This window comes from Streptomyces sp. GD-15H (genome assembly GCF_045291515.1).
Lineage (GTDB): Bacteria > Actinomycetota > Actinomycetes > Streptomycetales > Streptomycetaceae > Streptomyces.
Genome location: NZ_CP149447.1, coordinates 799,930 through 857,171 on the forward strand (window position 1 = coordinate 799,930; position 57,242 = coordinate 857,171).

General features: G+C 68.1%; 55 protein-coding genes and 6 pseudogenes (2 of these 61 only partly in view). 26 read left to right on the forward strand and 35 right to left on the reverse strand.

The window, feature by feature from the left end; genetic code table 11:
* The 6 genes from WJ438_RS03925 to WJ438_RS03950 all read left to right on the forward strand — a co-directional run.
* Window positions 1–869: the final stretch of an ATP-binding cassette domain-containing protein gene (locus WJ438_RS03925; protein ID WP_406723962.1), read on the forward strand. 1,072 nt of this gene lie to the left of the window's left edge; the window shows 869 of its 1,941 coding nt (coding positions 1,073–1,941); the start codon falls outside the window, past its left edge; it ends in the stop codon at window positions 867–869.
* 61 nt (window positions 870–930) lie between these two features.
* A complete protein-coding gene (locus tag WJ438_RS03930) occupies window positions 931–2,070 on the forward strand; it encodes an NUDIX hydrolase (RefSeq protein ID WP_406723963.1) in 1,140 nt (379 codons plus the stop codon).
* Window positions 2,071–2,127: 57 nt separating this feature from the next.
* Window positions 2,128–3,618, forward strand: a complete 1,491-nt coding sequence (locus WJ438_RS03935) for an NUDIX domain-containing protein (RefSeq protein ID WP_406723964.1) — start codon at window positions 2,128–2,130, stop codon at window positions 3,616–3,618.
* Entirely contained in the window at window positions 3,615–4,499 is an 885-nt protein-coding gene (locus WJ438_RS03940) for a phosphotransferase enzyme family protein (protein ID WP_406723965.1), read from the forward strand. Before WJ438_RS03935 ends, WJ438_RS03940 begins: the two co-directional genes overlap by 4 nt.
* 177 nt (window positions 4,500–4,676) lie before the next feature.
* Window positions 4,677–5,504, forward strand: a complete 828-nt coding sequence (locus WJ438_RS03945) for an NUDIX domain-containing protein (protein WP_406723966.1) — start codon at window positions 4,677–4,679, stop codon at window positions 5,502–5,504.
* Window positions 5,505–5,531: 27 nt separating this feature from the next.
* Complete coding sequence (locus WJ438_RS03950) at window positions 5,532–6,746, forward strand: bifunctional class I SAM-dependent methyltransferase/NUDIX hydrolase (RefSeq protein ID WP_406723967.1); 1,215 nt, start codon at window positions 5,532–5,534, stop codon at window positions 6,744–6,746.
* Window positions 6,747–6,751: 5 nt separating this feature from the next.
* On the opposite strand, the gene WJ438_RS03955 is transcribed toward WJ438_RS03950, so the two are convergent.
* From WJ438_RS03955 to WJ438_RS03970, 4 genes are all read right to left on the reverse strand, one after another.
* Entirely contained in the window at window positions 6,752–7,375 is a 624-nt protein-coding gene (locus WJ438_RS03955; RefSeq protein ID WP_406723968.1) for a hypothetical protein, read from the reverse strand.
* Window positions 7,372–8,565 carry an MAB_1171c family putative transporter gene (locus tag WJ438_RS03960; RefSeq protein WP_406723969.1) on the reverse strand — a complete coding sequence of 398 codons (1,194 nt, stop codon included), beginning with the start codon at window positions 8,563–8,565 and terminating at the stop codon, window positions 7,372–7,374. Before WJ438_RS03960 ends, WJ438_RS03955 begins: the two co-directional genes overlap by 4 nt.
* Entirely contained in the window at window positions 8,562–9,056 is a 495-nt protein-coding gene (locus WJ438_RS03965; RefSeq protein WP_406723970.1) for a hypothetical protein, read from the reverse strand. Before WJ438_RS03965 ends, WJ438_RS03960 begins: the two co-directional genes overlap by 4 nt.
* A gap of 250 nt (window positions 9,057–9,306) precedes the next feature.
* The gene (locus WJ438_RS03970) at window positions 9,307–9,753 is read right to left on the reverse strand and encodes an XRE family transcriptional regulator (RefSeq protein ID WP_406723971.1); all 447 of its coding nucleotides are present in this window, start codon (window positions 9,751–9,753) and stop codon (window positions 9,307–9,309) included.
* 672 nt (window positions 9,754–10,425) lie between these two features.
* Between WJ438_RS03970 and WJ438_RS03975 the strand changes: the two genes are divergently transcribed.
* From WJ438_RS03975 to WJ438_RS04035, 13 genes and pseudogenes are all read left to right on the forward strand, one after another.
* Window positions 10,426–11,325: a helix-turn-helix domain-containing protein gene (locus WJ438_RS03975; RefSeq protein ID WP_406723972.1), complete on the forward strand. Its 900-nt coding sequence runs from the start codon at window positions 10,426–10,428 to the stop codon at window positions 11,323–11,325.
* Window positions 11,326–11,327: 2 nt separating this feature from the next.
* Window positions 11,328–12,038: a hypothetical protein gene (locus WJ438_RS03980; protein WP_406723973.1), complete on the forward strand. Its 711-nt coding sequence runs from the start codon at window positions 11,328–11,330 to the stop codon at window positions 12,036–12,038.
* Between the two features lie 156 nt (window positions 12,039–12,194).
* Entirely contained in the window at window positions 12,195–12,836 is a 642-nt protein-coding gene (locus WJ438_RS03985) for a WhiB family transcriptional regulator (RefSeq protein ID WP_406723974.1), read from the forward strand.
* A pseudogene (locus WJ438_RS03990) lies at window positions 12,833–14,385 on the forward strand (hypothetical protein). The gene WJ438_RS03985 and the pseudogene WJ438_RS03990 overlap by 4 nt, the downstream one beginning before the upstream one ends.
* Window positions 14,382–14,573: a hypothetical protein gene (locus WJ438_RS03995; protein ID WP_406723975.1), complete on the forward strand. Its 192-nt coding sequence runs from the start codon at window positions 14,382–14,384 to the stop codon at window positions 14,571–14,573. The pseudogene WJ438_RS03990 and the gene WJ438_RS03995 overlap by 4 nt, the downstream one beginning before the upstream one ends.
* Before the next feature lie 84 nt (window positions 14,574–14,657).
* On the forward strand, window positions 14,658–14,894 hold the full coding sequence (locus WJ438_RS04000; protein ID WP_406723976.1) for a hypothetical protein: 237 nt from the start codon (window positions 14,658–14,660) through the stop codon (window positions 14,892–14,894).
* Window positions 14,891–15,517 (forward strand): plasmid mobilization protein, encoded by a 627-nt coding sequence (locus WJ438_RS04005; protein WP_406723977.1) that lies wholly within the window; start codon window positions 14,891–14,893, stop codon window positions 15,515–15,517. The genes WJ438_RS04000 and WJ438_RS04005 overlap by 4 nt, the downstream gene beginning before the upstream one ends.
* A complete protein-coding gene (locus WJ438_RS04010; RefSeq protein ID WP_406723978.1) occupies window positions 15,514–17,235 on the forward strand; it encodes a relaxase/mobilization nuclease domain-containing protein in 1,722 nt (573 codons plus the stop codon). The genes WJ438_RS04005 and WJ438_RS04010 overlap by 4 nt, the downstream gene beginning before the upstream one ends.
* An 83-nt stretch (window positions 17,236–17,318) precedes the next feature.
* Complete coding sequence (locus WJ438_RS04015) at window positions 17,319–17,768, forward strand: hypothetical protein (protein WP_406729581.1); 450 nt, start codon at window positions 17,319–17,321, stop codon at window positions 17,766–17,768.
* A gap of 79 nt (window positions 17,769–17,847) precedes the next feature.
* Window positions 17,848–18,531 (forward strand): hypothetical protein, encoded by a 684-nt coding sequence (locus WJ438_RS04020; protein WP_406723979.1) that lies wholly within the window; start codon window positions 17,848–17,850, stop codon window positions 18,529–18,531.
* A gap of 246 nt (window positions 18,532–18,777) precedes the next feature.
* Window positions 18,778–18,996, forward strand: a complete 219-nt coding sequence (locus tag WJ438_RS04025; protein WP_406729582.1) for a VOC family protein — start codon at window positions 18,778–18,780, stop codon at window positions 18,994–18,996.
* A 633-nt stretch (window positions 18,997–19,629) separates the two neighbouring features.
* Window positions 19,630–19,953: pseudogene (locus WJ438_RS04030) on the forward strand (helix-turn-helix domain-containing protein); the annotation flags it as partial.
* Window positions 19,954–20,065: 112 nt separating this feature from the next.
* Entirely contained in the window at window positions 20,066–20,662 is a 597-nt protein-coding gene (locus WJ438_RS04035; RefSeq protein WP_406723980.1) for a transposase, read from the forward strand.
* Between the two features lie 341 nt (window positions 20,663–21,003).
* Here WJ438_RS04035 and WJ438_RS04040 read toward each other — a convergent pair whose 3' ends face one another.
* The 12 genes and pseudogenes from WJ438_RS04040 to WJ438_RS04095 all read right to left on the reverse strand — a co-directional run bounded on the left by WJ438_RS04040 (window position 21,004) and on the right by WJ438_RS04095 (window position 32,745).
* A complete protein-coding gene (locus tag WJ438_RS04040; protein ID WP_406723981.1) occupies window positions 21,004–21,759 on the reverse strand; it encodes an SDR family oxidoreductase in 756 nt (251 codons plus the stop codon).
* Window positions 21,760–21,796: 37 nt separating this feature from the next.
* Window positions 21,797–21,994, reverse strand: coding sequence for an aldehyde dehydrogenase family protein (locus WJ438_RS04045; RefSeq protein ID WP_406729583.1), 198 nt, complete (start codon window positions 21,992–21,994; stop codon window positions 21,797–21,799).
* A 23-nt stretch (window positions 21,995–22,017) separates the two neighbouring features.
* A pseudogene (locus tag WJ438_RS04050) lies at window positions 22,018–23,301 on the reverse strand (aldehyde dehydrogenase family protein); the annotation flags it as partial.
* Window positions 23,302–23,428: 127 nt separating this feature from the next.
* A complete protein-coding gene (locus WJ438_RS04055) occupies window positions 23,429–24,214 on the reverse strand; it encodes an enoyl-CoA hydratase/isomerase family protein (RefSeq protein ID WP_406723982.1) in 786 nt (261 codons plus the stop codon).
* Window positions 24,215–24,242: 28 nt separating this feature from the next.
* The gene (locus WJ438_RS04060; protein ID WP_406723983.1) at window positions 24,243–25,070 is read right to left on the reverse strand and encodes an SDR family NAD(P)-dependent oxidoreductase; all 828 of its coding nucleotides are present in this window, start codon (window positions 25,068–25,070) and stop codon (window positions 24,243–24,245) included.
* Window positions 25,067–26,530, reverse strand: a complete 1,464-nt coding sequence (locus tag WJ438_RS04065; RefSeq protein ID WP_406723984.1) for an FAD/NAD(P)-binding protein — start codon at window positions 26,528–26,530, stop codon at window positions 25,067–25,069. The genes WJ438_RS04060 and WJ438_RS04065 overlap by 4 nt, the downstream gene beginning before the upstream one ends.
* A gap of 28 nt (window positions 26,531–26,558) precedes the next feature.
* A complete protein-coding gene (locus WJ438_RS04070; RefSeq protein ID WP_406723985.1) occupies window positions 26,559–27,701 on the reverse strand; it encodes an epoxide hydrolase family protein in 1,143 nt (380 codons plus the stop codon).
* 40 nt (window positions 27,702–27,741) lie between these two features.
* Window positions 27,742–28,866: an amidohydrolase family protein gene (locus tag WJ438_RS04075; protein ID WP_406723986.1), complete on the reverse strand. Its 1,125-nt coding sequence runs from the start codon at window positions 28,864–28,866 to the stop codon at window positions 27,742–27,744.
* On the reverse strand, window positions 28,856–29,302 hold the full coding sequence (locus WJ438_RS04080; RefSeq protein WP_406723987.1) for an iron-sulfur cluster assembly protein: 447 nt from the start codon (window positions 29,300–29,302) through the stop codon (window positions 28,856–28,858). The genes WJ438_RS04075 and WJ438_RS04080 overlap by 11 nt, the downstream gene beginning before the upstream one ends.
* Before the next feature lie 187 nt (window positions 29,303–29,489).
* A complete protein-coding gene (locus tag WJ438_RS04085) occupies window positions 29,490–29,678 on the reverse strand; it encodes a hypothetical protein (protein WP_406723988.1) in 189 nt (62 codons plus the stop codon).
* Window positions 29,679–29,815: 137 nt separating this feature from the next.
* The gene (locus tag WJ438_RS04090; RefSeq protein WP_406723989.1) at window positions 29,816–31,585 is read right to left on the reverse strand and encodes an acyclic terpene utilization AtuA family protein; all 1,770 of its coding nucleotides are present in this window, start codon (window positions 31,583–31,585) and stop codon (window positions 29,816–29,818) included.
* Window positions 31,586–31,611: 26 nt separating this feature from the next.
* Window positions 31,612–32,745, reverse strand: coding sequence for a CaiB/BaiF CoA transferase family protein (locus WJ438_RS04095; RefSeq protein WP_406723990.1), 1,134 nt, complete (start codon window positions 32,743–32,745; stop codon window positions 31,612–31,614).
* A 257-nt stretch (window positions 32,746–33,002) separates the two neighbouring features.
* Here WJ438_RS04095 and WJ438_RS04100 point away from each other — a divergent pair, with 257 nt between their 5' ends.
* Window positions 33,003–33,623, forward strand: a complete 621-nt coding sequence (locus tag WJ438_RS04100; protein WP_406723991.1) for a TetR/AcrR family transcriptional regulator — start codon at window positions 33,003–33,005, stop codon at window positions 33,621–33,623.
* Window positions 33,624–33,645: 22 nt separating this feature from the next.
* On the opposite strand, the gene WJ438_RS04105 is transcribed toward WJ438_RS04100, so the two are convergent.
* The 3 genes from WJ438_RS04105 to WJ438_RS04115 are packed head-to-tail and all read right to left on the reverse strand — an operon-like array spanning window position 33,646 to window position 36,843.
* On the reverse strand, window positions 33,646–34,827 hold the full coding sequence (locus WJ438_RS04105) for an acyl-CoA dehydrogenase family protein (RefSeq protein WP_406723992.1): 1,182 nt from the start codon (window positions 34,825–34,827) through the stop codon (window positions 33,646–33,648).
* A 41-nt stretch (window positions 34,828–34,868) separates the two neighbouring features.
* Window positions 34,869–35,648, reverse strand: coding sequence for an enoyl-CoA hydratase-related protein (locus WJ438_RS04110; RefSeq protein ID WP_406723993.1), 780 nt, complete (start codon window positions 35,646–35,648; stop codon window positions 34,869–34,871).
* A 22-nt stretch (window positions 35,649–35,670) separates the two neighbouring features.
* Window positions 35,671–36,843, reverse strand: a complete 1,173-nt coding sequence (locus WJ438_RS04115; RefSeq protein ID WP_406723994.1) for an acetyl-CoA C-acyltransferase — start codon at window positions 36,841–36,843, stop codon at window positions 35,671–35,673.
* 325 nt (window positions 36,844–37,168) lie between these two features.
* On the opposite strand from WJ438_RS04115, the gene WJ438_RS04120 reads away from it, so the two are divergent.
* On the forward strand, window positions 37,169–38,485 hold the full coding sequence (locus WJ438_RS04120; protein WP_406723995.1) for an MFS transporter: 1,317 nt from the start codon (window positions 37,169–37,171) through the stop codon (window positions 38,483–38,485).
* A gap of 186 nt (window positions 38,486–38,671) precedes the next feature.
* On the opposite strand, the gene WJ438_RS04125 is transcribed toward WJ438_RS04120, so the two are convergent.
* From WJ438_RS04125 to WJ438_RS04140, 4 genes are all read right to left on the reverse strand, one after another.
* Window positions 38,672–39,493: a DUF317 domain-containing protein gene (locus WJ438_RS04125; protein ID WP_406723996.1), complete on the reverse strand. Its 822-nt coding sequence runs from the start codon at window positions 39,491–39,493 to the stop codon at window positions 38,672–38,674.
* Window positions 39,494–39,508: 15 nt separating this feature from the next.
* Window positions 39,509–39,799: a hypothetical protein gene (locus tag WJ438_RS04130; RefSeq protein WP_406723997.1), complete on the reverse strand. Its 291-nt coding sequence runs from the start codon at window positions 39,797–39,799 to the stop codon at window positions 39,509–39,511.
* Window positions 39,800–39,906: 107 nt separating this feature from the next.
* Window positions 39,907–40,260 carry a DUF317 domain-containing protein gene (locus WJ438_RS04135; RefSeq protein WP_406723998.1) on the reverse strand — a complete coding sequence of 118 codons (354 nt, stop codon included), beginning with the start codon at window positions 40,258–40,260 and terminating at the stop codon, window positions 39,907–39,909.
* A gap of 259 nt (window positions 40,261–40,519) precedes the next feature.
* The gene (locus WJ438_RS04140; protein WP_406723999.1) at window positions 40,520–40,996 is read right to left on the reverse strand and encodes a hypothetical protein; all 477 of its coding nucleotides are present in this window, start codon (window positions 40,994–40,996) and stop codon (window positions 40,520–40,522) included.
* Window positions 40,997–41,961: 965 nt separating this feature from the next.
* Between WJ438_RS04140 and WJ438_RS04145 the strand changes: the two are divergent.
* A pseudogene (locus WJ438_RS04145) lies at window positions 41,962–42,111 on the forward strand (TerD family protein); the annotation flags it as partial.
* A 41-nt stretch (window positions 42,112–42,152) separates the two neighbouring features.
* Here the strand turns inward: WJ438_RS04145 and WJ438_RS04150 are convergent.
* Window positions 42,153–43,384, reverse strand: a protein-coding gene (locus WJ438_RS04150) for an IS3 family transposase (protein ID WP_406724000.1) whose coding sequence is annotated in 2 segments (ribosomal slippage) — window positions 42,153–43,063 and window positions 43,063–43,384 — 1,233 coding nt in all. Because the reading frame shifts where the segments join, the coding sequence is not laid out codon by codon here.
* A 657-nt stretch (window positions 43,385–44,041) separates the two neighbouring features.
* The gene (locus WJ438_RS04155; protein ID WP_406729584.1) at window positions 44,042–44,779 is read right to left on the reverse strand and encodes an ISL3 family transposase; all 738 of its coding nucleotides are present in this window, start codon (window positions 44,777–44,779) and stop codon (window positions 44,042–44,044) included.
* A 334-nt stretch (window positions 44,780–45,113) separates the two neighbouring features.
* On the opposite strand from WJ438_RS04155, the gene WJ438_RS04160 reads away from it, so the two are divergent.
* A complete protein-coding gene (locus tag WJ438_RS04160) occupies window positions 45,114–45,692 on the forward strand; it encodes a hypothetical protein (RefSeq protein ID WP_406724001.1) in 579 nt (192 codons plus the stop codon).
* Between the two features lie 385 nt (window positions 45,693–46,077).
* On the opposite strand, the pseudogene WJ438_RS04165 reads toward WJ438_RS04160, so the two are convergent.
* Window positions 46,078–46,485, reverse strand: a pseudogene (locus WJ438_RS04165) (gas vesicle structural protein GvpA); the annotation flags it as partial.
* Between the two features lie 898 nt (window positions 46,486–47,383).
* On the opposite strand from WJ438_RS04165, the gene WJ438_RS04170 reads away from it, so the two are divergent.
* Window positions 47,384–47,551, forward strand: coding sequence for a hypothetical protein (locus WJ438_RS04170; RefSeq protein ID WP_406724002.1), 168 nt, complete (start codon window positions 47,384–47,386; stop codon window positions 47,549–47,551).
* Window positions 47,552–47,884: 333 nt separating this feature from the next.
* Here the strand turns inward: WJ438_RS04170 and WJ438_RS04175 are convergent, their stop codons facing one another.
* The 6 genes from WJ438_RS04175 to WJ438_RS04200 form a co-directional block, all read right to left on the reverse strand.
* Window positions 47,885–48,142 carry an N-acetyltransferase gene (locus WJ438_RS04175; protein ID WP_406724003.1) on the reverse strand — a complete coding sequence of 86 codons (258 nt, stop codon included), beginning with the start codon at window positions 48,140–48,142 and terminating at the stop codon, window positions 47,885–47,887.
* Window positions 48,143–48,658: 516 nt separating this feature from the next.
* Window positions 48,659–48,958, reverse strand: coding sequence for an STAS domain-containing protein (locus tag WJ438_RS04180; RefSeq protein ID WP_406729585.1), 300 nt, complete (start codon window positions 48,956–48,958; stop codon window positions 48,659–48,661).
* A 300-nt stretch (window positions 48,959–49,258) separates the two neighbouring features.
* The gene (locus WJ438_RS04185) at window positions 49,259–49,663 is read right to left on the reverse strand and encodes a hypothetical protein (protein WP_406724004.1); all 405 of its coding nucleotides are present in this window, start codon (window positions 49,661–49,663) and stop codon (window positions 49,259–49,261) included.
* On the reverse strand, window positions 49,660–50,508 hold the full coding sequence (locus WJ438_RS04190) for an IS5 family transposase (protein ID WP_406724005.1): 849 nt from the start codon (window positions 50,506–50,508) through the stop codon (window positions 49,660–49,662). Before WJ438_RS04190 ends, WJ438_RS04185 begins: the two co-directional genes overlap by 4 nt.
* Window positions 50,509–50,610: 102 nt before the next feature.
* Complete coding sequence (locus WJ438_RS04195) at window positions 50,611–51,705, reverse strand: magnesium and cobalt transport protein CorA (protein WP_406724006.1); 1,095 nt, start codon at window positions 51,703–51,705, stop codon at window positions 50,611–50,613.
* Between the two features lie 118 nt (window positions 51,706–51,823).
* The gene (locus WJ438_RS04200) at window positions 51,824–52,543 is read right to left on the reverse strand and encodes an IS6 family transposase (RefSeq protein ID WP_406724007.1); all 720 of its coding nucleotides are present in this window, start codon (window positions 52,541–52,543) and stop codon (window positions 51,824–51,826) included.
* Between the two features lie 17 nt (window positions 52,544–52,560).
* On the opposite strand from WJ438_RS04200, the gene WJ438_RS04205 reads away from it, so the two are divergent.
* Entirely contained in the window at window positions 52,561–52,689 is a 129-nt protein-coding gene (locus WJ438_RS04205) for a hypothetical protein (protein WP_406724008.1), read from the forward strand.
* A gap of 102 nt (window positions 52,690–52,791) precedes the next feature.
* On the opposite strand, the gene WJ438_RS04210 is transcribed toward WJ438_RS04205, so the two are convergent.
* Window positions 52,792–54,156 (reverse strand): FAD-dependent oxidoreductase, encoded by a 1,365-nt coding sequence (locus tag WJ438_RS04210; protein ID WP_406724009.1) that lies wholly within the window; start codon window positions 54,154–54,156, stop codon window positions 52,792–52,794.
* A 385-nt stretch (window positions 54,157–54,541) separates the two neighbouring features.
* Window positions 54,542–55,598: pseudogene (locus WJ438_RS04215) on the reverse strand (integrase core domain-containing protein).
* Between the two features lie 105 nt (window positions 55,599–55,703).
* Between WJ438_RS04215 and WJ438_RS04220 the strand changes: the two are divergent.
* A complete protein-coding gene (locus WJ438_RS04220; protein WP_406724010.1) occupies window positions 55,704–56,345 on the forward strand; it encodes a hypothetical protein in 642 nt (213 codons plus the stop codon).
* Window positions 56,346–56,359: 14 nt separating this feature from the next.
* On the opposite strand, the gene WJ438_RS04225 is transcribed toward WJ438_RS04220, so the two are convergent.
* On the reverse strand, window positions 56,360–57,242 hold the 3' portion of the coding sequence (locus tag WJ438_RS04225) for a glucose/sorbosone family PQQ-dependent dehydrogenase (RefSeq protein WP_406724011.1). Its footprint extends 620 nt past the window's final position; 883 of the gene's 1,503 nt are visible here — the last part of the coding sequence; the start codon falls outside the window, past its right edge — the gene reads right to left on this strand; the stop codon is at window positions 56,360–56,362.

Sequence of the window (57,242 nt, forward strand, 5' to 3'; positions counted from 1 at the left end):
GGGCCCGCCTGGTGCGCACCGGCTGGTACGTGCAGGACTGGCAGAACTTCCTCGACAACGCCCACGGCCAGGCCATGACCGACTCCCGCGGCACCGCGGCCCTGTCCGCGGTCCCGGAGCGCTTCGAGGTCCGCGACGTCACCTACCGCTACGACGGCGCCCCGAAGGACAGCCTCAGCGGCGTCTCTCTCCACGTGCGACGCGGCGAGATCGTGGCCCTGGTCGGGGAGAACGGCTCCGGCAAATCCACCCTCTCCCGCCTGCTGTGCGGGCTGCTGCTGCCCACCGAAGGCGAAGTGGCCTGGGACCACACCTCCACGGCGGACCTGGATCCCTGGGGATCATGGGAGCAAGTCGCCTTGGTCCCGCAGAAGTTCACCTACCTGCCGCTGACGATGCGCGACAACATCACCTTCGGGCAGGGCGACACCAGTGATGCCGCGCTGCTCGCCGCGTGTGAGGCGTCCGGCGCCGCGGAGATGCTGCCCAACCTCCGCTCCGGCCTGAACACCCTCCTGACCAGCGAGTGGTTCGGCGGGCAGCAGCTCTCCGGCGGGCAGTGGCAGCGCCTTGTGCTCACTCGCGCCTTCCACCGGCAGGCGGCGCTGCTGGTGATGGATGAACCCACGGCAGCCCTCGACGCACGGGCGGAGCACCGGATCTTCTCCGGCCTGCGCAAACTGGCCAAGGACCGCGCCATTCTGCTGATCACGCACCGGCTCACCAACGTGGCCGTCGCCGACCGGATCGTGGTCCTGGACGAGGGGCGGATCGTGCAGGAAGGCACCTACGCCCAGCTCACCCGGGAGCCGGGGCTCTTCCAGTCCTTGTGGGAATTGCAGCGCCGGATGAGCGGCGGCACCGCCTGATCCCCACTCCCCGGTCCGCGCCGTACACACGCCCGCCCGCCGTCCTGAAAGGCAGAGCCCCGTGACCTCTTCCGCCTCCCCTTCGGATCACGTCGCACGGCGTGCCGCCCTGGCTGCAGCGCCGTATGCATCGTCCCGGCACGCGGTGTGGCTCGGCGCCGCCGCGATCGTCACCGACCAGGTCGGCCGCGTCCTGCTGGTGCACCCCACCTACCGCGAGGACGACCGGTGGCTGCTGCCCGGAGGCGTCGTCGAACCCGGCGAACACCCGCACGTCACCTGCCGGCGCGAGATCACCGAGGAACTGGGCCTGGCGGACCTGCCCCTGTCGGGCGTGCTCACCGTCCACTCCCTCTCGCCGCACCACCCCGACATCCAGCCCGGCATGCCCTGCCCCGGAGAGATCCGCTATGTCTTCGACGGCGGAACCCTCACCCCCGACCAGGTGGAGGCGATCCGCCTGCCGCGCGAGGAGCTGTCCGAGTTCGCCTTCCTCGAGACCCGGGACGCGGTGCAGCGGCTGCGCCCCGTGGACAGGCAGATCATGCTCGCCGCCTACCGTGCCCGCCTCGGCGGCACCGCCACCGCCCACCTCGCCGACGGCCGGCACATCCTCGACGTCCCGGCGCTGGATCGCCATGACGTCCACGTCCGCTACCGGCCCCTGTGGGACAGCCCCCTCGATCGCGGCCCCGTCCCCGAGCGGTTACCCGTACAGCAAGCCTGGGCGTGGTGCTTCGTGCCTGACGGCAGGGTCGTCCTCGTCGCCGATCCCGGCCCCCGGGGCGCCCTGCCGATGCTGCCCGGCGGCACCGTGGAGAAGACCGACACGACTCCCGAGGACACCCTCCACCGCGAAGCCGCCGAGGAAGCCCAGCTCACCCTGACCGACCCGGTGCGACTGGGCTGGGTGCTGGACGAGACCGGCGAGGTCTACGGCGGAGTGGGACCCAACGCCCGACTCCGCCTGGCCGCCCGTGTCACCGCCATCGGGCCGGCGGCCATCGACCCCGCCACCGGCCACCCCTTCGCACGCCTGCTCGCCACCCCCGCCCAGGCAGCCGCCCTGCTGGGATGGGGCCCGCCGGGAGCGCGACAAGCCCGACTCGCCGCGGAGACAGCTCAGGAACGCTGGGGCCTGCCCACCGCTCCCCCCGCCGCGGTCGAGGAAGTCCCCGCGGAGGGGATGCGACTGAGCTGACACGAACGACCACCCCGCCTCGACTCGTTCCGTTCTGCGCCCCTCTGAGGTAGACCTATGCCGCTGTCGCACGACCACATCCGCACCACCGTCGATACCTACCTCGCTCGCCACCCGCACGAGCGACCGCAACTCGGCGGCTTCCTGGACGCCCTCGACCGGCCCACCGACATCGCCTGTCGCTCCACCTTTTCCGGACACGTCACCTGCGGCGCCATCGTCGTCGACCAGCTCGGCCGCGTCCTGCACGTGCTGCACCGGGCGAGCGGGAAGGTCCTCGCTCCCGGCGGACACACCGAGCCCGAGGACGAGTCCCTGGCCGTGGCGGCCCTTCGGGAGCTGCACGAGGAGACCGGGATCCCACCCCAGGCCGTGGCACCGTGGCCCGGCTACGAGACCGTGCCGTTCGACATCGACATCCACGACATCGACGCCCACCCGGGCAAAGGCGAACCCGGCCACCAGCACTTCGACCTCCGCTTCCTCTTCCGCCTGCACACAGCGACAGAGGTGCCGGTGGTGCTCCAGAAAGAAGAAGTCGCCGGCATCGAGTGGCGCCCCGTGGACAGAGTGACCTCCCCCTCCCTGCGCGAGAAGCTGCTCAAGCTCACGCCCACCGTCGAACCGGAGACCGCCAACGCCTCCGCCCTGATCTACAACGACCGCGGCGAGTACCTGCTCCACCTGCGCGACTACTTCCCCGGCCAGATCTGGGAACCGGGCATGTGGTCCCTGCTGGGCGGCGGCCGAGAGCCCCAGGACGCCACCCTGGAACACACCGTGCGGCGCGAACTGGCCGAGGAAGCCGGCCTCCACATCGCCGACCTGACCCCGTTCGGCATCGAGGAAGCAACCGACGACGCCGGCGCGACCGTGCCCATCGCCGTCTACGCCGGCCGCTGGAACGGCGACCCCCGCGACCTTCACCTGACGGAAGGAGTGATGCTGGCCTGGTTCGCCCCCGCCGACCTCCACCGCCTGCGCATCGCGCCCACCACCAACGACCTCGTACGCCGCCACGCCGCCAGCCGCACGGCTGGCACATCCCGCGCCGCGTCGCAGAGCGGGGCCTCACCGAACGATGAGCGCCGACCGGCCTCCCCGCACGGCACGGTCCTCAACGTCATCGGCGTCCACCTCTACCTGGAGCGGCCCGACGGAACGGTGCTGCTCGGGCTACGCCACCCCGACTCCGAGTTCTCGCCCTCCACCTGGCACGTCCTGGCCGGCCACTGCGAGCAGGAGAGCGCGATCACCTGCCTGATCAGGGAGGCCCGGGAGGAGGCCGGCCTGCTGATCCGGCCGCAGGACGTCGATCTCGTGCACGTCGTCCACCACGTCGACCGTGCCGGGGACCAGCCCCGCATGGGCCTGTTCTTCCGTGCGCAAACCTGGACCGGCAAGCCGGAACTACGTGAGCCGGATAAGTGCACCCAGTGGAAGTTCTGGGACCCGACCGCGCTTCCGGACGACCTCGTCCCCTACACCCGGGTGGTCATCGAGGGCATTCTCGCTGGCCGCCTCTACTCCGAGACGGGATGGGCATGAGCACGGCCACGTCCGCACACTCGGGCCTCCCGCCAGAGGAAGCGCGACGGCTCGCCGAGCAGGCGGTGGGACGCGTTGCCACGTGGACGGACACCTCATGGGCCCGCAAAAGCAGTCGGGTGTGGCGGGCCCTCGGAGCGGAAGGTGGAACTTGGTACCTCAAGATCCACCAGAACGACCGATTCCATGGCCGCGAGGTGGAGGCGTACCGCACCTGGGTTCCTCACCTCGGAGCGGCTGCCCCCACGCTGGTGGCCGCCGACAGCACGTTGCGCGCGGCCATCGTCACCGCGGTGCCCGGTCGTCCCCTGCACGATCTCGAGCACCCGCCCGGGGAACAACGCCGCCTCTTCCACCAGATCGGCGCCCTGGCCGCAGCCATCCACCGCAGTTCACCTGCACCGGTGACCACTACTGAGGGGATGGCGGCCCTCGCGAAGGTCGAGAGGCATCTACAGGCGGCACGGCCCTATCTGACGCCAGGGGACGAGGAGTTCATCCGATCCCTCGCAGCGCGAGCCGAGGAGGTCCCACTCCTGGACTGCGTGCCGACACACGGGGATTTCCAGCTGCGCAACCTGCTGCTGGACCAGGACGGCAGCCTCGCGATGATCGACTTCGAACGCAGCGAGCCCGGCCCGGCCATCCGCGATCTGGTCCGCCTCGCGGACGCCTGGGCCACACAGCCGCGCCTCTGCGACGCGTTCATGGCCGGCTACGGCCGCGAACTCACCCCAGCCGAAGAAGAACGCTTCGTCATCGACTCCGCTCTCGACGCCCTCTCCGGAATCCAGTACGGCGCCACGCACAGCGATGCGGAAACACAGGACCGCGGGCGCCACACCCTGGCGCGCCTACGAGCCCAAGACCACCCCCAGTGAACCGGCCACCTGAAGGCTCCGCCCCGGACAAGCCCTGGCTTGTCTTCCAGTAGCCCGCACACCCCGCAACAGACCAGCCGCAAGCATCGATCGGAGGCGCTCGTGCCTGACGACGTCCAGCAAGCAATCTCGGCCATCCCTGGTCCGGCGACAGGAGGTGAACGGCATGAGCACCACATGCGTCTGCTCCCGAGGTACTACCGCCAAGTGGAGGCAGGCCGTAAGACGATCGAGGTCAGGGTGGCCACCCCGCAGAAGCGCGCCATCGCAGCCGGCGACCTGGTCGTCTTCCACGACCGGGACAGTGACCGGGAACTCGACGTCATCGTGCAGCGGATCACCCGCTACGCCTCCTTCGAGGATCTGCTCAGCTCGGAGGACCCCGCGCGCATCGACCCGGACGGACCGCTCGGGGAACTGCTCGCCAACCTCCGGAGCATCTACCCGCCGGCCAAGGAAGCTCTCGGCGCTCTCGCCTTCGAATTCGACCACCGCCCCGCCCGGCCGGGCCGCCCCATGCCGATGACACCCACGCAGTACGCACAGACCGTTCCCCACCACACCGTGTACGGCTGCCTGTACGTCCGCGACGAGGACGACCGACCAGTACAGCTGCGCTCGGTCTACGGCTCCCGGCTCTGGCAATTCCCGGGCGGCAACCTCGACGCACAGGGAGAGGACCCGCTCCAGACCGCCCGGCGCGAAGGACTCGAAGAGACCGGTCTCGAACTCGGGCTGACGGCACCGAAATTGTTACTCACGCACTTTCTGCACGCCGGGCCGCGCATGCCGCTGAACAAAGTGGGGCTCATCTTCGACGGCGGCCAACTGACCAGAGACCAGCTAGCACAGATCCGCCTCGATCCCGCAGAACACGACATGTGGGCCGTGCACGACATGGCTGGCTGGCAGGAGTTGATGGCGCCCCGTGACTTCTCCCGTCTCAACGCCGTCGAACGTGCCCGAACCGGCGAAGGCCCCGCCTACCTCATCACGCACACCTGACCGCATACCGCCCACCGAGGAGGCACCGTGCCCGTCGAGGACATCAACACTCGAGCCTGGAAGATCTACGGCCAGCGCCAACTCGCGCGTTCCTACACGCCGCCCATTCCCGACCGAATGTCCTGGACGCCATGGGAGGGGATCGGGCCAGGTGCTGAAATCCTTGGCGACATCACCGGCCGCCGCGTCCTGGACATCGGGTCCGGGGCAGGCCATCACGCCGTCCACCTCGCGCGCACCCACGGCGCTCGCGTCACCGGAATTGAACTATCCCCGACCCAGCACGAACGCGCCACCTCCACCCACGCCGATACCCCAGGCGTGGAGTTCACACAAGGAGATGTGGCCGAATACCTCGCCGAAGTCGAGCCGTTCGACGCCGCGTACGCCATCGGCACACTGGCCTTCATCGACCCACACCGGGCGCTGCCAGCCCTGCGCGACGGACTGCGTCCCGACGCACCGCTGATCCTCTCGCTCCTGCACACCGACCTGAACGGCCTCGGCCCGTCCACGCAGGTGACACCGCGCGAGCAAATGATCCTGCTACGCGACGATCCACCGCTGGCCACCCAGATGTGGGTTCTGGCACCGCAACTGTGGGAGGACCTACTCACCGAGTACGGCTTCCGTGTCGAGACCACTAACCTGCTGCACCACCCGGACGAAAACGCCGCGGTCATCCAGCAGCTCATCCGTGCCCGCCGCCTGCCCGACCGGCCACCAATGGTCTCCAGCCGCCCCCGCAGCAGCAGGCCGCCAGTGCCGCACGCGGCTGTCGGCGTCGGAGCCATCCTCGTCAGCAAGCAGGGCCTCCTGCTGGGCCGCCATAAGCGTGGCACCCTCGAACTGCCCGGTGGAACCGTCGAGGCCGGTGAGTCCTTCGATGCCGCAGTGGTGCGCGAACTCGGCGAGGAGACCGGTCTCACCACTCACACCAGCGCCGTCACGCTCCTGGGCACGCTCGTCGACCACGTCGAAGGCGTCCTGCGGGTCACCATCGGTGCCCTCGTGCATGCCTGGCACGGACAGCCGACCACGCAGCCGAACGAGAGCGTCGGCGACTGGGACTGGTACCCACTCGATCAGCTTCCCGACGGTTTGTTCGTGTGCAGTGCTCAGATCCTCACCGCCTGGCAACCCGACCTGCCCATCGACCACACCCCCGCTCAGTTCACCCCGTACGCAGTCGGCGACGGAGCCCCCCACGGCCTTCGGAAGCGAACCCGACCGCCCGCCTAAAGCTGCTACCGCAGAAGCGTGAACACCAGGGCAGCGGTGGAGCCCAACGCGGTGCCGCAGACGAGCTGAGCCAGGGTGTGTGCCTTCAGGACGCGACGGGACCACCCCATGGCCACGACGAAAAGGACCGCGGGAAGGACCAGCGCCTGGCCGAAGACCAGGACGAGGATCATCACGGCGCCGCCGGCCACGGCGTTGTGCACGGATATCTGCCACCACACCGTCACCGCCAGTGCGCTGGCCAGGCCGACGAGCATGGCGATGACGAGCGCGAAGACCTCCCGCGGCGCGCCCAGGACGTTCAGGAGCACGATGCCGGTCACCACGGAGGCCAGGGTGGCCATGAGGGGGGCGATGCGCTGCCTGCGTACGCGGATGTGCTTGTCGGTGAGCTTCCCGCGACGGACGCCGAAGTGGATGATCCCCATGGGGACGATGCCGCAGAACATGGCCGCGAACAGGCCCCATCCGACTCCGCTGAAACTGCTGGTGCTGTGCCAGCCGATCAGCAGGAGCAGCGCGATGACCAGGTTGGCCGGTGCGAAGACGTCGGTGAGGACCTTCGCCGTTTTCACGCGCGGGGTGGCTTCGGCGTAGGTGGGGGTGGGGGGTGCAACGAAGGTGCTCATGCCAGTGGCTCCATCAGGCGGTCTTCAGAGTCCGTGAAGTCTCGGACGAGGTCGGAGTGGTAGGCGTCGGACAGCTGGGTGAGCGCGGAGATCTCACTGTTCAGGTCCCGACCGCCACCCGCGGGACGGTGCTCGACGCTGGAACCGGGCGCTGCGCCCCGGAACTTGGCGCGGCGTGCGGTCGCGAGCCAGCAGGCTTCGGCCGCGATAGCGGCCTGGGTACCGAAGAGTCCGCGGGCCTCGGCGTGCTGCTGGGCCCGTTTCCGGAGCGCGGGTGACGCGTAGTTGTTGAGGGCCAGGGCAGCATCACGGATCTCGACGCCTCGACGGTACAAACGGTCGTGCACATTGAGCGGGTTGAGGCGTTCGGTCACCGCGCTGCGTGGAGCGTGAAGGCGTACGGAGGGCGTGACCTGTGTGAGGTCTCGCCACAGGGGACGCAGCCGCAGCAATGCGTGCCGCTTGATCCGCCAACTGTGGAGCAGGCTGAGCATGGGCAGGCTGCTGCCTGCGACGATGAGGACGAGGGCCGCCATGAGCAGGGCGGTGCTGATGTAGTCGTCCACGGCACCGGGGAAGAGGCCGTCACCGTGCATGCGTGTGGTGATCGTTGCCGCTCTGACGACGGCATACCCGACGCCGGCAGCCAGGCCCACGCCGATGGTTCGAAGCCCCCAACTGAGCGCTGGACCACTTGCGTTGCGTCCCCAGCGCCAGCAGAGCCTCACGCCTCCCAGCAGGGAGGCAGTGAGGTAACCGAGGAAGAGAAGCGTGTAGGCGAGGAACACGTAACGAGCCACGGGGTCCGCAAATATCGACGGCGTCTCGTACGGCTGGAGTTTCGCGAAGAACAAAACCGCCATGGCGAGCGCCGTCGCGCAGGCGACCATGATGCGCCGCCGCTTGGTTCGCGGCCCGTCCGAAGCCCCGGAGACCTTACGCAGGAAGGCCAGCAGAGCAGCTGATGCAAGCACCCCTCCGATGAGGTGCTTCAGCAAGTAGGAGAGGTCCGTGACGCCTGTCCATTGGTCGAGTGCTCTTCCAGGTGGCATGCGCAACGTCATCATGACGGCCAGCCCGAAGAAGGCCCACCAAAGAGACCGGTCCTGCCCCCTCCGCCAGACCTTGACGGCACGCCAGGCAACGGTGAGCCACAGGAGTACAGCGACCACGAACGTGAAGGTGTTCATCTTCTGCCGTCACCGCGCAGCGCCGCGTCAAGGCGATCGAGTTCGGGATCACGAGTTTTCGGAATGGGTGTCAGTTTTGCCAATTTGGCTATTCGGGTGGCGAGTTGTTCGGCCTCGCGTTCTTGGGGACTGCTGAAGTTCGCCCGTCCCAGCACGCTGCGGACAGTGCGGGGATCGATGGTGGTGAACAGTTCGCCCAGGTCGGCGCCCGTGCTCGTATCACTCGAGGAGCTGTGCCCGAGGAGCATGTGACTGATCTCGTGCAGGACGATGTGGTCTCGATGCAGCGGGGAGGTCGACGCCTCGAAGAAGATGCAGTCCGCGGTATCGAGTTCCACCCACAGACCGCACAACTCGTCGCCCGCGCCGCTCACTCCTTTGACTTCCTCGACAAGCAGAGGACGACCTCGGTACGCCGCTACGGCGGCGCAGAACTTCTGCAGATCGAAGGGGGAAGGAATCTCGATCCCTGACAGTGGATCCGGCTTCACCAGTTTCCGGCGCCGCCGGAAGGACGGTATCCGGAGTCGCCGCTGCGAGCGCAACGATCTCCTCCCTGGTCTTTCATTTCTGCTTGCTCCAGGCGCACTGACGGCGCATCATCGATCACTCTATGTGACCTGAGGGTGATGATCCAGATTCGGCCAAAGAGTCTTCGCGGCAGCCCCACCATTTTCAGGACAGCCCGACAGAAGTGTCCTGATTTTTACGGGACCTATCTCCCGCAGCAAGTGACGAGAGTCATACGCCTCGTTCCGACTGGCCGTCTTCGTCGAGGCCCTCAAGCTCCCGAGCTCGCTCAATGAACGCCTGCACGGTGCGGAGGGTCTCGGGAGAAAGACCGGAGGCACGCAGGGCCACAGAACGGACCTGGTTGTCGCGCATCGACTCGAGCAGGGTCACCTCCGCCTGAGCGCGCGCCCCCTCACCGTCGTCAAAGAAGTACGCTGGCGAAACACCAAAAAAGCCTGCAATCGCCTTCAGGTACTTGATGCCAGGGTTGTCCCGTTGCCCCGTGCGCAACTGGTGAAGGAAGCTCGCCGACATGCTGGGGCCACCCATGTCCGCCACACCTCGGGCGACTTCGCGCAGCGAGTAAGGCCCCCGCCCCTCGGGGTGAATCACCCGAAACAGCCGGTCGACCTTCTCCGCCAGAGCGCGCCCCTCCTCGCTGATCCCGTCACCCACACTTGCCCCCTTCCTGTCACGCACAGGGACCCATCAAACCAAACCTGTCAACTCAGGCGCACACCGAACCCGCAAGGCCAACAAAGTTGTCCGCTTCAGTTGACAGATGGCGCCGTCTGCGACTTACGATCTTGCTCGACTGTCAACAGGTGTGAACAGCTCCCGTTTGAGGCGACCTCAGCCAAGAAGCGAGCACCTGGCCGCACGTAAGCCCATTAATGGACAAATCGACATGAAGCAGAGAGTTGTAGAGAGTTTAAGAACCAAGTCTGGATCTTGACGCGGCGTCGTGCGTATGTTCGTCGTCCCCCGGGCAGACCGCCCGGCGCGACGAACATGAGGAGCAGCGGCATGCGCACACTCCGGACCACGTAGGCCCGCAAACAGCGACGGCGCCCGAGAGCGGCAACTCCCGGACGCCGGACGCTTAACGGCAGACCGCCCCGGCAAGGGCGGAGATCGCCACCATCACCACGCTGATCCCTTCCAGGGGGCGTCTCAGCATGGCAACACCAAAGGAGATTCTTGCATGCGCTCCGTCCTGCGCAAAAGGCCCAATGGCCTGGCCCGCCCGGCAGCCGCCCGCTTCCCCGCCGCTGCACGCCGACGGCGGGAACACGTCCCGGCCGCCGGGCCGGCGCGGCACTCCCGCCCGACGACCGGGAGCGGCCGATGAGCGTCGACGCCCGCGAGTGGGTGTGGGAGCACAGCTCTAGCCGCGGGACCGCGCGTCTGGTCCTGCTGTCGATCGCCGATCGCGTACCGGACGAGCAGTGCGCCGCCTGGGCCTCACTCTCCAGCCTGGTCGAGCGCACGAACGCGAGCCGGACCGCGGTACGCGACGCGCTCACGTCGCTCGTCCAGAGCGGCGAGCTGAAGGCGCTGGACCACCTGCAGGGCCCGCAGCGCACCACGGCCTACCGCCTGCCACGCGCCGCCGCGTGGCTGGCCAAGGTCGCGGCAGCCACGCGGGAGGACCTGGACACCTACGTCGAGCCGCCGACCGAGTCGGACCCGGTGCCCGAGCTGGACGAGATGCGGCTCCGACGGCACGGGATCTGGCCCAAGGGGGGCGCGGAATCCGCCCCCTCCCGCCGGAATCCGACCGGTGCGGAACCCGGCCCCTCGCGACGGAATCCGACCCCCCGACGTGCCGGATTCCGCACCCCGCAAGGTGCGGAATCTAACCCCCAGAACCGTAGAGAACCGAAGGTGAACCGTAAAGGCAGCAGTAGTGGTGGTGCCGCCGTCACCCCGGCCGGCGAGTGGCAGGTCGACCCAGCCACCGAAGCCTGGGCCCGCCAGCAGGGGCATCTCGCCCGCCTCGGCGAGGACGGCCTGCGGGCGGCCGACACGAAGTGGCGTGCCCACCGGGCCGACTGGAAGCCCCGGTCTGTGGGGGCCTGGGCTGCCGACTGGCGCTCCTGGATCGCCCGGGAACACACCCTCGGCCGTCCGAACCTGTACGCCCTGCCCGGCAGCGGCCCCGCCCCCGCAGGCGGCATGACCCGTGCGGAAGCCCACACCGCCGCCCTGCTCGCCGCCCTCGACGAGCCGACCGAAGCGGAGTAGCCATGGACCGCCGCGAAATCGCCGCCCTGCTGGCCTACATCGGCCGACTCGACCCCCGCACCATCCGCACCGACCAAGGCGAGGCCCGCGACCAGCTCGCCCAGTGGCACGAGCTGCTCGCCGACGTGCCCCTGGCCACGCTGCACGGCTGGGACGCCCGCATCGCAGCCCGACAGCACATCCGCCTCTCGCCGTACCAGATCCTGCCCGCGGACATCGCCCGCCCGTGGGAGAGCTACCGGCGCGACCGCCTGGGCCGGCACACCGACCCCACCCCGGCCGCCGACCCCGACGACCAGGCGGCCTGGGCCGCCGAGCTGGTCGGCACCCGGCGCGCCGTCGCCACCGGCAGCGCTCAGCCCGCGCAGTACCGGGCCATCACCAGCGGCCGGATCGACCCGAAGCTGGAGGCGCGGCTGCGGGAGGTCGGCTCCTGCATACCACCGGAGGCCCGAGCCACCCTCGCGCCCTACCGGCCCGCCCGAGCGGCGCGCGAGGCGGCCGTCGCCCAGGGGCAGCCCGATGCCCTCGGCGTCCGATGCGACTGGTGCCAGGCCCCGGTCGGCGAACCATGCCGCCGCCGACGGATCGACCGCGACGGCTACGCACGCAGCAACGCCCCGCGCGCCACCCCGCACCCTGGCCGCCTCGACCTCGCCGCCGCCCGACAGGCCCACGAGACCGAGCAGGTCCAGCAGCCCGCGATGGCCTGACCGGCCCACCCCGTCGGTGCACCCCGTCCGGCGCATCACCGCCACGCCACCGTCCCGCCCCGGCTGCGGCGCCCCACGCCGCAGCCGGCACCCGACGCCGCGTCCGCCCCTTCGCCGGCCCCGACCGGCCGACGCGGCAGCACATCGGAGACCACCTTGCGCCACATCACCACCCACAACGCGCCGGCCACCGGCCTGCGCGGCATCGGCGACACCAGCTGGCATCCCCGCGGCATGTGCCACGGCATGGACCCCGAGGACGCCGACGCCACCTTCTTCCCGCTGCCCCGGGACCACGAGGCCATCGCCGAGGCGAAGGAACTGTGCGGCCTGTGCCCGGTCCGCCGCGACTGCCTCAACTACGCCCTGGAGAACGTCCTCAAGGAGGGCATCTGGGGCGGACTGACCGAGGCCGAACGGCGCCCCTGGCACGACGGACTGCCCCAGCGCCTCGACTACGGCCGCGTGATCGCCTTCTTCAACGGACGCGACGTGCACCTGACCGAAGCCGAACGCCGGATCGTCATCGACCACGCCTACGTCCGGGGCTGGCGCCCCGACCGGCTCGCCGCCGCCCTGCAGATCAGCCGCAAGCACGCCCGCGACCTGCTGCGGCAGACCGCCAACAAGGTCTTCGACCGTGATCGGACCCTCGGCGTGCCGAGGCGCAAGAAGAAGCGGACCCAGAGCACCCCGACGACCAGTCGGCCCACGCCCGACAAACCCGGAACAAAGCAGCCGGCATCCCCTCCGGGGACGTCGACCTCGGCGCACGCCCCTCTCGGAAAGGCCGCATGACCCACCCCGTCCTGTCCCTCGGTGCCACCCCGGATCTGTCCCTCCTCCTCGCCATCGGCATTCCCATGTCCGCCCTCGCCCTGCCCCTGGCCGGTTGGGCGATCCGGCGCCGGGGAGCACGTCCGCAGAAACGTCTCGGCAGTCCGGCAGTGAAGGTGGCCGCGCTCGCCGCGCTCGGCTGCACCGCCTACAGCGCCGACACCAGCTGGCGGTTCGCCGCCGACTACCTCGACATGGCCGGCACCGCCGAGCGCGCCGGGATGTTCGCCGCCGCCGAACTCGCGCTCTTCGCAACCGCGCTGATGGCCCGGCAGAACCTGGCCACCCAGGGGGCGCCCGGGCTGCCGGGCACGCTGGTCTGGGTCATCACCGGCGTGCAGGTGATCCCCGCCTACGCCGAGAGCGGCCCCGTCGGCGGCACGGTCCGCGCCTTCGTCGGCCCGATCATGGCGGCGATGCTCTGGCACCTCGCCATGGGCATCGAACTGCGCCTGCGCACCCCCGGCGCCGCCTCCCACGGCCTGCTCGCCGCCCTCGGGCGTGAGGCACGCGAGCGGATGCTGTCCCGCCTCGGCATCGCCGCACGGGACCGCGACGCCGCGCAGATCACCCGCGACCGAGCCACCGCCCGCGCGGTCGCGCTCGCCGCCCGCCTCGCCGAACGCACCCCCCAACAGCAGCAGAACTGGCGTGGCCGGCGACTCACGCGGCGGCTGTCGAAGGCGATCGGCCGGGCCTCGATCGGAACGGACCCTGCCCAGCGCGCCGAGTTGCTCGACCAGCTCGCCGCCCGACGGCACGCACTCGCGCTCGCCACAGTCCCCCTGCCCTCCCCGTGGTCCCCGCACCACGACGACACCACGACCGTCACGGTCCCCGCACCGACCGTCTGGAGCACCACGGTCCCCGCCGACGGTCCCCGCACCGCCCCCGAACCCGCCGGGGCCGGGGACCGTACATGAAGAGGGGACCGGTCCCCGGAGCCGGGGACCGGGGAGCGGGGACCGAGCTGGGAACCGGGGACCGTGACGCGGGGACCGGGGCGGTCGAACCAGCGTCCCAAACGGACCGCGTCGGCTACGTGGGGACCGACCTCACTGCGACGAAAGCGCCTGCTCAGGACCCTGACCCGCGCCGGGGACCGAGTGGCACCGAGTCGGGGACCGACACCACCGGGGACCGGGGACCGAGCACCCCCGACACAGGGACCGACACCACCGGGGACTGGGGACACAAGGTCTCCCTCAAGCGGAATCCGAGCTCGAAGGCCGAGAGCAGAGTAGGCAAGCGGAGCAGGTCCCGGAGTCCACAGACGCAGCGTCCGCCGCTTGAGCCGGAGCAGTCCGTGGAGCACCTCGTCGAGCAGGTCCGCCCCCACGTACCGGCCCTGCTCGAACGGGACGGCAACGAAGCCGTGACCCGGGTCCAGCTGAGGGAGATCATCCGGCGCGAAGGCCTCAAGGGCGGCCGGAACGACCGACTGAGCCTCGTTCTCCAGCAATTGCGGAGCGAGGACGCCACCACGAGGACAAGGAGCAGCACCCGATGAAGACTTGCCCGCGATTCGCGTCCCTCCGCAAGGAGTACGAACGGGAGATCGGCTTCCTGAGCGCTCACTCCGAGCGGCATGCCGGCAGGCCGTCGGCGAAGTCCAGCGCGAAGTACGCCGCCTCGACGAAGACTCGGATGGCCAGGGCCCTCAGCAGTCACGTCGGGCGCTGCCCCGAGTGCGGCTGACCCACAAAGCCGCAGATCGTTGCGTCTATCGCCCGCGGTGGCCCGGCTCGATGCCGGGTCACCGCCCCGTCCAGGAGGCACCCCGTGATTCCCCGTCCGACACGCTCGTCCGCGCACACGACCATCGAGGCCGGCGCATGGGCCGACGTCCTGGTCCGCCGCCGACTCCTGCACGCCGCGCTCCTCGCCCCGAGCGGCCAGTGGCTCGTCCAACCCGAGGCCGACGGCCCCGTCCACGTCCTCGCGGGGCCGGCCGACGTCGTCGAGCTGGCCGCCACCATCCAGCACCGTATCCGCTCCACCAGGGCCCGCACTCGATGACGAATTTGAACGAGAACGGCACCACCCCGGAACCTGCTCGGGAACTCAACTCGGTCTCGGGGCGAGCAAGTTGGGGTGGAAGCGTAGCTTCCGCCGAACCCGCCCCCGAGGGGGCGGGAGAGGACCTGCACCGGGGGGCGCAGGTCCTGGAGGCTTCGACCGAGGGCGGATCGAAGCCGGGGCAGGAGGAGAAGCCGTTGCAGCACCGCAGCCACTGCGAGCGCAGTGCCCGCGCCCGCCAGCGTCCGCGTCAGCCACGCGAGAAGAAGCGCTTGCACCAGCCCAACACGCGTTTCAACGACGAAGAGTTTGCCCTGATCAAGTCCGCCGCCGCTCGATGTAACCTGTCCGTCGCCGGGTTCCTCGCCCGTGCCGCGCTCGCCGCCGCCCGTGACCTCGACCGCACCAGCGCCGAGATCGCCGACGAGCGCGAAGTGATCACCGCCCTCTTCGACAGCCGCCGCAGACTCGGCTGGGCCGGCAGCAACCTCAACCAGGCGGTCAAGGCCCTCAACTCCGGCGCCGAGGCACCCCAGCTGGAAGCAGCGGTCGTCGCCGTCCAACGCGCCGCCGAGAGCGTGCGCGAAGCCTCTGCCCGGCTGATCGAGCAGCGCGCTCCATGATCCCCAGCGTCCACAAGGCCGGCTCCCGGACGATCGGCTTGCTCGCGTACCTCTATGGCCCGGGCAAGCACGAGGAGCACACCGACCCCCACCTCGTGGCCTCCTTCGATGGCATGTCCCCCGACCCCGGCCGCGACCTGAAAGCCACCCTCAAGGACCTCCAGCAGCTCCTCGACCAGCCCGTCCAGGCTCTCCCCGAACACGCACGTCCTGCCAAGCACGTCTGGCACACCTCCGTGCGCGCGACCGCCGACGACCGGGTCCTCACCGATGAAGAGTGGGGCGACATCGCCCGACGCATCGTGGCCGCCACCGGCATCGACCCCGGTGACGGACGGGCCGGCTGCCGGTGGGCTGCCGTACGCCACGCCGAGGATCACATCCACATCGTCGCCACCCTGGTGTGCGAGGACGGCAGCCGCCCCGACGACTTCCGCTCCGGCAAGCGTGCCCAGGCCGAATGCCGCCTCATCGAGAAGGAACTCGGCCTCCACCAGGTCGCGCCGGGAGACGGCACCGCCGCCCAGAGACCCACCAGCGCCGAACGTCACAAAGCCGAGCGCCAGGGTCGCGAGCGCACCGCACGGGAGGAGCTGCGCGAGACCGTCCGGCGCGCGGTGGCCGGCGCGACCAGCGAGGAGGAGTTCTTCGACCGGCTGGCCGCCGCCGGCCTGCTGATCCGCAAGCGGGTCGCCCCCTCCGGGGACCTGCTCGGCTACAAGGTCGCTCTACCCGACGACCGTAACGCCCAGGACGAGCCGGTTTTCTACCCCGGTGCGCGCCTCGCGCCGGACCTGTCCCTGCCCCGGATCCGAGAACGCTGGTCCGCCGAAAGCCACGCCCAGGACGCCGTGCCGACCGATGCGAAGGTGCGTACGGCGCCGAGCGGACCGTCCGCCGCCCGTCGGCGTACTGCCTCCGCGGCGTGGCAGGCGGTGCACGTCATCGAGCGCGGCGGTGACGCGGTCGTCGCCGCCCACATCGCCTCGGCCGGTGAGGTCCTGGACGCGTTGGCGAAGACGTCCGCCGCGCACACCCGCCGCGAATTGCGTGACGCCGCCTTCGCGTTCGAGCGCGCCTCCCGCTCCCACGTCCGCGCCGAGCGCGGCCACGACCGGGCACTGCGGCAGGCCGCCCGCGATCTCGTCCAAAGCGGCCCGGCCCTCGGCCGGGGCGAAGACGGCGCGACGACTGCCATGGCGATCGACATGCTGTTCTTCCTCATCACCACCGCCCTCCACTGGCATGCGAAGAAGGGCCACGCCCAGCAGGCCGCCGCCGCGCGCCGGGCCGCCGCACATCTGCGCGCCGCCTACCAGGTGGCCGCCGCCCAGCCGCTCGGCGCCCTCCATCATCGCGGCCGACGCCTGGGCCGCTCCCTCCTCCAGCGGCAGACAAGGGCACTGCGCGAGGCGCTGCCGGAACTGGCGGAGCAGATCCTCGCCGAGCCCGGCTGGTACGCGCTCGCCGCCACCCTCGCCGACGCCGAAGCCGCCGGCCACGATCCCGCTGCCCTGCTTACCGACGCTGTCGGGCGACGGGAACTCGACACGGCCGAGTCCGTCAGCGACGTCCTGGTGTGGCGACTGCGCCGGACCGCGGATCTGCCCGCCGATACCAGCGACATGGTCGGCAACGCCCCCAGGGCGGGCCAGGCCGCACGCCGTACGGGCTGGCAGGCACCGCAGCGGTCCGGGTCTCGGAACAGACGGGCGTGACTGTGGAGTTTGTGAATTGAAGCAGGTTGGGGCCCAGGGCATGATCATGACGCGTGCAGGACGAGACGAGGGAGAACGTCAGGGTGTTCCAACGGATACGCCGCCGCCGCGACGCGGCGGAGCCCAGCGAGATGCAGCGTCGGCACTTCGAGCTGTGGGCGCGGCTGGAGGGCCAGGTGCCGCCGGAGGTCGAGCGGATGAGGGCTGAACTACAGCCCGCCGAACCGGTCGCGCTGGTGGACGACTTCCTCCCGCCGGAGCTGCGCGTACCGAGCCACGACCAGCTCGACGGCCGGATGATGCCCTGGAAGCAGCCGATCGTCCTCGACGGCGAGATGGTCGCCTGTACCGAGTGCGGCGCGTACCGGGACTGGCTCGTCCTCTCCACCCGGGACCAGATCTGGCTGCGCTGCCGGGCCGGCCACCAGCAGCACGAGACGCGTCTCGACACCGCCTGGTACAACCGGCACGCCGGCCCTGCGGACGCGACACACGCAACGTTCGAGGACTGCCTGCGGCACCTCGGCCACTGACCTCCACTCCTACGACCCCACCGGGCCCACGGGCCCTTACTGACCACCCGTCACCCAGCACCAAGGGGTCCGTTCCACCATGCGCGTTCGCGTCGCCACCGCACTCGGCCTCACAGCCGTCACCGTCCTCACCCTGCCCGCCTGCTCCACCGACACCACCGAGGCGAAGTCCGCCTCCCCATCCTCCACGCGCAGCGGGAAGCCAGCCACCGCCGACCAGAACGATGCTCCACTGCCCTCGGCCGCACTGGAGGAGCGCCTGCTCGACGTGAGCGACCTCGGCAGCGGCTACACCCGCAAGCCCGAACGCCCCGCCCAGCACGACGACGTCACCGTCCTCGGCTGCCCCGCCCTCAACGACCTCGGCGGCGCCGGAGCCACGGGAGACTCGCTCGATTTCCCCCGCCAGGCGAAGGCTACCTTCACCTACAGCGGCGGCAGCAACTCGGAGGTCTTCGAAGAGCTGTGCAGCGACACCGTCGGCAAGCTGTCCGGCGGCACCGGCCAGATCTTCGACGCCATGACCGGGTGCCCGGAGTACCAGGTCCTCGTCGGCGGCACGGCGATCGACATGGCCACGCAGAAAATGACCGCGCCCCAACTCGGTGACGAGGGGTGGAGCCAGTTGCTGACCTTCTCCGCAGGCGGGCACGACACCGCGATGAAGCAGACCGCGGTCCGCGACGGCAGCGTGCTGCTGATCATCTCCGGCTCGCCGGCCCTGGTGAACCGGCACATCGCCAAGGCCACAGCAGCTCGCTGACAGCCAGCCACATGACGACACCGGCGCTCCCCGGCCATCACGGCCGGGGACGCCCGCGCACGTGGTCCCTGCGATGCTCCACGGCGCCCAATCCGGTGCTGCTACAAGTGGAGCGGGTCGGGAGCGAGGACGACGGTCATCCACGGCACGGCACGCTGACGGAAGCTGTGCCCCACAGGCTCCAAGCCACCGCTCTGCTCGGTGAGGCTGAACGTCGTCACCATGACCATGCCCAAGCCATCGGCTATGGAGACGAGGCGGGTGCCGCAGCGCGGGCAAAAGCCTCGGCGCAGGGTCGGCCAAGTCGAGTACCACGTCGGCTCCCCGCCGCGGCCGGTCCAGGTCAGCGTCTCCGAAGACGTCCTCGATCTGGGCGCCACACTGCTCGATGAGGGTGACGGACAGCGGAGTTGGCGCATCCTCGCGGATCCCGCAGGACACCCGTTCCGTCTCGTCCGAAACTGACGGGCGACACCGAAGAGTGCGGTCACCGTTGATCATCGTGAGTTGTGTGGACTTGCGAAGAGACGGTGGCCGCAGGTCACAGCATAGATTCCATGCGTTGGCGGGAGGCGTTCGAAGTGGTCCTGGGCCGGGTTACAGGCCGGTTCGCCCGGAACGAACCCCGCTTCCGGGCCGGGCGGTTGGTGCTGGGCCTGCTGTCTCGTTGCTCTTCGTGTCGATCTGCCGCTGTGCGAGGAACGTCTCGGCGTGGTCCATCGCGAGCTGCTCTGGCCTGCAGAAACGAGCTCACCGCGGCGTCGAAGAGGTCACCGTCGCGACGGCCGAGCAACCGCATCACCGTGGTGGGATGCGGCACCGTGACCGCGTGACCGCCTTGCTGAAAGGGTCGAACGTGAAGCCGAGGGCCAAAAGAACCCAGTGGGGGCGCGTCCGCGATCCACTCGGCGATCGCCGTCAGGGCTCTCGGACCGGCCAGCACACTCGCCGCGGCGGCCGTCACTTCTGAGCTTTGCGCTTCAAGGTGCCGGTTGTCCTTGATGGGTGTAGGCCGGTGGTATGAGGTATCCCGATAGCGGCGGCCAGAGTCCGGCCGAGCGGGACCGGCGGGAGCGGGTGCGGTTCGAGGCCGCCGAGATGTTCGAGCAAGGGGTGCGGCCGCCGGAGGCGGCCGGGCGACTGAGGGTGTCGCGCAAGTCGGCCTACGCCTGGCACGCCCGCTGGGAGACAGGGGGCGTGGAGGCCTTGCGCTCCAAGGGGCCCAGCGGCCGGCCGAGCCGGATCAGGCCGGAGTGGCGGGCGTGGCTGGCGGCAGAGCTGGAACGGGGGCCGGCGGCGCACGGCTGGGTGGAGGACCAGCGGTGGACGCTGGCGCGGGTGGCCACGGTCCTGGGCAGGCGTTTCCACGTCTCGCTGAGCGTCGCGCAGACCTCGAGGATCTTGCACCAGATGGGCTGGACGGTGCGCATGCCGGCGCACCGGGCCGCCGAGCGGGACGAGGAGGCGGTGGCCACCTGGGTGCGGGTGGGGGTGCCCCCGCTTGCGGGGGAGTGTGGCCGCGCGTGGAACGACGGTGAGGGACCAGGGCGCTTGGCTGTGCTTCGCCGACGAGGCCGGGCAGGGCCTGCGTCCGCCCAAGGCCAGGACCTGGTCCCGGCGCGGAATCACCCCGGTGGTGCGGGTGAGCGGCAAGGGCTCCGGCCGCATCTCCCTGGCCGCCGTGGTGTGCTGCCGCCCGGCCGCGCGTACCCGGCTGGTCTATCGCATGCTGGTCCGCCATCCCCACCGCAGGGGCGAGAAGACCGGCTTCAGGGAACCGGACCTCGCTGCCCTGCTGGACGCCGCCCACCAGCAGCTCGGCCGTCGGCCGGTCGTCCTGGTGTGGGACAACTCCACCCAGCACACCGACCATGCCATGCGCGAACTGCTCGAGGGGCGTCGGTGGCTGACGGTCTTCCGCCTCCCGTCGTACGCCCCGGACCTCAATCCGGCCGAAGGCGTGTGGGCGCACCTGAAGAAGTCCCTGGCCAACCTGGCGTCCTGCAGCACCGATCAGCTTGCCGCGCACACCCGGACCCGGCTCAAACGCATGCAGTACCGCCCAGCACTCCTCGACGGCTTCGTCGCCGGGACCGGACTGGTCCTGACGCCCTTACAGACCCCACCTTGAAGCGCAAAGCTCAGAAGCGCCACGAGCGGGGAACGCCGGGCACGGCGGTCACGCGGATCGGCAGGCCCGCGAGAAACCGGGCCAGGCACACCGCGTCGGGTAGCGGCTGTGGCGACAGGATACGGGCCAGTTGCTCCAGGCCCGACGGCATAGGAGAAGATGAGACAGCAGGCACGGTCTTCGGATGTGGTCACGTGAATTCGACACTCACATGATCAAGGAAGCCGTGCCTGCACTTGCCTTCGGGCCATCACAACATGAGCATGACGGCCCATTACCGGGCGCTCTCACCCGATCCGCGACCTTGCAACGTCCCTGCCGCGCCGTGCCGGGAAGGATCGCTATACGGGCAGCAGGAATGCGCCCGCGTCGGTCCTGAGGATCTGGCCGGTCACCATGTCGGACTCGTCGGAGGCGAGATAGATAAGCGCCCAGCCGTGATCGTCCGGGGTGGCGATTCGCTTGATGAGGTGCAGATTGTCGACGAACTCGTTCAGCTTTTCGCCCGGGTAGTGATCGCGGGTGGCCTGGGTGTCGGTGATCCCCGGGCCGATGCAGTTCACGTTGATGCCCTGCGGCGACAGTTCTCGCGCAAAGGCCACTGTCAAACCCTGAACCGCAAGCTTCGTCAGACCGTAGACGTTCGACGAAAGGGCGCCGGCTGTCGACGACTGATTGATGATCTTGCCCCGACCTTGACCGATCATGACGCGGGCGACCGCCTGCGTCGTCAGGAGAACACTCGTGACGTTCACGTCCACGAATTTCTTCCAGTAGTCCACGGGGAGTTCGGTCATCGAGTAGTGGACGTATCCGGCGTAGAGAGCTGCGTTGTTGACCAGGATGTCAATCCGCCCGAAGGTGCTCACCGTGGTGTCGACCATCTCTTGGACGGCGGTGGGATCGGTGAGGTCGACGGCAACCGAGATCGCCTCCGCCCCGGTGCCGCGGATCTTCTCCGCATTGGCAGCCACGAGATCCCCCTGGATGTCAGCCAGGACCACCTTTGCGCCCTCGTGAGCCAGCATCTCCGCGTAGCGCTGACCAATTCCCTGCGCGCTCCCCGTGACGATCGCAACCTTGTTCTGAAGCCTCATGTGCATTTCCTCCTGTTGTGCGCAACTCCGGGTCGAATCACTTCGATGAGTACTTGAGCGTCTTGACTTCGGTGTATTCGAGAACACCACTGACACCGAACTCGCGTCCTAGCCCGCTCTGCTTGTAGCCGCCATACGGCGCGCTCGGCGTGCCGCTGCCAGGGCCGTTGGCATTGATGGTTCCGGCGCGGAGCGCCAGGCGACTCGGAGCGCTCGCGACAACTCGCCGCTCCAGACAGAGCCGACGAGACCGTAATCGGTGTCGTTCGCCAGGCGGACGGCCTCGTCCTCGTTCTTGAAGGTCTGCACGACGACGACCGGTCCGAAGATCTCTTCACGGGCGATCCGCATGGACGGCGTCACATCGGAGAAGATCGTCGGTTCGAGGAAGTCGCCGGCCTCGCAGTGGCTCGGAACCCCTCCGCCCGAAACGAGGGTTGCGCCCTCTTCGACACCCGAAGCGATATAGCCCCGGACGCGCTCCCATTGGGCCCGACTCACGAGTGGCCCCATTTCGGTTGCGTGATCCGTCGGGTCCCCCACGATGACGGACTCCGCGCGGGCCTTCATACGGGCGACAACCTCATCCTTAATGCTTTCCTCGACGAGGACCCTGCTGAGGGCGGCACAGCCCTGGCCCGCGTGCCGGATCACCAGTCCGCAATCACCGGCGAGGGCGGCGTCCAGATCAGCGTCGGCGAAGATGATGTTCGCGTTCTTCCCGCCGAGTTCGAGCGTCACCGATTTCAGTGTGCTTGCCGCGCTTGCCATCACGGCGCGGCCCGTCGCCGTGCTTCCCGTAAAACTGACGTGGTCGACGCGGGGGTCCGAGGTCAGCATCGCCCCGACGTCACCGGTGGCTCCCACGAGAACGTTGACGACGCCGGCCGGTATCTCGGTCTCTTCGTCAATGATCCGGGCGATCAGCGCCGCGTCGAGGCAGGTGTACTCGGTCGGTTTGAGCACGACGGTGCAGCCGGCCGCCAGCGCCGCACCAACCTTGTGGACGTTGAGCATGAAGGGATAGTTGAACGGCGTGATGGCCGCTACGACCCCCACCGGCTCGCGGATCACGACGGTATGCCCTACACCGGGAACGGAGCCTTCGAACGCACCACCGGCAATATCGACCCACTCAACCGGGTCGCGGCCCGCGAGTTCGGCGTACTCGTACATCGCCTTGATGGGAAAGGCGACCTGCATGTTCTCGGTCTGCGCCACCGTGCAGCCGCCCTGGGTCACGACCAGTTCACCGATATCGGCCGCGTGCCGGTCCAATGCCTCGGCAAATCCTCGAAGGATTCTTGCCCGCTCCTTACGAGGCAGCCGTGGCCACGGCCCTTCGTCGAAGGCCCGGCGTGCCGCTGTGATCGCCCGGTCGGCGTCTGACGGCGCGCATCGCGGAACCCGTACCACGACCTGGGCGGTCGCCGGGTTGACCACCTCGACGAACCCGTCCCCGCTGCCCTGCACGAACGCCCCGTCGATGTAATTGTCGAGCAGCCTCTGATCGATCGAAGCGCCCACGGCGGCAACTGTCATTGCATTTTCTCCTTCGAGCTCTGCCGAATAGATGGACAGTGAAACCTTCTCGTCACGACCCGCCGCGGGGCAACCGGACGGGGAACTGTCGGGCGGTGGTGTTGCCGAAGCAGGTCCGGAGCTTGTCCTAGTCGTGATCAACCCAGGGGTACATCTTCCCGGGAGGATATGCCCGAGCAAGGAACTGGAGCGCGAGACCCGCGTCCAGTGCAATGTCCAGGTGGCGCCTGATTTCCAGCGTCAAAGCGGCACGCGTATACCGCAAGGTCAGCCGGGGCCGGCGGATGAGTTCATAAGCGATCTCCCAGGCCCGCTCCATGAGCTTCTCCAGTGGCAGGACCTCGGCGACGAGACCGAGATCGAGGGCCTCGGAGGCCGAGATCTCGCGCCCTGACAAGAGGAAGTGGCGGCCGCGATTCACACCCAGCCACATCGACCACAAGATGTTGACGCCGTCGCCAGGTACGCCGCCGGTGTGGAAGTGGGCGGTGTCCTGGAACACCGTGGTTTCCGCTGCAAGGACGATGTCGCTGAGCAGCGGAAGCTCAGCGTGATAGCGGGCGGGTCCGTTGACCACGCCGATCACCGGGGTCGGAAGCGCCATCAGCGCATCCAGGAGGGCCTTGCCCCGGCGCATCATCGCATCCCGAATGTCGGCACCCTCACGCTCCGGGCCCCAGGACTCGCGATCGATTCGCGTCATGAACTCCTGTCCGGTACCGGTCAAGATGAGGACTCGGTTCTCGGGGTCGTCGCCGATCGCTCTGAAGAGCTCGGGTAGCTCGCGGTGCGGAGCCTCACCCCACACGAGGGAATCCTCGTCCGTGTGCAACCGGACCAGGAGGATGCCGTCGCGGCGCTCGAGGGCAACGTTGGTGAAGCGGGTTGCGTAATCGCTGAGTTTTGTCGACATCCATAGCCTCTCAATCGACCGCTGGCACTCAGACCGCGGTGTAGCCGCCGTCGACGGCGAACGTCTGGCCCGTCACCCACTGCGACGCGTCGCTCGCAAGGAACACCGCGATGTTCGCGATGTCCTGCACGGTCCCCAAGCGCCCCGCAGGATAGGCCTCCGCCGAGCGCCGTAGGTTCTCCGCCACGGCCGCCTCGACATCCGTGGCACCCTCGGCGATGACCTTTGCTCGACGACTCGCCAGCAGGAGTGCTGTGGGGACCGTGCCCGGACAGATCACGTTCACCCTGACCCCGGTCGACCCGAAGTCTGCTGCCATCTCGCGAGTCATGGCGACGACGCCACCCTTGGCCGCGGTGTAGGAGAAGTTGTCCTTGATGCCGACCAGTGCCGCGATGCTTGCCACGTTGATGATCGAGCCACGTCCGGCCTCGAGCATGACCGGCAGGACATACTTGGCGCACAGCCACGTCCCCTTGAGGTTCACGTCGATCACGCGACGCCATTCCTCTTCGGCAACCGAGGCTGCCGTGCCATGCCCACTCATTCCTGCGGATGCGAACAGCGCATCGATACGACCTGTCCAGTCGACGGTGCCGGTGACGGCCCCCTGCACGTCGTCGGCCGACGAGACGTCCGCGACGAACGCGCGTGCACTTCCCCCGGAGGCAACGATCTCCTCCGCGACCGCGTGGGCCGCATCACCGTTCAGATCCAGGCACGCAACAGCCGCGCCGGCTTCCGCGAACTGGAGAGCCGCCTGGCGGCCGAATCCCGAACCCGCACCGGTGGCGATGATGGTCTTCCCAGCGAGGGAGAAGGCGTTCGTACCCTGCTGCGTCTGGTAGTTGCTCAAGAAACTGCCCCGATCCCGACGGGAGCCGCGTGAATGGCATCAGCGATCTCGGCCGCCTGGAGAGCAGCCACCCAGACGAGATGTGCGTACGGGACGCGCGTCCCGGTTGACGGACCCACCGCCCAGATCCGGTTCTGAGGCGCACCCGCGATCGGCACCCTGAAGTCCCCGTCGATGATGACGTGCTCGACGTCCGCCGGTGCACGATCGATCGTCAGCCTGCCTCCGCCAATGTCGTAGAACCGCGGAGGGTGGTAGCCGGAGGCACTGACGATGTAGTCGAAGTGGCGCTCGGCCGGCTCGTCCGGGAAGGTCGCCACGAAGCCTTGACCGGTCCGGTCCACTCGCGAGGGCATGTCCACCAGGCTCACCCACCCACTGTCCAGCCCGTCGACGAGGAGACGGCCGAGCTCGACTGGAATACTGGCGATGTACCTGCGCGTGTGCGGACGCAGTGTGCCCGCGAGCGCCTGGTGCTCGTTCCAGTCGAGTCGGCGCGAGAGGTCGTTGAGGATGTTGACGGACTCATAGATCATGTCCGACCATCGCGTCTTGCGATCCTCGGCGAGAGCGACGTCCTCCCTCAGCCGGGCGAGCGCGGGGCCGTCCGCCGAGATCTGATCCTCCAGACGCGTGCCGTCCGGTCGCGACGCCGCCGCGCGTTCGAGCAGCTTGTAGACGTCCATCAAGATCGATTCGGAGGCGAGATCGAGCTGGGCGAACTCGTCGTGCGGCAGGATCGGTTCCGGCGGGTAACGGAAGATGTCCCGGACCGAGGCGAACTCACCGCTGCGGGAACACATCGCGACCTCATGGCCGCGGTTGCGGAGTGCCACGAGAGCGTCGAGCGCGCTTGCCTTCATGCCGACGACCAGAATCTTCGACCCGGCGGGGAGCTCACGGAGCTTGGAACCCGGGTACGGCGTCACGTAGTACCTCGGGTCTCCGACCAGATGATCCAGCACCCGGGGCACGATCGGCTTCTCCAGACCAGCCGCGAGGACGATGTCCGTGGCCGGCACCGAGCTTCCATCGGAGAGATGCACGCTGTAGTCGTCGCCGATCGCCTCGATCTCCACCGCCCGGGCTGAGACATGCTTGATAGCCGTGCCGCTCCGACGCAGCAACTCCGCGTGCTCGCGCGCCCGCTGGACGGTGTAAAAGCCGACGATGTACCGCGGCACCTGGGTGTCGCGGTCGGCCTGCCAGCCGTGCTCCCGGAGAAAGCGGACGAAGTCGTCGGGATCGTCGGAACGGAGCGAGGTCAAGGCGACCGACGAGTTGCACATGAACTCGAAGTCGTCGGCGCACAGCTCGCCGAACACGTTGCCCGCACCTACCGGGTTGGGGTCGACGAAGGTGACGGACTCGAGTTCGACCCCGGGCTTCAGCCGCAAGAAGACGGTGATGGCAGCGGGGCCCGCGCCGATGAAGACGACCGACCTTCCGTTGGTTGTCATGCGAACTCACTTTCTAAGACATGCCAGGTCACGTGCGGAACGGCCTGAAAAACTCGCGAACGTCTGTCACGAACTCATCGGGAATCTCCATGGCCGCGAAGTGGCCACCACTCTTGGCGTCGGTTCGGTGCACCATGTTGTGGATGCGCCGGATCCAGGCATCCGGGGGCGGCAGCCGGATGTCGTACGGACACAGGAAGAGTCCGGTAGGGGTGCTGAACGGAGTGCCGTCCGGCAACCTCAGGGATCGGTGGTTCCTCGCGGCACCGTAGGTCCACATAGGTGCATAGGGACCTGGAAGCCAGTGCATCATGAGATTGGTGAGGAGCCGGTCCCGGGAGAAGGGCGGTCGGCCGTCCTCGGTCGGCGTACTCCACGCCTTGAACTTGTCGAGAACCCACGCCGCCAGGCCCAGAGGCGAGTCGGTGAGCGCATAGGCGAGAGACAGCGGACGTGTCCCCTGTATCTCCTTGTACGCCGACTCTCCGTGGCGCCACTTCTCGTAGTCGGCCAGCCACGCCACTTCCTCCTCGGCGAGCTGATCCGCTGCCACCTCCGGAGCGAAGCTCACCGTGTTGATGTGCACCGCGGGCACCGACTCCGGATGGTCGTGCGCCAGCCAGGTCACCACACCGGACCCGACATCGCCGCCCTGGACGAAATAGCTGTCGAAGCCCACCACGTCCGACATGAGCGTGTGCAGTCTCGCGGCGATGTCGCGATGGGTCAGGTGTTGGCTGGGGGCATCGCTGAACCCGTAACCCGGAAGGTGCGGCGCCACCACCGTGAAGGCGTCCGCCTCCGACCCGCCGAACCGCTCGGGATGTGCGAGAGGCTCGACGACGTCCAGGAACTCTGTGATGGAGCCGGGCCAGCCGTGGCAGATCAGCAGCGGGGCCGGGTTGCTCCCTGACCCGGGCTCCATCAGGAAGTGCAGCCGGTCACCGGTCGTTGTGCGCCACTGAGAGAAGCGATTGATCTGTTGCTCCTGGGCGCGCCAGTCATAGCCGTCTCTCCAGTACGAGACGATGCCGCGCAGGTAATCCGCCGACGTCCCGTGTTGCCAGTCCGACTCCTCGGGCATGGGCCAACGGCTTCGCTCGAGGCGGTCGTGCAGGTCCGACAGCGTCTCGTCGGAGACATGGACCTCGAATGGCTCTGCGTTCTTCACAGTGGCTTCCCTCGATAGCGGCCGGGGGCTTCGTTCGCCCTCAGACGTGGGTCGGTTCCTGGGCGTGTGGCGTCCTGACGTCCCGGAGGACAGACCAGGGACGCAGCTTCTGTCCGCCGGAGCCCTCCAACGCCTTGCCGAACCGGTCGCGGTCGCGTTCACTCTTGGTCCCGGTGACGTCCAGATCGTGGAGACGGGCGAAGTTCTCGCTGAGGATCATCTTCTTGATGTCGTCGGTCAGTTCCGGGTATCCGAAGCCGAGCATCAGGTCCTCGGGCATCTGCATGTTCCAGAACCCCTCGATGACCGGCTGGGGGTGCACCAGGTTGCAGCCGGTCGCGAAGATGAGCTGCTCCGGGCGTGCCCGGTAGAGGAAGAGTCCGAGCGCTTCCTGAACGAACCGGGGTGCTGTGTAGGTGTAGTTCAGCGTGGATTCCAGCGTCACGTATACGTTCTTGTAACGGTGCAGAACGTCGGCAGTCTCCTCGTTGAAGGTGAGTCCGCCGTGAATGATCTGGAAGTTGAGGTCGGGGAACTTTCCTGCGGCGCCGATGAGGTCGGAGGTGTGGAACGGTCCGATCTCACCCGGTCCAAGTGGGCGACCCTTGTGGACGGCGACATTGCGGACCCCGAGGTCGAGGGCCTTCTGGAACACCGGGAAAGCCGCGTTCGGGTCGTCCATGTAGAACCCGGTCGACTCACCGTGGTAGAAGGTCGAGGGATACATCTTGAATCCGTCGACCCCGAGCTCGGCATACTGTTCCATCGTCTCGAGGCACTTGTTGCCCTTGAGCGGTTCGATGGCGGCGTAGACCACGAACCTCCCCGGGTACTTGCGCTTGAGCTCGAGACCCTTCTCCAGGGACGCGAGGCCGTCCTTGAAGAGATGGAACATCGGGAGGCTGTGGTAGACGGCGATGTCCACATCGCTCTCCAGGAAGACCGTCTCCGCCAGAGCCTCCGCCGACAGGTCGCCCTTGAACTCCTCGGCGGACATCGTGAACTCGTCCGAGTGCGATTTGTAGTACTGACGATGGTTGCGGTGCGCGCCCTCCGTGTACCGCGCCGCCCAGTCGGCCTGGACAGGGTCGTCGACGGTGTTCTCCTTCGTGAAGTTGTAGGCGTGCACGACGCCGTCGATGACGGGGATGCCGTTAAAAGCCACGGGCTTCTCCTTGTTCTTTGGCGGGCGAATTCTCCGCGGGCGTTCCGGGAACAACGTTGTCCCGGGGATCTGCTCGCCGCAGTCCGGGCGAGTCGGGGCCGAGGTCGACGATCGGGAGTGACCGGTACTTGAGCCGGCCGGGTGTCCACATCAGGTGTTCGCTCTGCTGGACGACCACGTTGCGGACTCCGGGGACGGCCCGGACGACGTTCTCGATGGCTTGCGTGATGTCCGCGAAGAACCAGCACGTCGGGTCGGTGAGAACGACGTCGATCGTGACGTCCCCCGTCGAACTGACGCGGGCCTCCTCGATCAGGCCCATCTCCCCCAGATCGCGGGGCTGCGAGGTTGCCAGACTGCAGGGGTCCATGACCGACGACGCGGTCCGTACGACCTCATCGCGAAGCTTGTCGGGGTCCAGCTGGGTTCCGCTCACGGCCTTACCTCCTCGGTTCTCACTGGACTCGAATCCAGGACCCCAGGCGTGTGCCCGCGGCGCACTGGTCGGCGAATTTGGATCGAGATCTACGAATGGACTGGAATCTAGTTATGTGAGCCTGTGACGTCAAGCACGTCGGCCCGGTACGTACAGCGAGCCGCCGCGTCACGTTCTTCGAAGGGAATCAAGTCCCCCGGCGGCACGGCGGTGTCCCGGCCGGGGCGCCCAAGGCGTCGAGAGGCTCGGCCAGTTCGGCGCCGAGCCGGCTGCACGACCAGGACGGAGGACTGCGCGCGATGGCCGTCGACGGCAGGAACAGCCTGCGCGGATCGCGCACGGCGACGAGGGCGGTGCCCTTGCCGGCGGCCGTCACCCACGGCGAACGCGCGACGCCGAACCAGCGGCAGGTCGCCGGAAGGAGGGCGCGACCAGCGGACGGATGAGGCGCGACAGCGCCGGATCGGACAGGCCGATGCCGTCGCGACGGTTCGCCACCGTTTGAACAGGTCCTCAGTTTTCTGCCTGGGCCACCGCGGTGCGAAGGATCGATTCGGGAACGGGAACCGTGTGGCCGGCGAGGTACTCACCGACCGCCTTGCCTTGCGCATCGACGCGCGTACAGGAGGAGACGCCGTCCTCGAGGAAGCCGGTGACCACGAAGTTCAGCCCCAGTAGGTTGTCGAACCGGTAGCGGTCGACCGCAAGTCCTGCTGCCTCTGGAACCAGCTCTACGAATCGTTCCGTGGTGAGGTAGCTGGCCAGCCAGTCATATGCTTCCGGTGTCCTGACCCAGATCCCGATGTTCGCGTTGCCGCCCTTGTCACCTGAACGGGTCATCGCCAGTTCGCCGAGCACTGTCGGCACCGTGTCCCCGAAGCGAGCGAGATCGGGCGCCTCGCCGTTGTCGGGAACGACCGGGTCGGTGTCCTCGCCTGTCACCCAGGGGACGGAGACGTCCGGCCGGCCCTCGATCCGCACGACCGGGGTGATGAGCGACTTGTCGATCAGGCATGGCCACTGGACGCCGAAGAGCCGACCCTCTTTGGGAGGGGTCGTCATGTAGTGGCCGGGGATGCTGGCGAGGCACATCTGGACGATCTTGTCGGAGAAGCCTTTCCGTCCCACCTTGGCGGGATCACGGTCCCGGACGTGAAGAATGACCAGCGCGGTCGCCTCGTCGAACGAGCCGTCGATCGGCCGACTGGGTCCGATGACCGACCAGCGGAACCCGTCGAAGTCCTCGGGCTTTCCGACCCGGCCTTCGATCTGCCGCTTCAGCCAGGCGATCTTCTCGGGGATGTGCGCGCCGGTGACGCCGATCGTCATCATGTTGCGGTAGCCACCCTCGTAGGTGAGGGACAGCTTGGTCGTCGTCGTGGGGCGGCTACCGCGGACAGCGGAGACCCGCACCCGGTCGTCGCCGAGATCCTCCAGCCGGAGCGAGGCGATGTCGGCGATCACGTCTGGGTTGTGATACCGGGGGCTGCCCACCTCGTAGAAGAGCTGCGCCTTGACCGTGTCGACGGTGACGACGCCTCCCGAGTCCGCGCTCTTGGAAATGATCGCGGTGCCGTCGGCGGCGATGTCGGCGATCGGCAGCCCCGGGTAGCCGAGGTCGTCGTACTCGTAGAAGTGTCCGAACATGCCGCCGGTGACCTGACCACCACACTCGATCAGGTGACCGACGACCACGGCCGCAGCCAGCCTGTCCCAATCCTCGCGGCCCCAGCCGAAGTTCCATGCCGCCGGCCCAACGACCAAGGACGCGTCGGTCATGCGAGGACAGACCACGATGTCGGCGCCGGCGTTGAGCGCCTCGACGATCGGCCACGCGCCGAGGTAGGCGTTCGCGGTGAGCACCTCGTGGTCAGGGAGGTCGAGCTTCTCTCCCGTATCCATGTTTGCCAAGACTGTGTTCCTGCCCAGGTCGCCTTCCAGGGCATCACGAAGGTTGTCGCCGACAACCGCCGCGACGGTCAGCTCGACCCCGGCTTCGCGGCACGCCGAGCGGATGGCGGCAGCACACTCCTCGGGGGCGAGTCCACCGGCGTTCGCGACGACCTTCACGCCTTGCGCCTTGATCTGCGCGAGATTGTCCTGCAGCTGCGAGACGAAGCTGCGGGCATAGCCCGGGCCACCGCGCAGCTGCGTCTTGCGCAGGATCAGCATCGTCAACTCGGCCAGGTAGTCGCCCATGAGCACGTCGACCCCGTTGTCGAGGAGCGTCTTCATGTTTTCGGGGCTGTCACCGTAGAAGCCGGAGAAGGCTCCGATCCGCAACCGGTCCTTGCGGGACTCCGCGGTGGTCATGCCTGACCGCCCTTCAGGTTGATCTTGCCGTTGTCCTGCCCGAGCTTCGGAGCGGCCGCGCGAATGCGTCCGGGTGTCCTCATCAGGTTGGGAACCGGCGCGGGCATCCGAACGGTCCCGTACTCCTCGGTCTCGACGGCGACCAGGCTGCCCCGCGCATTGACGTGCGGGTCGGCCGCGAGGTCGCTCGGCCGGTACACCCGGTCGGTCACCACCCCGACCTCGGTCAGTCGCGCGATGGCATCGCCGGCCTCATGCTTCGCGACCCAACGACGCAGCGCCGCCGAGGCTTCGACCGAGCTGGAAGTTTCCAGGGCGTAGACGCCCTCACCGCGCAGGAACGCGATCAGGTTCTCGATGGTGGACGTCGTGGCGGCGGACACCACGACGAACGCCCCGTCACTGGCGGGACAGATCTCGGTGACGAACGCTCCCTCGAAGGGGAAGGAGGCGCCGTTGCGCGCGGCGTCGATGCCGAGCTTCTCGAAGAACGGGATCTGCCACTCGATCATCCGGAACAGCCCGTCGTAGAGACCGAGGTCGATCATCTGGCCCTTGCCCGAGCGTTCACGCTCGAAGAGGGCGAGCATGATGCCCCAGGCGCCGTACATGCCGGTGATGAGGTCCGCGAGCGAATAACCCGGATGCACGGGGGGCGTGTCCTTGTAACCGGTGACGTTGGTCGCCCCGCTGAAGGACTCGGCGATCTTGCCGAATCCCGGCCGGTCGCTGTAGGGACCGCCACGGCCGAAGCCCGAGATGCGCAGCATGACGAGCCGGGGGTTGATCTTCTCGACGTCGTCCCAGCCCAGTCCGTACTTCTCCAGGGCTCCCGGTCGGTAGTTCTCGACGATCGCGTCACTGGAAGCGACCAGGTCCCTGACGTACTTGTTGTCCGACGGATCGGCCAGGTCCACCTCGACGCTTCGCTTGTTGCGACCGTTCACGGTGAACCAGAGGCTCTCCGCGCCGACAGGGCCCATCCGTCGCAGGCTGTCGCCGGATCCCGCCCGCTCGATTTTGATCACCTCCGCACCGAAGTCGCCAAGGAGACCACCACAGAACGGGCCCGCCATCGCATGGGCGAACTCCAGAACTCGAATACCGTCTAGGGGCATCGGCTCGGACACGGCTCTGTCCTCCATTCCGCGCGCTTATCAACCCAGGCACAGTGTGTACTTGAGTATAAGATTGGACATGAATCTATGATGGGAGGGAGAGTAGGTCAAGCAGTTGACGGATACTGCTCAAGCGACGCGCTCAACCAGGAAGGGTTCCTATGCCTCAGCGATCCACCCCCGACTCCGCGACGCCCACGTCGGTAGCGCGCGATCAGTCCGATCTCGCCGATCGCAGAAGCCGAAGTAAGCAACGCCGAAAGGACCGTGTGTACGCCGCAGCGGTCGAGCTGTTCATTGCGGAGGGTTTCGACAACGTCACGATGGACCAGGTCGCGGAGCAGGCTGATGTCGCGCGGCAAACGGTGTTCAACTACTTTCCGCGCAAGACGGCCTTTCTGGACGAGTGGACCCGTCGGCGCCAGATCCGTGCATCGGCCGCCGCCACCGCAAGCAGCAGCTCAGGCTTGACGCTGGAGAACTCGCTCCACAGTTACATGACCGAGATGGCCCGCGTCAGCGAGGACGCGCAAGCCGAGACCCGCGCCCTGCTCCCCCCGGCCCTGCAGCAGACGAACTTCCTCGCGCTCACTCCACTTGCGGCCGAACTCGCCGCGATCATCAAGGAGGCTCGCCCGGATGAGGGCGACCCGGCACACGTCCATGCCGGCCAGATCGGCCTGATCCTGGCTACGTCCTACTTCGCAGTACTGGACCGGTGGATCGACGCATACCCACCGAGGTTCGATCTTGAGCGCCAGCTGAAGATCGTCGTCAACATCATCCTGCAGGGCATTTACGCACCCCAAGCACCGTTCGCCCCGGCCGGCCCCGACGGAGGTTCTGATCCGGGCCTGACGGTGCCTCCGAGCTCGGGTCAGAACGGTTGACATCCACCGATCGTGACGTCGTTCAGTAGCTGCGCGGCAGCCCCAGGCTCCGCTCAGCGACGTAGTTCAAAATCATCTGGTTGTTGACCGGGGCGATGCGCTGAATGCGGGTCTCGGCCCAGAAGCGGCCGATGTGGTATTCGCGTGCATAGGAATAGCCGCCGAAGACCTGCATCGCGTCGTCAGCCGCCTGGAAGGCCGCCTCCGAGGCAAGATACTTTGCCGCGTTGGCGAGCGTGCCGACCGCCGCACCGCCCTTGGCCTCGTACTCCTCGACGGCGCGGTAGACAACCTGTGCCGCGGCGAGGAGGTTGAGGTAACCGCGCGCGAGCGGGTGCTGGACCGACTGATTCATCCCGATCTGCCGGTTGAAGACCACGCGCTCCTCGGCGTAGCGCGTGGCGTTCTCGATCGCCCAACGCCCCATGCCGAGAACCTCTGCCGCGATGTAGAGACGCTCGCTGTTGAGACTGTGCAGCAGATGGTAGAAGCCCTGGCCGATCTCGCCGACCACCTCGGCCTCGGTCACTGGGTGGTCCTGGAACACCACCTCACAGGACGCGACGGCGTTGCGTCCGATCTTGGGGATCGGGCTGATCGCGACGGTGTCGGCATGGAGATCGGTGAGGAAGAGCGTCAGGCCCGTTCCCTTGCGCCCGCCCGGTTCCGGTGTGCCGGTCCGGGCGAGCAGCATGATCTTGTCGCCCCGCAGCGCACCGGTGTTCCACACCTTGGTGCCGTTGATCACCCAGCCGTCACCCTTCCTCGTCGCCTGGGTCGAGATCCTGGTGGTGTCGGTGCCCGCGTCGGGTTCGGTCACGCCGAACGTCACGAAGAGATCACCCGAGGCGATCCTCGGCAACAGCTCGCGGCGCTGGTCCTCGGATCCGAACGTGAGCAGCGACGGCACGCAGAGCTGCGGGACATGAACCGAGCTGGCCGCGTTCAACCCGCCGCCTCCGGCAGCCACCTCCTCGAGGATCGCGACCATGTCGCCGATGGTGCCGCCACCACCGCCGTACTCCTCGGGAATGACGGCGCCCGACAATCCGGCGTCGGCAAACGCGCGCCGGAACTCCTCGGGGAAGACGTGCTCGCGGTCGTGCTCCTCCCAGTACTCCAGATCGAACTTGGAGCAGAGTGCCTGCACGGCATCACGCAGGTCACGCTTGATCTCCAGATGCGGAAAGCGCTCGATCGGCATGGCTGTGTCCACCTTCCTTTCGCGGTTGTTGGTCAAACGGTTCAGCGACCGGTCCACACGGGCTTGCGCTTCTCGGCGAAAGCGCGCGGGCCCTCGGCGGCGTCCTCGCTCGTGTACACCCTGTAGAAGATCTGGTGAGCCGCCTGCAGAGCGGCAGACTGCCCCACCTCGGTGGCCACCTCAACGACCTGCTTCGAGGCCCACACGCTGAGGGGAGCGTTGCCGGCAATGGTCTCCGCCACCGCAACGGCCGCACCCACGAGTTGGCCGGGCGGGACGACCTTGTTCACCAGTCCGATCTCATAGGCACGGTGTGCATCGATGGGTTCGCCCGTGAGTAGGAGTTCCATCATGATCCGCTTCGGCAGCATCGAGATCAGCGGCACCGCCCAGGGCGCTCCCCGGCCGCGCTTGACCTCGCTGATCGCGAACGTGGCCCCCTCCGCGGCGATCACGAGGTCGCAGTCCTGGGCCAGCAGGAAGCCGCCGGCCATCGCGTACCCGTTGACCGCGGCGATCACCGGCTTGGACAGCCGGCCCTTGCTCCCGAGCATGACGAAGGAGTTCTCCGGCGGCACGGCCATGTTGGTGTCCGCCATCTCCTTCAGGTCACCGCCAGCGCAGAACGCCTTGCCATTGCCAGTGAGAACGGCGCAGCGCAGACTCTCGTCCGTGTCGAATCGGTCGAAGGTGTCGCGGAGGGCGGACCGGAGCTCGGTGTTGAGCGCGTTGCGCTGCTGAGGACGGTTCAGGGTGGCGACAAGAACTCGGCCTCGCCGTTCCAGGTGAAGTACGTCGGTGCTCGGATAGCCGTCCAGCATGGGAAGGGCTCCTTTCAACTGCTCAGTCGACCAATTCGAGGATGGTCGCGTTCGACACGCCGCCGCCTTCACACATCGCCTGGAGCCCGTACCTGGCGCCGGTGGCTTCCATCGTGTTGAGCAGCGTGGTCATCAGCCGGCCGCTGCTCGCACCGATCGGATGCCCCAGAGCGATCGCTCCGCCGCGCTGGTTCACCCGCGACAGGTCCGCGCCCAGGTCGGCCGCCCACGCGAGCGGCACCGAGGCGAACGCCTCGCTGATCTCGAACGCCCCGATGTCGTCGATCGACAGACCGGCATTCTTGAGCACCTTCTTGGTGGCCGGGATCAGCGCGGTCAGCCGGAACACCGGATCGTCTCCGGCCACCGCGGTCGAGTGAACTCGGGCGCGGATCGGCAGGCCGAGTTCCTTGGCCTTCTCGCTTGTCGTCAGCAGCAACGCGCAACTGCCGTCGCTGGTCTGGCTGCTCGTGCCGACGGTCAGCAGCCACTCGATCTGTGGGTAGAGGCGCGCCGCCTCCTCATCGAAGAACGGAGACTTCAGGGCCGCCATCGACTCGGGCGTGCCGCCGGGGCGGATGCCCTCGTCCGAACTCAGCTCCGGCATCTTCACGAACTCGTTGTCGAAGGCGCCCTCGATGGTGGCCCTGTGGGCCTTCTCGTGGCTGGACAGGGCGAATTCGTCCAGCTGAGTCCTCGAGAGGCCCCACTTGTCAGCGATCAACTCGGCACCGATGAACTGGTTCGGTATGCCGTCCCGGTAGCGCGCGTCGAACATCGTGCCGTAGACGTCCGTGCCCTCCGGCGTGTCCGAGCCCATAGGCACCCGGCTCATCGACTCGACCCCGCACGCAATGGCGACGTCATAGCCCCCGGCGATGATCGAGTGCGCTGCGAAGTGGACGGCCTGCTGGCTGCTTCCGCATTGCCGGTCGACCGTCGTGCCCGGAACACTCTCGGGGAAGCCGGCCGCGAGCAGCGCGGTGCGACCGATGTTGAGCGCCTGCTCGCCGAGCTGGGTGACGCAGCCTGCGATGACGTCATCGACGATGCCCGGATCGATGCCGGTGCGTTCCAGGAGCGCGGCAAGGGAGCGTGCCAGCAGGTCCGCCGGATGCACGTCGTGAAGGGCTCCCGTGGCACGACCCTTCCCGACCGGCGTTCGTACCGCATCAACAATGACCGCATCACGCATGATCAAACTCCCTCATTTCACCCGTGTAGGCGCATCTAAATTAGACGCAACTCCAAGATTGGACCGCAGTCTAGGTACACCCACACGCCCGGTCAAGACCCTCGACTGGGCCCGTGACGACCGTCCGGGAAGCCCTCGCAAAGTGCTTGACGTCACACTCGGCCATGGCTAGATTGCAGTCCAATCATGGACCCGAATCCATCATCGATGAGCATAAATCGGGCATCCCCGCTCGCCCGGTGGCTGATTGGAGCAGCCGTCCTACCGGCGCAAGGCTGTGAAGGCACCACGAACACAATCCGAGAGGGCTAAAGCCGTGAACCAAATGCCTGAGGTGATCCCTGCGTCACAAGCGAACAGGCGCCGCACCTTCATTGCGACGTCCGCCGGCCACGTCATCGAGTTCTTCGACTTCGCGGCCTACGGGCTCGTCGCAATTTACCTCGGGCATCAATTCTTTCCCGAGAGCAGTCCGTCGATTCAGATGATCAACACGTTCGCGATCTTCGCGTTGACCTTCATCTTCCGGCCCCTGGGAGCGGCGATCTTCGGGCCACTTGCCGACCGAATCGGTCGACTGAATGTTCTCGTGACCGCACTGCTCATGATGGCCGCCTCCACACTCTTGATCGGCCTCCTGCCCACGTACGACTCGATAGGGGTTGCCGCCCCCATCCTGTTGGTCGTCCTTCGCCTGGTTCAAGGGCTGTCCGCCGGCGGTGAGCAAGGCAGTGCAGTTCCGTACATGCTCGAACATTCCGCGCCCGGGCGCAAAGCCTTCGGCTCATCGTGGCTCACCGTCGCAGGTGTCGTCGGGTTTCTGCTCGGGACGTCCGTTGCCGTGATCCTCAGTCAAGCCGTATCGGAGGAGACGATGTACGACTGGGGTTGGCGCGTCCCCTTCCTGGTCGCCGGGCCGCTCGGCTTTCTGGGCATCTACATTCGCCTCAAGCTCGAGGAGTCCCACGAATTCCAGGCGCTGAAGGAATCCGGTCAGACCAGCAAGCGGCCGCTTCGCGATTCCTTCCGTTACCCCAAGCAGATGGCCATCGCGATCGCGCTGGGGTCACTCCACTCCGCGACCTTCTACATAGTGTCGACGTACATGATCACCTACATCGGCGTGACCGTCGGGTTCGGTGGAGACGTCGCACTTCTCAGCGTGCTGATCGCGATGGCCGCCGCGCTCGTCCTGATCCCCACCGTGAGCGCCCTGTCCGACCGCATCGGAAGGCGTCCGGTCATCGTGACCACCACGGTGCTGCTGATTCTCACCGCCCTACCCCTCTTCGCCATGATCCGAACCTCCGCAGCGATGGCCATGGTCGGTATGGCTCTCTTCGGTATTCTGTTGGGATCGATCGTCTCGGTTACGCTCGTGACGGCCAGCGAGAACTTTCCGACGGCCATTCGAGGCGCGGGATTCTCGATTTCCTATGCCGTCGCCGCGGCGGGGGTGGGCGGCACCGCACCGCTCATCTCGGCGTGGCTGGTCGACGCCACCGGAAGCAATCTCGCTCCGGCCGTATTTCTGACTTTGGTTGGCATCTGCGGACTCGTTGCCGGCCTTGCCCTCCAGGACCGCTCCCAACTCGAGGAGGAGTCCTCCGCCCCCTCCCTGACGAGCGTGGTTGAGGGGTAGCAGGCCGCTCCGCGTGTCACGCGGGTGAGTTGACGAAGGCCAAGTACTCACCATGCGGCCAGCCGTGACGACGGTGCCCGGGCCGATGGACGGTGAACAGCAGCCCAGAGCACCTGAAGCTCGGCCAACCCCGAATCGGGTTGGCCGAGCTTCAGGTGTGGCGGGCGGAGCGGCCGATCTCGCCCCTCAGCCAGCCGGAGTGCGCAGGAGCCGCTCCCGGGTGCTCTCGGGCAGCACCCGGCGCAGGACCGGCGCGGTGGAGCTGAGCGCGTTGGCGAAGCACGCGACGAGGTCGTGCGGCACGCCGGCGCCGAAGGACGCGGCCCACAGGCATGGTGAACCCGGCGCCGGCTCGGCCCACGCCTGCCACCCGCCCGGTCCCACCTCATCGGCCCCAGCCGTCAGGGCGCGCGGGTCGGCGTCCTGGATGAGGGGCGGTACCTCGCCGAGGCTGATGTACGAGGTGACGGTCGGGTCCATCGCTCCCGCATGGGGCTGGTCGATGTCGCGGAACCAGCCGTGCGCGGTCACCGCGTCGAGGACCAGCTCGGGGCCACCCAGCGGGACACCGGGCTGATCGCGGGCGTCGAGCGCGACGAGGAAGTCGACGAGGACCTCCCCCGGGACGTCGGGGGTGAAGTAGGCGGACCACTGCGCGAGCGGACTGCTCGTGTCCGCGCGTGCGGAGACCTGCCAGGCGATCGGCAGCTCCCCCAGATGGAACGGCTCGTCCGCCAGCACCCACTGGGCCCAGCGGAGGGTGTCGGGGCTGATGTGCAGGACGGTGCTGCGCAGGACCTGGCGGTCCTCCGGTGCCTCGTCCGGCTCGTGCCGTCCGCGGACGATCGTCAGGCTCGTCCAGCCGAGGCCGGCAAGCGTGTCGGCGACGGCGTCGTAGAGGCGTCCGTCGTCACCGGCCAGGTGCCGGGGGCCGACCCAGTACGCGGACTGGGCACCGTTCGGGGTGGACGGGTCGAGCGGAGACTCGGGATGCAGGGGCGCCTCCAAGGGCGAGATGGGGTGCTACTTGCCGCCGGCACTGCGGCGGGGGCGGCGCGGAGGCGCCTGGACCGGAGGCTGCCAGGCCAGCTCGACGGCGACCTCGGGCGGCAGGTGACCGAGCTGCGTGTCCGCCTCCCGCCCTTCGGCGAGGTAGACGACGGGCCGACCGGTCTCGTCCACGGCCTGGACGACCTGCGCAAGGCGGTGCGCCATCGGGAAGAACGGGTTCATCGCCTGCCGCACCGGGGCGCTCCGGTCGCAGGCGGACAACAGGTCGATGAGATCGCCGACGGTCAACTCCGTGTGAGTCACGGACAGAGTCTCCTTGTGCGAGGGAACGCGGTGAGCGGCGGCCTGTGATGCCGCCAGGATCCGGAGAGCAACCTCCGGTGTCGGCCTTCCGACTCGAGCCTCCGGTGTTACGGGCGCCGGGAGGTCTCCAGCACGCGCGCCACGGCGGCGGCGACGATATCGGCCGGCGTCTCGGTATCGAAGGACAGGTGGTAGCCGCGTACCTTGGCCGTGCCGGTGACGGCGATCTTCCACCCCTCGCCGTCGGTGCCGGGGCGCCCGAGCGGGAACCACCCGAGGTAGAAGCGGCCGTCCTTGCTGCTGACGTGCACGTCCGCCCGGTCGTCCACAATCAGGTTGAAGTCCTCGGCAGAGAACTGGTCCATGACGAGCGTGGGCCTGCCCGGGCCGAGCTGCCACTCGCGCCGCCGCAGGGCTTCGACGGTGGTAGAGAATCCGGGGCTGATGGGAGCCGCGGTCACGGGCATTCACCTCTCTGACCTGGGGGTTTCCTGCAAGGTCGTCTACGTTGACATGCCCCTGCTCGGATTGGCCAGTCTTTTGAGGATCTTTCCTGTCTGCCCCCGGCGAACTGACCGCTCTCATCCAATCGAGGCGTTTACTCAGCGAACCCGGAACGGTTCACAAGGTCCCGCCGACGCTGATGGACCATCAGCGGTGGTTGAGTGTCATGACAACGGCCCCGTCCGGAACTCCCGGATGGGGCCGCCTCACGTCACGTCAGCACTTTTCGTCGTAGTAGTACTGCGCCATAGCATCCGCATCTACCGACGGGTCATCCAACATCGACTCCAGCAGCGCGCCCACCGTCTCCGAACTGGAGTCGGTCATCGTGTCACACAACATCTGCTGGTTCTCCACGTCCAACGTGTCCCACACCTCGTCGTACATGGCCTCGTCGGCGGCGTCGGCCATGATGTCGTCCACGTGACCCTTCAGTACGTCCCCGACGGCCGCCACGTACTCATCTTCCGTCAGCCTCTCGCACTCCGGCTCGTCTGACACATCGCTGGGAGTGCCTGACGCGTACCCCTCCTCCATCAGCGCCTTGCAGTCGTCGATCGTGTACACCGTCTGACTCGGGCTGGGTACGGCCGAAATGGCGCTCGGCTTGGCGTCGGCCTTGATGTCGCTGTCGGAGCAGCCAGCCAGCGCGAGCGTGGCGGCGAGTATGACGGCGGTGCTGGTGCGGTGCATGGTCCCCCCAAGGATCTATGTACGTAATGGGAATCATGCGTGGTGATGTGGGTGGCATGGAGAGAGTGTGCCCGAGTCGTGACATGCGGAGGTCCGCCATCCACGGGAGGAGAGGGCGGGGCCGGTCGTGCCGTGCTCAACGTCCAAGCCGGGACAGCCAGATGGTCACGGTTTCGGGTAGTACACCGAGGTCATTGCCGGCGGGGGTCCCGAAAGAGGGCGTTCCCCAGCTCGCTGCGGGCGTCGTCCAGCGCCTTCAGGACTGCTGCGACCTTCCGCGCCGGCGCCCTGCGGGTAGGCGCTCTCCAGCCGGACATGGATGTTGGTCAGACGACCATGCATGTCGGCCAGGGTGCGGCCGGTCCCTGCGTGCTGGTCTTCGGTGAGCCTTGTTTTCGTCATGCCGCTCATCACCCTCCACCCGGGGCTGCGCTGGACTCGATCCAGAAGCTGCATCCACCGTGCACCGACTGCCCGTTGTCGGCGATCGTGCGACGACCGCAGCACGTCGGAACTCGTGTGAGAAGAGCCGCTGGATCAAGCTGCCGACCTTGCCGCTGGGCAGCGCCTTGGAGTTGTTGGCTCCGGTCCACTCGCCTGGATGACGCCGCACGCGGCCATCAGCGCCTTCAACCATCTGGGGGCAGCTCAGATTTGCTACCTGCACTCATCACAGTGTCAGCAATCACGCTGCTATCAGTCCACCCTCCATTCGGATCGCTCGCGCTCCATGCGGTTGCACGACCGGTGATCAGCATGCCCGTAACCTGCGCGTTTGCCGCTGAGCGACTGAAGAACCCTGGAGTCCTGCCACGCACCCTGTTTCACGGGACCTCCACGACTGGGCTCTGTGCGTATTACAGTTTTCTTCGTGCGACTCGTCATCTTGTGTCGCGCAAGGGGGCAGAGGGGGTGGAACCCTCCGCATGTCCAGGGTGCGCCGTGAGGGGGGCTTTGTGCAGGAAATGATCAAGGGGTCGAACGTGGCCCTGACGGACCTGAGCGACGACGTCGGTTCAGTGATCGTCGGTCTGGGCTGGGCCAGCCCCACCGGCGAGGGCGACGCGGATGTGTCGGTCCTGCTGCTGGACGCGAACGGCAAGGTGCGCAGCGACAACGGGCCTTGTCCCCGAGGGGTGGACACCTGTTCGTGTCGTTATGCGGCGAGTGTCAGGGTAGCCGACTGTTGCTCGTAGGCGATCGGTGCCTGCTGTCCGTTCGCCGAGTGTCGTCGGCGGGTGTTGTAGCGGGTGGTCCAGCGGAAGACGGCCAGGCGGCAGGCCCGGGCCCCGCCGAAGCGGCGGGCGCCGCGGAGCGTCTCGCGTTTGAGGGCCGCGTTGAAGCTCTCGGCGAGCGCGTTGTCCGCGCTCGTGCCGACCGCGCCCATGGACTGCCGCACCCCCAACTCGGCGCATATATCGGCGAATTGGCGGGAGGTGTACTGCGCTCCGTGATCGCTGTGGAAGACGGCTCCGGCCAGGCTGCCGCGGGTCGCGGCAGCTGCCCGGAGCGCGTCGGCGACCAGCGAGGTGCGCATGTGAGCGGCGATCGACCAGCCCACCAGGCGGCGCGAGAAGCAGTCGATCACGGTCGCCAGATACAGGAACTCGCCGTCACCCACCGGCAGGTAGGTGATGTCGCCGACGTACTTGGTGTTCGCCGCCGTGGCGGTGAAGTCGCGCCCAAGCAGGTCCGGCACGGGCGTGGCGGACGGCTCGGGCACGGTGGTGACCTGGCGCCTGCGCAGCCGCAGCCCGGCGATGCCGTACTTGCGCATGACCCGTCCGACGCGCTTGTGGTTCACGCGCTCACCGTCGTCGCGCAGCTCGGCGGTGATCCGGGGCCGGCCGTAGGTGCCGTCCCACTCGGCGTGCACGGCCCTGATCCGCTCGGCGAGCGCGGCGTCCGCCCGCTCGCGGGCGGCGCGGGCCTCCCGGCCGGCCCGCCATTTGTAGAAGCTGGAGCGGGCGACCTCCAGCACGTGACACAACCGCTTCACGCCCCAGGCGCGGTGGTGGTCCTCGATGAACTTGAAGCGGTTCACCAGTTCATCTCGGTGGCGAAAAACTTCGTCGCCTTGCGCAGAATGTCCCGTTCGGTGGCCAGGGTCGCGTTCTGCTTGCGCAGGTCCTTGTTCTCCGCGCGCAGGGCCGCTATCTCGGCCTCCAGCTCTTCCTTCGTGGCCTCGCTCACCGGGACGTCCTTCGTGCTCTTGATCATGGCGCCGCTCTTGCCGCGGCGGGCCCGCTCGGCCCGCACCCAGTTGCGCAGCGTCTCCCGGCTGATCCCCAGGTCCTTGCCGATGCCCTCGAGGGTGTGGCTCGGATCCGACAGGTACAGCGCGACAGCGTCCGCCTTGAACTCGGGCGAATAGACCTTCATCACCATAAGAGATCCCTCCTCCCCGGCCCCTGCCGGGGCCGGGCTCAGAGGTGTCCACCGCTCGGGGACAGGTCCCGTCCATCCACGCGGGCAGTTGGTCGCCCCGCAGCTCGCGCATCATGGCGGCGAAGTCGCGGACGTGGTGGGTGACGGCATCGAGCTCGGGGCAGCCGGTCCGTATCTCCTTGAGATCGGCGGCCTCATCGGCGGTCAGGTTGCCGGGGTCGGTCATGATCCAGCGGACGATACGGCGGGGCCGTGGAGCCGGGCGGGGCACGGGTGGCGCGGCGGTGGCGGCCTTGAACGGGCGGAGGTAGCGCCGTACGGTCTGGATGCTTCCGGCGAAGCCCAGGGCGACGATCTCCTGGTGGAGCCGGGCACTGCTGCGGCAGCCCTCGTTCCACCGCCGGTGGAGGTGGGGTTTGTAGGCGTCCAGGATGGTGGAGCGGTTCGTCGCTTTGACCAGCAGCTCGTCGAGGCTGGTGGCGCGGGCGAAGCGGCGCACGGTGGACCTGTCCAGCTGCAGCGTCCGGCAGATCTCCTCCAGCGTGCTGCCATCGTCCAGAAGCTGTCGCACGGCGCTGTAGCGTTCCCTGGTCCGGGTCACCAGGCGGCGTTCCCGTCCGCAGACGTCGAGCATCCCGGCAGCCGGTGCCGGTGGCGTCAGCCAGAGGTCGTCGCTGGTCGGCGGGCCGGCCGGTACGGTGTTCTCGAACGCGGCCCGGACGCAGGCGTGTGGGCGGCGACAGTCTTTTCGATGGCCTCGCCGAGGTTGTGCCACAGATGCCAGGCGTCGGCGACCTGGACGGCCTGCGGGGCGCCGCTGCGGGCACCCTCCGCGTAGGCCCCGGCCCGGTCCCGGCAAATGATCTCCACTTCCGGGTGGCCCTTCAGCCAGGCGGCCAGCGGTTCGGCATCCCGGCCGGGCAGCACGTCCACCGGGCGCCGTCTCTCCAGGTCCACCAGGATCGTGGCGTACGAGTCGCCCTTGCGCAGCGCGAAATCGTCGACTCTGAGCACACGGATCTGTCCGACGGGTTCTTCCGGCGCGGCGCGGACCAGACGTAACAGGGTGTCCTTGGCGACGCGCAGGCCCAGCACCCCGGCCGGCCGGGCTCCCGCCCGGCCGGCCAGCGCGAGAGCGATCGAGGTCAACTGTTCACGCACCAGCGGCGTGTAGCGGGCATGCGGGCTCGTCAGCCCCGCGATCTGCTCGGCGAACGTCACCGCCCGGCACGCCGGGTTCGGGCACTTGAACCGCCGCACCAGCAGCTCGATCACCACACCGGCGCCACCGACCGCGACATCCGCCAGCCGTCGCATGTACCGGCCGTGCACCCGGCCCGACGCACTACCGCAATGCGGGCAATCCGCACCCGCCGAGCGGGCCCGCGCATGCATCGTGACCACCCCGGCCGCAGCCCGCTCGACCAGCTCCACCGCGACACCAGCCAGATGAGGGAACAACACCTCGAAATTCCGCGAAGAACACGCGAGTCATGATCACAGCTCGGGTCCGTCAGGCGGGTCCCGGGATGATTCGTCCGGAAGATCCGCGAGCTCGCAGCCGGGCGTGGGCCTGCTGTATAACCGGCCCGACCGCGGTGTGTGTATCCATGCCGCGGCGCTATGGATCGGATCACGGCCTCGCTCCAAGAGGCGGCACATCCGCGTAACACTGTGCGTTGAAGTCTGCTGGCCCTGCCGGAAAAGCACGCTCAGAGGTGGGAATTAGGTGACGGAGCAGTTGGGGCTCGTGCGCGTGGTGTGGGCGAGTCGGACGTTGGCTGCGGCCATGGCGACAATGGGGGTGCTCGACGGCCTACTCCTGGCGGTAGTCAAGGGCGGAGTGAGTGTCCCTGAGCACCCGGTCGCGGTCGCGGGATCGTTCGCATGCGTTGGCGCGATGGTGGTCTTCGCCGGGGCCCGGGTGGGCCGGCGCGCCGAGCTGCGGGGCTATGAAACTGCCGTGCCGCTCACCGAGCCGGGTGCCGTGCTGCTGGGCGAGTCCGCGGCCAAGCGCCCGGTGGTCCGCCGCACCGGGCTGTTCGCGGCGTTCCTTGCCGTGGTGGGGCTGGCCATGAGTTTTGTGCTCGAGGAGCCGCGTCCGCTGATACCGGTCTTCCTCTTCGGGTTGCTGGCCGGGATATTCCTGCTGCGATCTGCTCGCACCTCCCGCTGGGAACGCCGCCACGGTGTGGTGCTATGGCAGCGCAACGTTCCCCTGCAACCAGATCCGGTGACGGGACGCCGCCCGCGGGGGATGCCGCCGCTGTTTACAACGGCCCGCGAAGTGGCTGGAGTCCGCGCGTGATTTGGGCACCGCGACTGCTGGACGGGCTACCCGCGGGCCGTCAGTACACATACGTTGCCCAGTGACACGCTGCACTCCCATCTGCAGCTTCCTGCTCTTGGCGATCAAGAAGCTACGAGGAGTGCGGCGTTCGTCGTCTCATGACACGAGCCGACCCACACATCTGGGCGAAGAGCCTCGAAAGGCAACGATTCGGCCGAGCCAACCTTGACTTCCTCCGCAAGCGCGTACTCCTCAGGCCCTGACCCGACAGCGTCACAAGATCAGCGCCAGAGCCCAGCTCGCCCTGGCGCAGCACGCGTGCCAGCCGCGGGGGATCACCGATGCCGTCCATGTCCTGGGGGAGGGAGGAGTGTGAGGTGCGGATGATCCCGTAGACGTAGGTGCTCACCGCTCTGTCTCCCTCCGGCGCGCGGCGGGCCGGCCGCTGACGTTCCTTGCCCTCGTCGCGGGACTGCTGGAAGGCATCGGAGATCGTCTCTGCGGCGCCGGACAGGGCTCCCTTGGTCTTGCCGCGGGCGCCGGACTCAGTGACTTTCCCCGTGAGCTCGGTAAGCCCGGCCGGCTTGCGCGGCCCCGCCTCCAGATCGAGGCGGTTGCACGCCTCGGCGAAGCGCAGGTAGGTGTCGACGCTGGCGACCACGATCCGTATGTCGATCTTGAGTATCTCGATCCCGACGAGGGAGACCCGTATGAACGCGTCGATCACCAGCCCTCGGTCGAGAATGAGTTCCAGCACGTCGTAGAGGCCACTGGAACCGCCCCCGCCGCCCTGCTGTGTCGCCACGGTCATCACGACCAGCCCCTTGCCGTCTGTCTCTGCGTGGTCCCGTCGGCGCTGTCCCTCGCTGCGTCGCAGGCTTGCGGGTGCGAGTAGCCCCACCACCTGCGATCAAACGCATGTACGAGTCCTTGCCGTCGTGGCCCTGCGGCGGACGCCGACGCCTACCGGTGCGGTTGCGTGCCCTTCATGCGCACCGTCCGCATCCAACTGCTCCAGGACGGCATCCCGCGCGCCGCATCCGCTACGAATTCCTCGCCCCCGGCCTGTGGCCCGAGCGGAAGGCTGATCCCCGACGTCAGGCGGGCGTGACTCGAACGGACGCAGCGTCGTGCCGGCTGCCGACAGGACGCGGTCACAGGCATTGACCGGCAAGGACGACGCCCTGACCCCGCTATGACGGCGGCGTGTCGGACCCGCCGCCATCGGAGCCTTACAGGCCGTGCCACCAGCGGCTGGAAACGCCATTCCACGGGGCGCAGGCTGGGCCGATGGTGTGATGCCGTGGGTACTGCCGTCGTTGTGGGCGGTGATCGCACGTTGTGCTGGATGGTCGTCGGTTCGGCGTGGCCATCGCCGTGGCGGGCGCGGGCGAAATGGTGTTCAGGGCGGCGCGGTGGCCGGTAGAGGTGAGTATGAGCGGTGGGGAGAGAGCGGTCTGGACTCCGGCGGCGGGATACGACGGCTGCCGGGTGCTGCGTGACCAGCTGGCTGAGGCGATTGATGCCATCTACTGGCAGGCGGTGTTGGTGGGGTTGGCCCAAGCCCTTACTCCGGTGGGCGAGAGGCCCGATGGAACGTGGGAAGCGGCAGCCTGAACGCGGCCAATGTGACGCCGCTGGCAGATGCGAGGACCCTGACCGGATGCCAATCTGGGCAGGGGACCAACAGCAATGCCGGAGGTGCGGTCATGGGGGCAGAAGGCATGAGGCAGCGGGCCAAGGACATGGCTGACAAGCTGCGGCACATGGGCCAGGGCGGGCAGAGCAGCAAGGCGCGCCACAAGACCCGGGGGCGCAACAAACTCCTCGAGGAGCCGATGAAGAAGCTGCAGGAGCGGCGACACCGGCATCGGTGACCAGTAGTCAGCCGCGACTACTCGAACGTATTGGTCATGCGCGCGCTCAGGCGTTCCCTGCGCGAGCGTGCGTCGTGCGCCCTGCACGGCTGCGCGCTGGCCTCGTGGACAACGAAGGGCCGTCGCGAGGCTGGCAAACGCGCTTGGTCTCGGCGCCTTCGTCGCGCACTTGCCCAGGGCCGTCGAGGGTCAGGGTATGGCTGTCTCCTCCCGAGCACGGCCCTGCAGCAACCCGTACCGTCCGGCACACACGGCTCTCTCCTTGCCACCGCACCACGTCCCGCCGCCAAGCCCCGGGGCAAGACCATTCCGCCGCCGTAGGGCTGGTACCGCTCAGCTACCGGCAGGGGCAACGACGGCGGACCGAAGGTGGGAGCAGTTCCCTCCCACGGACGCCCTGGGGATGCGCATCCGGCGCAGCAGATCGCGAGTGAGGCGTTTCTCGAGCGTGGTGTGCCAGGTGACACCGGGATGCTGGGAGCGCAGATGCGACAGCGCCCTGGTGCCCAGCCCGCAGTCGCGGAACGGTTCGTCGAGGACGACATCGGTGACCACGCCCTCGGCGCACTCGTCGCACGTTCGATAGGTCACCCGGCCGACCACCTTGCGAATGTGTACCAGCAGCAGACACTCCTCACCCGCATCCTCCGGACAGGAAGACGGCAGCAGCTCGACGCCGCGGTAGGCCAGAAGCCGGCGATGCCACCGGCCCCCTCGTCGTCCAGGGCGCCGATGCCTTCCCTCGGCCCGCCGCTGTGAGGCGCCCTCCCGTACAGGCCGACCGCGTGCGTTGCTCATGGCATACATCTGGTTTCCCTGCATTCCATCGCGTCTGCCCCCAACCTCGGGCTTGATGTCACGACGCCAAGAACGCATCACTTCGCGCGCACGACACTCGCAGCGGCGCACCGCGCCAGTCGGCCGACTTCTCCACCGACCTTGAGCGCCTGCCTTCTGGTGTCGTTGCCCCACACGGCCGGGTGACCCACTTGCGGCACCACGTCCCTGCTCTTTGCCTGCCTGGCCGGGCGGCTGACGCAGGATGGTCAGCACCTGCCACGCCAAGGGAGCGCGGCCGGACCGTCCCGGGCCGCCGTAAGGGCTTTTTCAGCTGGTCAGGGCCTCTTCGACGGTGGAGTGGCAGGGGATGAGGGCGTCAATGCCGACGAGTGCCAGGACGCGCTGGACGGATTCCTGGACGCCTGCCAGGCGCAGCCAACCCTCAGCGTCTTCGGCGGCCCGGTGGGCGACGATGAGCACGTTGATGCCGCTGGAATCCATGAACATCACACCGCGGAAGTCGGCCACGGTCCGCGGCGCCGGCGCTCCCTCCGGCGGAAGCAGGGCCTCCTTCAGTGGGCGTTTGATGTTGATTTGCGATGGGCAATTTGAACCGCTTTGCCGTATTCATCGCCAGCGTGCACAGCCTGAAACGCCTGGAAGCTCTGCACTAATAGGAATCTTTTATCCCATTAGCAAACCAGACGGAATCTAGTGCCGAGAAGCGAATCAAACGGGCACGCGGGTCGGCTCCCGGAAGGCCGCGAAGAAGTACGTAAGGTGTGAATCGGCCCAAAGGTTGCTGACCGCAAGAGCGACTTAGCATCACAATCTATACCTAAACGCCCACTCAGAGGGCGGTTCGTGAGTTGATGTTCATTTCCGGGTGAGGCTGGGGCAAGGTTGCTGGTCGCGGTGCTCGGTCGGCTACTGCTTCCTGGTGAAGCTGCCGGCGTCGACCTCGGTGAGGATGCCGAGCTTGACCAGGCGTTTCAGCTTGGCACGGGTGCCCTCGATGTTCTTGGGCAGCAGTTCGTGGTCGAGGGCTTCGCAGACATCACGGGCCCGGAGCGGGCCGACAGCTTCGTTGAAGACGGCGAGGATGCGCGGGTAGTCCGGGTGCTCGGGCAACTCGGGCGAGGAGGGGCGGGCCGGCAGGCGGTCAGCCAGGCCGGTAACGGTCTTCCGGGTGATCGCCAGGTGCTTGAGGTGGGTCTCGGCCTCGCGCAGCCGGTCCCGCAGTTCCTCAACTTGCGTGCGGAGGTCGTCGGCCAGGGCCCGGGCGGCGTCCTCCTGGACGTCGAGCGCGTCGAGCAGGGGCTGGATGTTCACGCACTCACCGTCTGCGCATCGCGCCAGGTGGGAGTGTCCGCGCCGGTCAGGCGGCGGGCCATGACGTGGGTCATCGCCCAGTAGACGCGGGAGGCGGAGGAGGCCGGGCGGTGCTCGTAGTCGCGGGCCAGGCGCCGGTGCAGTATCAAGATCCCGTAGGTCTGCTCGACTCTCCACCGCTTCGGCTGTGGCACGAAACCCCTGTCCTGAGGGTTGCGTTCGACGACCTCGACGTCGATGCCCAGGCGGGTGCCGTGCGCGACGACCTGGTTTTTGAAGCCCTGGCCGACCAGGGCCTTCTCGACGGTGCCGCCGGCGTGCTCGGCGACCCGGTCCAGCAGGGCGATGCCCGCGGCGTTGTCGTGCGTGTTCGCGGCGAGGACGATGACCGCAATGACCAGGCCGAGGACGTCCACGGCCAGTCCGCGCTTGCGGCCCGGCACCCGTTTCGCCGCGTCCCGGCCGGTCGTGGCGGCGGGGACCCCGGCGGCCGCGTGGGCGCTCTGGGTGTCCAGCACCACCAGGGTCGGGTCCTCTAATCGGCGGGCCCGCTCCCTCACCTGGCAGCACAGCAGTTCGTGGATGGTCTGGTCGGTTCCGTCGTCGCGCCAGGCGGCGAAGTAGTAGTACGTCGCGCTCTTCGGCGGCAGGTCGTGCGGGAGGTAGGCCCACTGGCAGCCGGTCCGGCCCTGGTAGAGGATCGCGTTCACGATCTCCCGCATGTCGTAGGCGCCCTGGTGGCCGCTGACCGAGCGGTGTCGGTCCTTCCAGGCAATGATCACCGGCTCGATCAACGACCACTGCTCGTCCGATAAGTCACTCGGGTACGGCTTGCCTTCACTCACCCCGCCACCCCAGCAGGACACCAGCCGCGGACCGGCGGATTTCGCCCGTACCCACACCATTGGGCGACGACAGAACCACTCAAAGGGTCACGGACCGCCCTCTCATAGCCAGCCGTTGCGCTTGAAGCCCCGGTGGATCAGGAAGCAGGCGGTCGCGATGACGGCGAGGGCGAGGGGGTAACCGAAGCGCCAGCGGAGCTCTGGCATGTGGTCGAAGTTCATGCCGTAGACGCCGCACACCATGGTGGGCACGGCGACAATCGCGGCCCAGGCGGTGATCTTGCGCATGTCCTCGTTCTGGGTGACGGTCACCTGCGCGAGGTGGGCCTGGAGGATCGAGTCGAGCAGGGTGTCGAAGGCGGTGATCTGCTCGGTGGTGCGGGTGAGGTGGTCCGCTACGTCGCGGAAGTAGGCCCGTATCTCCTCGGCGACGGGGTGCATCGGCTCGGTGGCCAGCTGGGTCAGAGGGCGGGCGAGGGGGACCACGGCCCGCTTCAGTTCGAGGAGTTCGCGTTTGAGCTGGTAGATGCGGCCGGCGTCGGCGGTGCGGTGGCCGTGGAGGGAGAAGACGTCGGTTTCGACCTCGTCGATGTCGTCCTGGACGGCGTCGGTGACGGAGAGGTAGTCGTCGACGACGTGGTCGGCGATGGCGTGCAGCACCGCGGCCGGGCCCTTGGCCAGCTGTTCGGGTTCGGCTTCCAGGTCCTCGCGCAGGGGGCCGAGGGAGCCGTGGCGGCCGTGGCGGACGGTGACGACGAAGTCGGGGCCGGTGAAGACCATGATCTCGCCGGTGTTGACGACCTCGCTGGTGGTGGTCAGTTCGACGTGGTCGACGTAGGTGACCGTCTTAAGGACGGCGAACAGGACGTCGCCGTACTGCTCGACCTTGGGGCGCTGGTGGGCGTGGACCGCGTCCTCCACGGCCAGGGGGTGCAGGTCGAACAGCTCGGCGACCCCGGCGAACTCCTCCTCGGTCGGCTCGTGCAGGCCCAGCCACACGAAGCCGCCGCGGTGCTTGCGCGCGTGCCGGACGGCTTCCTCCACCGTGTCCGTGCCGAGCTGCCGGACGCCGTCGCGGTAGACGACGCAGTTGACCACCGTCGAGCCGAGCGGCGAGCGGGCCGGGTGGCTGAGGTCCACGCGGCGGCCCCGCCGCGCCAGACGGGCCACTTTGCGCAGGTTGCCGACCATCGACATGCAGGACTCTCCTTCGCCGGGTCCGCACAGTGTGCCAGGAGGGCGTTGTCACGTTGTTGGGTGCGTGACTGTCTGATGGTGGGTCGGGGCATGGTGGGCCCGCGGCCCGGGCCTGTGTTCAGGCCGTGATGGGCTGGCCGGCGGTGCCGGTGACCTGGTCCCAGATGGCGAAGCGGAGGGTCATCTCGGCTCGGTAGTCGGGTGCGGCCATCAGGTGGCGGCGGGGCCGGAAGTGCGGTGAGATGCCGCCGAACGCGGACAGGAACCGCTGGGCCCCACCCACGCTGCGGAAGCCCTTCATCGCGCGCTCGCGCTGCCGGGTGGGCTGGTGGCTGTTCTCCGCCCGGTTGTTGAGGTACTTCGACTGCCGGTGCTCGACGGAGGGCATGACCTCGCGGTGGGCCGCGCCGTAGGAACGGAGCTTGTCGGTGACGACCACCCGCAGGACCGAACACGTCTTCGTCATCAGGCGGCGAAAAAACCGCCTGGCCGCGGCGGTGTCCCGCCGGTTCTGCACGAGGATATCTAGCACGTTGCCGTCCCGGTCGACGGCCCGCCACAGGTACTTCCGCTCGCCGTTGACCTTGATGAAGACCTCATCCAAGTGCCATGTGTCGCCGGGCCGGGGCCGACGACGGTGTAGTCCGTTTGCGTAGGCCTGGCCGAACTTCCCACACCATCGCCGCACCGTCTCGTACGAGACGATGACGCCGCGCTGGAGCATCAGCTCCTCCACCTCCCGGAAGCTGAGCGGGAAACGGAAGTACAGCCACACACAGTGGGAGATGATCTCCACCGGGTACCGGTGCCCCCTGTACGACGGCGACGCGCTGTCCACGGACGCCCCATCCCAGCATGACCAACCAGAAGATCATCCCAGGCCGGTCAGCCAACGTGACAACGCCTGACGCGCTGCGGACCGCGTACGCCGACTATCAGCGGGAGCTGACCGGGGAGGTACGCGCGCGTGTGGGCGGTATCTGAGACGGCGGCTTGTCGCTGTCCCGGACAATCGGGATGTTCCGCGGGGGCCGCGAGCCCTGGCCGTCGTTGGGGGTCGGCCAGGTGGCGGCGCCCGCCGAGCCGCTACGCTCCCGTCCTCCGCGCCGCATCGAGCAGCGAGGCCCAGTCGGGCAGCTTGACCACGTTCCGGCCCAGCGAGGCGCCGAGTTCCGCCTCGGCCCGTTCGATCGCCCGCCACCCGGCCCACTCGACCGGCTCGATCCCCTCGGTACGCAGCGCCACCAGCGGATCCCCGGGCACGTCCCGGCGGACCAGCGCGGCCGTGTCCGCCAGCAGGGAGGCCACCGTCTCCTTGGCGCACGGCCGGTTCGTACCGATGACACCCGTCGGGCCCCGCTTGATCCAGCCCGCCACGTACTCGCCCGGCGCCACGGCACCCTCCCGCAGCACCCGCCCGGCCAGATGCGGCACCGTGCCGCCCGAGGCGTTGAACGGCAGACCCTCCAGCGCCACTCCGCGGTACCCCACCGAACGCAGCACCAGGTGCGCCTCGATGTCCTCGTACGCACCCGTGCCCGTCACGCCACCGTGCCCGTCCGGCACCGTCCGCTCGAAGCGCACCGCGCCCACGCGGCCGTCCCGGGCGAGCAGTTCGACCGGGCGGAGGAAGAAACGCAGCCGGATCCGCCGCCGGGCACTCGGTGCGGGGGTCTCGGCCCAGCCGCGCAGCACCTCCACGTTGCGGCGCTGCGGGGCGGGCAGCCCGGAGGGATCGGCGTAGGCCGGATCCTGCGCCAACTCGGCCCGGTCCACGGCGATCCCGGTGTCCGGCAGGGTGCCCAGCTCGCGCAGTTCCTTGGTGGTGAAGCGGGCCTGGGACGGACCGCGCCGGCCCACCATGGCGATGTCCGTCACCCGGCTCACCCCGAGCGCGGTCAGGGCGGCGTGCGGCACATCGGTCGGGCTCAGCTCCGGCACCCCCCGGGCCAGCATCCGTGTGACGTCCACGGCGACGTTCCCCACGCCGATGACCACGGCCGACCCGACCCCGCGCAGGAACCCGTCGTCGGTGGGGGTGCCTCCCTGCCCGGGGGAGTCCGGGTGGGCGCTGTACCAAGACACGAACTCGGTCGCCGACCAGCTCCCCGGCAGGTCCTCACCGGGGATGCCCAGCCGCCGGTCGGTGGCGGCGCCCACGCAGTACACCACCGCGTGGTACAACTCCCGCAGCCGGGCGACCGACACCCCTGAGGGGCCGACCGCCACCCCGCCGAGGAAGCGCACCCGCTCGTGCTCCAGGACCGCGCGGAGGTTGTTCTGCAGCGACTTGATCTTCTCGTGGTCCGGTGCCACGCCGTAGCGGACCAGCCCGTACGGGCACGGCAGCCGGTCCAGGACGTCGACGCGCACCTGGGCGTCCTGCTGGACCAGACTCTGTGCGGTGTAGCACCCGCTCGGTCCGGAACCTACGACGGCGACACGCAGCACGGCGGAACTCCTCACCCCACGGACCGACAGGAGATCGCTGATGTCTCCAGCATCGCACCACCGGTGCTCCGCTGACAGGGTGCCGTCCGCCACGAGGGGTGCGTGTTCGCTCGCCTGGAAAGTGACCGCACGCTTACGTTGCGTGTGCGCTTGAGGCATCCTTTCTTCATCTTTCCGATCGTTCTCCGGCGGACGGTGCGGTGTCCGTGTGGCCCGCGTGGGAGGTGCCCGCGTGGGAGGTGCGGGAGGACGAGCGCGTGACGCGCTGGTTGCATGTGCGGCTGGCCTTCGCCGACGGGGCGTCGGTCGAGGCGCTCGCGACGGTGTCCGAGCAGTGCGTCTGTGTCGAGGACGTTGCCCTTGCCGAAATCCTCGTCCGGGCAGGTCAGGCGGCATGCTCGTACTCGTGGAGAAGGCCGCCGAGGCGATCGCGTCGTCGTACCCCGAGGCGGGCGCTCTGGTCCGGATCGGCGATCGGCGGGGGCAACGGGTTCAACGGGCGGGCGTTCGCGATGCCCTGATGAGGCCGGTGCACATTGTAGAAACGCTCGAATTCACGCAGGGCGTGGAGCAGATGCCGCTGATCCCAGATCAAGGTCCGGTCCAGCAGCTCGCGCCGGCAGGTCTGCACCCAGCGTTCCATGACCGCATTCATCCGCGGCATCCGGACACCCCTGAGCACGACCTCGTTCCCCGCATCGGCGAGGACCGCGTCGAACAGGGCGGGGAACTTCCCGTCCCGGTCCCGGATCAGGAACCGTGCCCGGCAGTTGACATCCTCCAGGTCCATGACGAGATTCTTCGTGGCCTGCGCCACCCAGGAGGCCGTCGGGTGCGCGGTCGCGCCCAGGATCCGGATCCGTCGGCTGGCGTGCTCGATCACGGCGAACACGTACAGTCGTGCCCCGGTCAGGGTGACCGTCTCGAAGAAGTCGCAGGCCGGCAGCGCGTCGGCCTGGGAGCGCAGGAAGTCGGCCCACGTGCTGGAGGTCCGCTCGGGCGCCGGGTCGATCCCGGCCTCCCGCAGGATCCCCCAGACCGTGGAGGCGCCGGCAGCCCCACGTGGGATTTTCCCGTGCCGGGCGCAGCACCAAGGCGCGGACGGAGCGCACGGTGCGCGGCCGACCCGGGCGCTTCGGCTTGGACTGGTCGGCGTGGCGGCGGGCGACCAGGTCGCGGTGCCAGCGGAGCACCGTGTCCGGCCGCACCAGCAGCCGCAGCCTGCGCAGCACGTCCCGCGGCAGCCGGTACAGCAGCGCCGCCGGGAAAGCCCGGTCACTCGGGCTGAAGCGCACCTTCTCCTTACCGAGTTGGCGCTCCAGCACCGACAGTTGGTGGCGCAGGGCGAGGATCTCCGTGTCCTTGTCCCGATCGCTCATCGGTAGCAGGCGCAGCATGGCGAACGCGTTCGCCATGCCCAAGTAGGCCAGTGGCAGCAGCACGGTTGGTCATCATGCCGCGTTGATCGACAGCCGCGCGACGGCGCAGACTCGACCGACCGCACTCGGCATCCCGTACACCCCGCACACCAGCTCCGACCAGGGCGGATGAGGTTATCGGCAAGCGCAACCTGGAAGCTGCTGTCGACCGAGCAGCAGGAACGGCTGTCCAGGCTGGGCGTCAAGCCCGCCCAGGCGCCGTCTCCGGCCCCGGCAGCCGGGCGTGCGACGAAGGGCACCAAGGCGCAGCAGGCGTTCCAACGCGGACTCGCGGCCTTCGCCCAGTACATCGTCCAGGAGGGCAAGACCGTCGTGAGAAGGGCGCACGTTGAACAGCTGCCGGACGGTTCGGCGATCAAGCTGGGCGTGTTCCTGAGTAACCAGGAAGCCAGGCTCGACCGGCTGGATGCGCAGCAACGGGCCGCCCTCGCCGAACTGGGTTACGCCTGGGCTGCCGAGCCCGAGGTAGAGACGACGGTTCGTGCGCGTTCAGAGACGGTCGGGCCGATCACCGGCAGGAAGCCAAGGTCAACGAAGTCGCTGTTCGTCTGCTGTCGCCGTGAGCCTCGGGCTGGGCGCGCCATGCAACGGACCGCCGAGCAAACCTGTCCGTGTACGGAACCTACGGAGCTGACGCACAGGAACCGACGGACGCACGGCACGGTGAAGGTCCTCGCCCCGGGCCTGGCCTGTGAGGGGTGTGACCGGGCGGGGCGAGGACGGCTGCGTGCTACAGGACGTACCGGGTAGGCCGGGGCGCCGGTTCAGTCCTGCAGGCGGTACTCGATGATCGCGCCCGGGTTCTCCAGCCCGGTGGTGGCCGGAGCGCGGTCGGGGCCTGGGCCACGGATGTAGCCCGCGGAGTTGGTGATGGCGAAGATGGACTTGCCGTCGGCGCTGAACTCCGTGTCACGGAAGCGGTTCTGCTCCGTGAGAAGCTTTGTGACCTTGCTGACACGCTGGCCGTCGTCCGTGAAGTCGACGCGGTAGAGCGTGCCGTCCTTGAGGGTGGTCATCACCAGGGAGTTGTCCCAGCCCGGCATACCCTCACCCGTGGCCCCGGCGGACTTCCGGGACGTCCCGTAGTGCTCGAAGCTGGAGGGGGCGATGGTGGGCCAGCATACTGCCGCCTCCCCGCTCGGCTGGCACGCCGGGTCCTCGAAGTCGAAGTCCGAGCCCACGGTGCCGAAGGTGTGGACCGGCTCCACGAAGGACTCGGTGAAGTCGGACTCCTCCTGCACCGGGACCGTTTCGGGGATCTCGAAGTTGCTGAAGGTCAGCTCGTCGCACGGCGTCGGCCACGAGGCGGACCAGTTGGCGTAGACGTAGGCCTTGTCGTCGCGGTAGCCCGAGACGTTCGGCCAGCCGTAGTTGCCGCCCTTGCGCAGGATGTTGATCTCGTCGTCGGTCTTCGGGCCCATCTCGTTCGAGTAGAGCGTGCCGTCGGGGCCGAAGGCCAGGCCCTGCGCGTTGCGGTGCCCGTAGGTGTAGACGTGGCTGCGCACGCCGCCGAGGACCGGGTTGTCCGAGGGGATGGAGCCGTCGGTGTTCAGCCGCAGGGTCTTGCCCTGGTAGGCGATCCAGTCCCGGCCCTGGACTTCGTGGGCGGTGGGCAGCCGCATGGCGTAGTTGGGCTTGCAGTAGTTG

Bases quoted from the DNA above. Each gene is read 5' to 3' on its own strand.
- WJ438_RS03935 (WP_406723964.1), top strand. From the start codon at position 2,128: ATGCCGCTGTCGCACGACCACATCCGCACCACCGTCGATACCTACCTC.
- WJ438_RS03940 (WP_406723965.1), top strand. From the start codon at position 3,615: ATGAGCACGGCCACGTCCGCACACTCGGGCCTCCCGCCAGAGGAAGCG.
- WJ438_RS03945 (WP_406723966.1), top strand. From the start codon at position 4,677: ATGCGTCTGCTCCCGAGGTACTACCGCCAAGTGGAGGCAGGCCGTAAG.
- WJ438_RS03955 (WP_406723968.1), bottom strand. From the start codon at position 7,375: ATGAGCACCTTCGTTGCACCCCCCACCCCCACCTACGCCGAAGCCACC.
- WJ438_RS03960 (WP_406723969.1), bottom strand. From the start codon at position 8,565: ATGAACACCTTCACGTTCGTGGTCGCTGTACTCCTGTGGCTCACCGTT.
- WJ438_RS03975 (WP_406723972.1), top strand. From the start codon at position 10,426: ATGAGCGTCGACGCCCGCGAGTGGGTGTGGGAGCACAGCTCTAGCCGC.
- WJ438_RS03980 (WP_406723973.1), top strand. From the start codon at position 11,328: ATGGACCGCCGCGAAATCGCCGCCCTGCTGGCCTACATCGGCCGACTC.
- WJ438_RS03995 (WP_406723975.1), top strand. From the start codon at position 14,382: ATGAAGACTTGCCCGCGATTCGCGTCCCTCCGCAAGGAGTACGAACGG.
- WJ438_RS04005 (WP_406723977.1), top strand. From the start codon at position 14,891: ATGACGAATTTGAACGAGAACGGCACCACCCCGGAACCTGCTCGGGAA.
- WJ438_RS04010 (WP_406723978.1), top strand. From the start codon at position 15,514: ATGATCCCCAGCGTCCACAAGGCCGGCTCCCGGACGATCGGCTTGCTC.
- WJ438_RS04020 (WP_406723979.1), top strand. From the start codon at position 17,848: ATGCGCGTTCGCGTCGCCACCGCACTCGGCCTCACAGCCGTCACCGTC.
- WJ438_RS04025 (WP_406729582.1), top strand. From the start codon at position 18,778: ATGGAGACGAGGCGGGTGCCGCAGCGCGGGCAAAAGCCTCGGCGCAGG.
- WJ438_RS04040 (WP_406723981.1), bottom strand. From the start codon at position 21,759: ATGAGGCTTCAGAACAAGGTTGCGATCGTCACGGGGAGCGCGCAGGGA.
- WJ438_RS04055 (WP_406723982.1), bottom strand. From the start codon at position 24,214: ATGTCGACAAAACTCAGCGATTACGCAACCCGCTTCACCAACGTTGCC.
- WJ438_RS04065 (WP_406723984.1), bottom strand. From the start codon at position 26,530: ATGACAACCAACGGAAGGTCGGTCGTCTTCATCGGCGCGGGCCCCGCT.
- WJ438_RS04105 (WP_406723992.1), bottom strand. From the start codon at position 34,827: ATGCCGATCGAGCGCTTTCCGCATCTGGAGATCAAGCGTGACCTGCGT.
- WJ438_RS04110 (WP_406723993.1), bottom strand. From the start codon at position 35,648: ATGCTGGACGGCTATCCGAGCACCGACGTACTTCACCTGGAACGGCGA.
- WJ438_RS04115 (WP_406723994.1), bottom strand. From the start codon at position 36,843: ATGCGTGATGCGGTCATTGTTGATGCGGTACGAACGCCGGTCGGGAAG.
- WJ438_RS04120 (WP_406723995.1), top strand. From the start codon at position 37,169: ATGCCTGAGGTGATCCCTGCGTCACAAGCGAACAGGCGCCGCACCTTC.
- WJ438_RS04140 (WP_406723999.1), bottom strand. From the start codon at position 40,996: ATGCACCGCACCAGCACCGCCGTCATACTCGCCGCCACGCTCGCGCTG.
- WJ438_RS04155 (WP_406729584.1), bottom strand. From the start codon at position 44,779: ATGCATGCGCGGGCCCGCTCGGCGGGTGCGGATTGCCCGCATTGCGGT.
- WJ438_RS04170 (WP_406724002.1), top strand. From the start codon at position 47,384: ATGGGGGCAGAAGGCATGAGGCAGCGGGCCAAGGACATGGCTGACAAG.
- WJ438_RS04195 (WP_406724006.1), bottom strand. From the start codon at position 51,705: ATGTCGATGGTCGGCAACCTGCGCAAAGTGGCCCGTCTGGCGCGGCGG.
- WJ438_RS04205 (WP_406724008.1), top strand. From the start codon at position 52,561: ATGACCAACCAGAAGATCATCCCAGGCCGGTCAGCCAACGTGACAACG.
- WJ438_RS04220 (WP_406724010.1), top strand. From the start codon at position 55,704: ATGAGGTTATCGGCAAGCGCAACCTGGAAGCTGCTGTCGACCGAGCAG.